The sequence below is a fragment of the Streptomyces sp. NPDC002088 genome (assembly GCF_040296605.1).
Lineage (GTDB): Bacteria > Actinomycetota > Actinomycetes > Streptomycetales > Streptomycetaceae > Streptomyces.
On record NZ_JBEOXO010000007.1, the window covers coordinates 395,874 to 436,649 of the forward strand.

42 protein-coding genes (1 of these 42 cut by a window edge) are annotated in these 40,776 nt (G+C 70.7%); 20 read left to right on the forward strand and 22 right to left on the reverse strand.

All coding sequences use genetic code 11. The annotated features are described in order from the left end of the window. The 4 genes from ABT114_RS18285 to ABT114_RS18300 form a co-directional block, all read right to left on the reverse strand. Nucleotides 1-85, reverse strand: the 5' portion of a protein-coding gene (locus tag ABT114_RS18285) for a hypothetical protein (protein WP_351143646.1). 557 nt of this gene lie to the left of the window's left edge; 85 of the gene's 642 nt are visible here — the first part of the coding sequence; it begins with the start codon at nt 83-85; the stop codon falls past the left edge of the window. Between the two features lie 119 nt (nt 86-204). Then, nucleotides 205-927, reverse strand: coding sequence for a hypothetical protein (locus ABT114_RS18290; protein ID WP_351143648.1), 723 nt, complete (start codon nt 925-927; stop codon nt 205-207). Between the two features lie 99 nt (nt 928-1,026). Next, nucleotides 1,027-1,935 (reverse strand): hypothetical protein, encoded by a 909-nt coding sequence (locus ABT114_RS18295; protein WP_351143650.1) that lies wholly within the window; start codon nt 1,933-1,935, stop codon nt 1,027-1,029. Beyond that, nucleotides 1,922-2,533 carry an RNA polymerase sigma factor gene (locus ABT114_RS18300; protein ID WP_351143653.1) on the reverse strand — a complete coding sequence of 204 codons (612 nt, stop codon included), beginning with the start codon at nt 2,531-2,533 and terminating at the stop codon, nt 1,922-1,924. Before ABT114_RS18300 ends, ABT114_RS18295 begins: the two co-directional genes overlap by 14 nt. A 146-nt stretch (nt 2,534-2,679) precedes the next feature. On the opposite strand from ABT114_RS18300, the gene trpS reads away from it, so the two are divergent. Further along, complete coding sequence (trpS, locus tag ABT114_RS18305) at nt 2,680-3,690, forward strand: tryptophan--tRNA ligase (RefSeq protein WP_351143655.1); 1,011 nt, start codon at nt 2,680-2,682, stop codon at nt 3,688-3,690. Nucleotides 3,691-3,850: 160 nt separating this feature from the next. Further along, on the forward strand, nt 3,851-4,429 hold the full coding sequence (locus ABT114_RS18310; RefSeq protein ID WP_351143657.1) for a 2'-5' RNA ligase family protein: 579 nt from the start codon (nt 3,851-3,853) through the stop codon (nt 4,427-4,429). Between the two features lie 66 nt (nt 4,430-4,495). Here ABT114_RS18310 and dprE2 read toward each other — a convergent pair whose 3' ends face one another. Then, a complete protein-coding gene (gene dprE2, locus ABT114_RS18315) occupies nt 4,496-5,251 on the reverse strand; it encodes a decaprenylphospho-beta-D-erythro-pentofuranosid-2-ulose 2-reductase (protein WP_351143659.1) in 756 nt (251 codons plus the stop codon). A 36-nt stretch (nt 5,252-5,287) separates the two neighbouring features. Beyond that, nucleotides 5,288-6,643: a decaprenylphosphoryl-beta-D-ribose oxidase gene (gene dprE1, locus ABT114_RS18320; RefSeq protein WP_351143661.1), complete on the reverse strand. Its 1,356-nt coding sequence runs from the start codon at nt 6,641-6,643 to the stop codon at nt 5,288-5,290. A gap of 142 nt (nt 6,644-6,785) precedes the next feature. Here dprE1 and ABT114_RS18325 point away from each other — a divergent pair, with 142 nt between their 5' ends. From ABT114_RS18325 to ABT114_RS18340, 4 genes are all read left to right on the forward strand, one after another. Further along, a complete protein-coding gene (locus ABT114_RS18325; RefSeq protein ID WP_351143753.1) occupies nt 6,786-7,295 on the forward strand; it encodes a phosphatase PAP2 family protein in 510 nt (169 codons plus the stop codon). Continuing rightward, complete coding sequence (locus tag ABT114_RS18330) at nt 7,288-8,271, forward strand: decaprenyl-phosphate phosphoribosyltransferase (protein ID WP_351143663.1); 984 nt, start codon at nt 7,288-7,290, stop codon at nt 8,269-8,271. Before ABT114_RS18325 ends, ABT114_RS18330 begins: the two co-directional genes overlap by 8 nt. A 125-nt stretch (nt 8,272-8,396) precedes the next feature. Continuing rightward, on the forward strand, nt 8,397-8,858 hold the full coding sequence (locus tag ABT114_RS18335; protein WP_351143665.1) for a GtrA family protein: 462 nt from the start codon (nt 8,397-8,399) through the stop codon (nt 8,856-8,858). Beyond that, entirely contained in the window at nt 8,846-9,748 is a 903-nt protein-coding gene (locus ABT114_RS18340; RefSeq protein WP_351143667.1) for a YihY/virulence factor BrkB family protein, read from the forward strand. Before ABT114_RS18335 ends, ABT114_RS18340 begins: the two co-directional genes overlap by 13 nt. Here ABT114_RS18340 and ABT114_RS18345 read toward each other — a convergent pair. Next, complete coding sequence (locus ABT114_RS18345; RefSeq protein WP_351143670.1) at nt 9,702-10,988, reverse strand: D-alanyl-D-alanine carboxypeptidase family protein; 1,287 nt, start codon at nt 10,986-10,988, stop codon at nt 9,702-9,704. The two genes, ABT114_RS18340 and ABT114_RS18345, sit on opposite strands and share 47 nt — an antisense overlap. A gap of 91 nt (nt 10,989-11,079) precedes the next feature. Here ABT114_RS18345 and ABT114_RS18350 point away from each other — a divergent pair, with 91 nt between their 5' ends. From ABT114_RS18350 to ABT114_RS18365, 4 genes are all read left to right on the forward strand, one after another. Beyond that, nucleotides 11,080-11,319: an SCO4848 family membrane protein gene (locus ABT114_RS18350; protein ID WP_351143671.1), complete on the forward strand. Its 240-nt coding sequence runs from the start codon at nt 11,080-11,082 to the stop codon at nt 11,317-11,319. A 67-nt stretch (nt 11,320-11,386) separates the two neighbouring features. Next, the gene (locus ABT114_RS18355; protein WP_351143673.1) at nt 11,387-12,685 is read left to right on the forward strand and encodes a metallophosphoesterase; all 1,299 of its coding nucleotides are present in this window, start codon (nt 11,387-11,389) and stop codon (nt 12,683-12,685) included. Between the two features lie 210 nt (nt 12,686-12,895). After that, nucleotides 12,896-14,437, forward strand: a complete 1,542-nt coding sequence (locus tag ABT114_RS18360; protein ID WP_351143675.1) for an ABC transporter substrate-binding protein — start codon at nt 12,896-12,898, stop codon at nt 14,435-14,437. 99 nt (nt 14,438-14,536) lie between these two features. Next, a complete protein-coding gene (locus tag ABT114_RS18365; protein WP_351143677.1) occupies nt 14,537-14,941 on the forward strand; it encodes an ATP-binding protein in 405 nt (134 codons plus the stop codon). 156 nt (nt 14,942-15,097) lie between these two features. Here ABT114_RS18365 and ABT114_RS18370 read toward each other — a convergent pair whose 3' ends face one another. Together ABT114_RS18370 and ABT114_RS18375 are read right to left on the reverse strand one after the other, a co-directional pair. Next, nucleotides 15,098-16,564: a sensor histidine kinase gene (locus ABT114_RS18370; RefSeq protein ID WP_351143679.1), complete on the reverse strand. Its 1,467-nt coding sequence runs from the start codon at nt 16,562-16,564 to the stop codon at nt 15,098-15,100. Beyond that, nucleotides 16,561-17,250 carry a response regulator transcription factor gene (locus ABT114_RS18375; RefSeq protein ID WP_351143681.1) on the reverse strand — a complete coding sequence of 230 codons (690 nt, stop codon included), beginning with the start codon at nt 17,248-17,250 and terminating at the stop codon, nt 16,561-16,563. Before ABT114_RS18375 ends, ABT114_RS18370 begins: the two co-directional genes overlap by 4 nt. Nucleotides 17,251-17,432: 182 nt before the next feature. On the opposite strand from ABT114_RS18375, the gene ABT114_RS18380 reads away from it, so the two are divergent. Next, nucleotides 17,433-19,835, forward strand: a complete 2,403-nt coding sequence (locus tag ABT114_RS18380; RefSeq protein ID WP_351143755.1) for an MMPL family transporter — start codon at nt 17,433-17,435, stop codon at nt 19,833-19,835. A 91-nt stretch (nt 19,836-19,926) separates the two neighbouring features. On the opposite strand, the gene ABT114_RS18385 is transcribed toward ABT114_RS18380, so the two are convergent. From ABT114_RS18385 to ABT114_RS18405, 5 genes are all read right to left on the reverse strand, one after another. After that, complete coding sequence (locus ABT114_RS18385; RefSeq protein ID WP_351143683.1) at nt 19,927-20,667, reverse strand: TetR/AcrR family transcriptional regulator; 741 nt, start codon at nt 20,665-20,667, stop codon at nt 19,927-19,929. Between the two features lie 11 nt (nt 20,668-20,678). After that, complete coding sequence (locus ABT114_RS18390) at nt 20,679-21,176, reverse strand: thiol-disulfide oxidoreductase DCC family protein (RefSeq protein ID WP_351143685.1); 498 nt, start codon at nt 21,174-21,176, stop codon at nt 20,679-20,681. Continuing rightward, nucleotides 21,173-21,580 (reverse strand): hypothetical protein, encoded by a 408-nt coding sequence (locus tag ABT114_RS18395; protein ID WP_351143687.1) that lies wholly within the window; start codon nt 21,578-21,580, stop codon nt 21,173-21,175. Before ABT114_RS18395 ends, ABT114_RS18390 begins: the two co-directional genes overlap by 4 nt. A 214-nt stretch (nt 21,581-21,794) precedes the next feature. Beyond that, on the reverse strand, nt 21,795-22,721 hold the full coding sequence (kdgD, locus tag ABT114_RS18400) for a 5-dehydro-4-deoxyglucarate dehydratase (RefSeq protein WP_351143688.1): 927 nt from the start codon (nt 22,719-22,721) through the stop codon (nt 21,795-21,797). Between the two features lie 384 nt (nt 22,722-23,105). After that, nucleotides 23,106-24,287, reverse strand: coding sequence for an L-talarate/galactarate dehydratase (locus ABT114_RS18405; RefSeq protein ID WP_351143690.1), 1,182 nt, complete (start codon nt 24,285-24,287; stop codon nt 23,106-23,108). Nucleotides 24,288-24,642: 355 nt separating this feature from the next. On the opposite strand from ABT114_RS18405, the gene ABT114_RS18410 reads away from it, so the two are divergent. Further along, a complete protein-coding gene (locus ABT114_RS18410; protein ID WP_351143692.1) occupies nt 24,643-25,521 on the forward strand; it encodes a LysR substrate-binding domain-containing protein in 879 nt (292 codons plus the stop codon). A 210-nt stretch (nt 25,522-25,731) separates the two neighbouring features. After that, nucleotides 25,732-27,126, forward strand: a complete 1,395-nt coding sequence (locus tag ABT114_RS18415) for an MFS transporter (protein WP_351143694.1) — start codon at nt 25,732-25,734, stop codon at nt 27,124-27,126. A 496-nt stretch (nt 27,127-27,622) separates the two neighbouring features. On the opposite strand, the gene ABT114_RS18420 is transcribed toward ABT114_RS18415, so the two are convergent. From ABT114_RS18420 to ABT114_RS18450, 7 genes are all read right to left on the reverse strand, one after another. Then, nucleotides 27,623-28,033, reverse strand: a complete 411-nt coding sequence (locus ABT114_RS18420; protein WP_351143696.1) for a VOC family protein — start codon at nt 28,031-28,033, stop codon at nt 27,623-27,625. Nucleotides 28,034-28,144: 111 nt separating this feature from the next. Continuing rightward, entirely contained in the window at nt 28,145-28,765 is a 621-nt protein-coding gene (locus ABT114_RS18425) for a Uma2 family endonuclease (protein ID WP_351143698.1), read from the reverse strand. Nucleotides 28,766-28,931: 166 nt separating this feature from the next. Then, the gene (locus ABT114_RS18430; RefSeq protein ID WP_351143700.1) at nt 28,932-29,705 is read right to left on the reverse strand and encodes a succinate dehydrogenase iron-sulfur subunit; all 774 of its coding nucleotides are present in this window, start codon (nt 29,703-29,705) and stop codon (nt 28,932-28,934) included. Beyond that, the gene (sdhA, locus tag ABT114_RS18435; RefSeq protein ID WP_351143702.1) at nt 29,705-31,459 is read right to left on the reverse strand and encodes a succinate dehydrogenase flavoprotein subunit; all 1,755 of its coding nucleotides are present in this window, start codon (nt 31,457-31,459) and stop codon (nt 29,705-29,707) included. The genes ABT114_RS18430 and sdhA overlap by 1 nt, the downstream gene beginning before the upstream one ends. A gap of 24 nt (nt 31,460-31,483) precedes the next feature. Further along, the gene (locus tag ABT114_RS18440; protein WP_351143704.1) at nt 31,484-31,966 is read right to left on the reverse strand and encodes a succinate dehydrogenase hydrophobic membrane anchor subunit; all 483 of its coding nucleotides are present in this window, start codon (nt 31,964-31,966) and stop codon (nt 31,484-31,486) included. Nucleotides 31,967-31,971: 5 nt separating this feature from the next. Beyond that, the gene (gene sdhC, locus ABT114_RS18445) at nt 31,972-32,352 is read right to left on the reverse strand and encodes a succinate dehydrogenase, cytochrome b556 subunit (protein WP_351143706.1); all 381 of its coding nucleotides are present in this window, start codon (nt 32,350-32,352) and stop codon (nt 31,972-31,974) included. Nucleotides 32,353-32,625: 273 nt separating this feature from the next. Further along, the gene (locus ABT114_RS18450) at nt 32,626-33,192 is read right to left on the reverse strand and encodes a 2-oxo-4-hydroxy-4-carboxy-5-ureidoimidazoline decarboxylase (RefSeq protein ID WP_351143708.1); all 567 of its coding nucleotides are present in this window, start codon (nt 33,190-33,192) and stop codon (nt 32,626-32,628) included. Between the two features lie 155 nt (nt 33,193-33,347). On the opposite strand from ABT114_RS18450, the gene ABT114_RS18455 reads away from it, so the two are divergent. From ABT114_RS18455 to ABT114_RS18480, 6 genes are all read left to right on the forward strand, one after another. After that, on the forward strand, nt 33,348-35,006 hold the full coding sequence (locus ABT114_RS18455) for a beta-N-acetylhexosaminidase (protein ID WP_351143710.1): 1,659 nt from the start codon (nt 33,348-33,350) through the stop codon (nt 35,004-35,006). Between the two features lie 164 nt (nt 35,007-35,170). Next, complete coding sequence (locus tag ABT114_RS18460; protein ID WP_351143712.1) at nt 35,171-35,773, forward strand: hypothetical protein; 603 nt, start codon at nt 35,171-35,173, stop codon at nt 35,771-35,773. Nucleotides 35,774-35,904: 131 nt separating this feature from the next. After that, nucleotides 35,905-36,312, forward strand: coding sequence for a hypothetical protein (locus tag ABT114_RS18465; RefSeq protein ID WP_351143713.1), 408 nt, complete (start codon nt 35,905-35,907; stop codon nt 36,310-36,312). A gap of 209 nt (nt 36,313-36,521) precedes the next feature. Further along, on the forward strand, nt 36,522-37,154 hold the full coding sequence (locus ABT114_RS18470; protein WP_351143715.1) for an RNA polymerase sigma factor: 633 nt from the start codon (nt 36,522-36,524) through the stop codon (nt 37,152-37,154). A 379-nt stretch (nt 37,155-37,533) separates the two neighbouring features. Further along, nucleotides 37,534-38,196: an RNA polymerase sigma factor gene (locus tag ABT114_RS18475; RefSeq protein ID WP_351143717.1), complete on the forward strand. Its 663-nt coding sequence runs from the start codon at nt 37,534-37,536 to the stop codon at nt 38,194-38,196. Continuing rightward, nucleotides 38,196-39,260: a hypothetical protein gene (locus tag ABT114_RS18480; protein ID WP_351143719.1), complete on the forward strand. Its 1,065-nt coding sequence runs from the start codon at nt 38,196-38,198 to the stop codon at nt 39,258-39,260. The genes ABT114_RS18475 and ABT114_RS18480 overlap by 1 nt, the downstream gene beginning before the upstream one ends. A 208-nt stretch (nt 39,261-39,468) precedes the next feature. Here ABT114_RS18480 and ABT114_RS18485 read toward each other — a convergent pair whose 3' ends face one another. Then, nucleotides 39,469-40,356, reverse strand: coding sequence for a L,D-transpeptidase family protein (locus ABT114_RS18485; RefSeq protein WP_502988340.1), 888 nt, complete (start codon nt 40,354-40,356; stop codon nt 39,469-39,471). 184 nt (nt 40,357-40,540) lie between these two features. On the opposite strand from ABT114_RS18485, the gene ABT114_RS18490 reads away from it, so the two are divergent. Further along, nucleotides 40,541-40,776: methylmalonyl-CoA mutase family protein (locus ABT114_RS18490; RefSeq protein WP_351143723.1), on the forward strand; the 236-nt coding region annotated here is incomplete at its 3' end.

Consider the following 40,776-nt stretch of genomic DNA (forward strand, 5'->3'; position numbering starts at 1 on the left):
CCGAGCCGCCCGCGACGATCATCGCCAGATCCGGGACGTCCCGGTCCTGCCTCCGCGCCTGCGCCGCCGCGTCGGCCGTTGGCATTCCGCACAAGACCACCGCCACTGTCACCGGTACGAGAGCGGCGAGCCGTACTCTCGTCCGTCTCCTTTGCCGTCTCCTTTGCCACGCCATCCGTCCCCCTCCCGGCCCCTTGCAGGGCGTCATACGTCCCGTAGCTCCTGCCGCGGACCCGGCTCCCGCCTCAGGCGGTCCAGCGGCAGTCGTGCGGCGAGCGGTCGCAGGAGCAGCGTCAGTACCGCTCCGGCCGCCGCGCCCGGCAGGGCCCACCACCAGTCGGTGCCGTTGTCGTCCGCCGCCGGTGTGCCGGTCCGCAACGTGGCCGTCTCCGTGTCGGGGGTGGCGGCGGCCGGCGGCTCCGACTGCCAGGGCGCCGGGAAGATCCCGGTGTAGCCCTCGCCCGTGGCCTTGCTCATCACGCCCAGCTTGGTGAGCAGGGTGCGCAGTTGGGCGGGATGGTCGGCGCGGTGCCAGTACCCGTTCGGCGACTCGGGCACATTGGCCGCCGTGTGGATCCAGACGGCCTGGGGCTTGGACTCGACGGGGAAGACCTGGTCCACCCGCCACGGCGCTATGTCGTGTGCCAGCCAGGTGACGTTGATCTGACGCGTGCGGGTCAGGTCGGCCTCGGGCGGCTTGTTACGGGTGCCGCTGTTCGTGGGGCCGAGCAGTTGTTGCAGCTCGTCGTACTCCTTGTCGGAGTAGTACAGCGCGGTGGCCTCCCCGCTCTCCGGCGAGGTCACCAGCACGCTCGTCGGCCCGCCGGCCGAGGCCGACGACGCGCCCCACACCATCAGAGCCAGCGCCACCGCCAACGCCCCCATCAACGCGGCCAGCTCACGAGTGCTGCCCCTCCATTTGCGCATCCCATCCCCCAACCGGTCCGGTACCGAGCGGCCCGCCCGCGAGCCGTGTGTCACTTCTGGTACACCGCCCGACCGGCCGGGGTTCCCACCCCGTGGGCACTAATTCGAGGACTTCTGCGCGGAGTTCTCCGGCCACTGCCCGACGGATTTCGCGATCTCCACCGCCCGCGCCTTCGACGCCACCCCCTCCAGCCGGATCGTCACCTCCCCGGCGTCGGTTCTGTGGGGCCACAGCAGCGTGGGCCCGGCCGTCCGCTTCGTGCGCGTGTAGTGGTCCCCGTCCGCGTCCACCAGCCAGAAGCTCAGCAGATGCGGCCGCGGGAACCACAGGGCGACGTCCACCACGCCGTCGGCAGAGGGCGTCCCGCCCATCGAGATCCACTCCGGCTGCTCGCGCACGCTCTTGGTGAAGCCGACGTCCAGGCCCGCCGGATACTCGTCCAGCCGAATCACGTGCCCGTGCTCGCGCCAGCACAGCGTCACCAGGGACCGGCCCTGAGGCTCACCGGTCACCGTCACCGCGTCCGGCACGCCGAGTGCCCCCGGCACCAGTGGCTCGAACCCGGCCCGGCGCTCGGCCTGCGCGAGTGACACCGAGCGTCCGCAGCCGGGGACCTCGGCGCCGGGCGAGGGCACCGCCGACGGGTCGTACCGCACCTCGACGCCGCCGAAGTCGAACCAGTCGATGACCGCGGCCCGCACCGGGGGCGTGAGCGCGAGGACCGTCAGCAGGCCGCACAGCGCCGCGGTCAGGGAGCGCCACCGCGCCCGTGTCCAGCGCCGGACCGCCCGCAGCCGCTCGCCGGCACCCGGCGGCTGGGCCACCGGGACCGGGACCGCCTCGGCGAGTATCTGCTCCAGCACCCGCTCGACCATCGACTCGGCCCCGGCCGCATCCGGCATGTCCAGCGACCGCCCCAGCGCCCGCAGCTCCTCCGGCAACCGGGAGGCACGCTCATGCGGCTCGCCGTCGGCGCTCACACCGTCGTACGACTCATTCACGCTCATCACCCCCTTCCCGCCCTTCCCGAGGCTGAAATTCCGGCAGCAACCGGCCCAGCTTGCGCAGCGCGCGGTTGAGCCGGGACTTCACCGTCCCCCGGGGCCAGCCCAGCGCCTGGGCGGTTTCGGGCTCGTCCATCTCCAGGAGATAGCGGTAGGTGACGACCAGGCGGTGTTCCTCGCTCAGCTTCTCCAGGGCGGCCAGCAGCGCCGAGCGGCGCTCCGTCTCCAGCGTCGCCACCGCCGGGTCCGCCGACTCCGGTATCAGCGGCTCCGCCTCCGCGAAGGCCGCCTCCCGGCCGGCGAGCGTGCGCTGCCGCGCCGCTGTCCGCACTGTGTTCCTCGTCTCATTGGCGACGATCGCGAGCAGCCACGGCTTGAACGCCGAGCCGTCCCTGAACCGCCCCAGCGAGCAGTAGGCCTTCACGAAGGCCTGCTGCACCACGTCCTCCGCGTCCGCGCCCGCCCCGAGCGCAGCGGCCGCCCGCAGAGCGATGCCCGTATGGGCCCGCACCAGCTCCGCGTACGCCTCCGGCTCTCCGGCGCGTACGCGTGCGATCACCGCGGCCTCATCGACGATGCGGCCCCCCTCCCGCGTCCTCACATTGTTGTTACACCGCGGGAGGCGGATCGGTTCCCATCTGTTTCGGACCAGTTCCGGATCGGCCCGACGGACCTGAGAGAATGGTGAACATGGCCTCTGATCGCCCGCCCGTCACCCACCACCACCCTCAGAGGAATGGCTTCGCCATGTCGAGTAGTTTGCGTGTGCTCTCCGGAATCCAGCCCACCGCAGGCTCGTTCCACCTCGGCAACTACCTCGGCGCCGTCCGTCAGTGGGTGGCCCTGCAGGAGTCCCACGACGCGTTCTACATGGTCGTCGACCTGCATGCGATCACCGTTCCGCAGGACCCGACGGAGCTGCGCGCCAACACCCGTTTGGCCGCCGCCCAGCTTCTCGCGGCCGGCCTCGACCCGGAGCGCTGCACGCTCTTCGTCCAGAGCCACGTTCCCGAGCACGCCCAGCTCGCCTGGGTCATGAACTGCCTCACCGGCTTCGGCGAGGCCTCCCGCATGACCCAGTTCAAGGACAAGTCCGCCAGGCAGGGCTCGGACCGGGCGTCCGTCGGCCTGTTCACGTACCCGGTCCTCCAGGTCGCCGACATCCTCCTCTACCAGGCGAACGAGGTCCCGGTCGGCGAGGACCAGCGCCAGCACGTCGAGCTCACCCGCGACCTCGCCGAGCGCTTCAACGGCCGTTTCGGCCCGACCTTCACCGTCCCGAAGCCGTACATCCTCAAGGAGACGGCGAAGATCTACGACCTCCAGGACCCGTCGATCAAGATGAGCAAGTCGGCGTCCACGCCGAAGGGCCTCATCAACCTCCTCGACGAGCCCAGGGTCACCGCCAAGAAGGTCAAGAGCGCGGTCACCGACACCGACACCGTCATCCGCTTCGACCCGGAGAACAAGCCGGGCGTGAGCAATCTGCTCTCCATCTATTCGAACCTCACCGGGGCGGGTATCACCGAACTGGAAGAGAAGTACGACGGCAAGGGCTACGGTGCGCTCAAGACGGACCTCGCCGAGGTCATGGTCGAGTTCGTGACGCCGTTCCGGGAGCGCACCCAGCAGTACCTGGACGACCCGGAGACGCTGGACTCGATCCTGGCCAAGGGTGCGGAGAAGGCACGCTCCGTCGCCGCGGAAACCCTCTCCCTGACGTACGACCGGGTCGGATTCCTGCCCGCCAAGCACTGAGGCGTACCACGGCACACACGCACCACTGGGCAGAGCGCTGCACATCACTATGGCTGCGCCTGCCCACGGCGCAGTCGTGGCCTTACAGTCGATAGCCGGACGGCTGAGAACAAACCCGGCACGTACCCGGCGCACATCCGAGACGACGACAGGAGATGACGTGGGGACCGTAACGATCGGCGTGTCGATCGCGGTCCCGGAGCCTCACGGCAGCCAGCTCCAGGAGCTGCGCGCGGGCTTCGGCGACGCCGCGGCTCACGGCATCCCCACGCACGTCACGCTGCTGCCCCCGACAGAGGTCGACGCCGGCCTGGTCCCCGCGGTCGAGGCGCACCTGATCGAGGTCGCGGGCACCGGCCGTCCCTTCCCGATGCGGCTGTCCGGCACCGGCACCTTCCGGCCCCTGTCGCCGGTGGTGTACGTGCGGATCGTCACGGGCGCCGAGGTCTGCGCCTGGCTGCAGAAGCAGGTCCGTGCGGCCTCCGGGCCGGTGGCGCGGGAACTGCAGTTCCCGTACCACCCGCACGTCACGGTGGCGCACGGCATCGACGACGCGGCGATGGACCGCGCCTTCGAGGAACTCGCCGACTACGAGGCCGAGTGGCCGTGCACCGGCTTCGCCCTGTACGAGCAGGGCGCCGACGGCGTGTGGCGCAAGCTGCGGGAGTTCCCCTTCGCGGGAACGGTGGTGCCGCCGCAGGGGAGCCACGTGGAGCGCGGCTCCATCCCCACGCGCTAGAGCCCTCGCCAGCACCTTCGCCAGGACCCGCGTCAGGACCCGCGCCAGGACCTGTCCGGTCGGCCGCTACACCGGCAGCCGCCGGAACACCGACCGTGGCAGGTGCCGCAGCGCCGACATCACCAGACGCAGCGCCCCCGGCACCCACACCGTCTCCGAGCGTCGGCGCAGTCCCAGCTCGATGGCCGTCGCGACCGCTTCCGGTGTCGTCGCGAGCGGTGCCTCCTCCAGCCCGGCGGTCATCTTCGACCGGACGAACCCGGGGCGTACGACCATGACGTGCACGCCGGTGCCGTGCAGCGCGTCGCCCAGGCCCTGGGCGAAGGTGTCCAGGCCGGCCTTGCTGGATCCGTAGATGAAGTTCGAGCGGCGGGCGCGCTCGCCGGCCACCGAGGAAAGCACCACGAGCGAGCCGTGGCCCTGGGTCTGCAGCGCCCGGGCGCTGACCAGTCCGGCGGACACCGCGCCCGTGTAGTTGGTCTGCGCGACACGCACCGCGTTCACCGGTTCACGCTCGTCGTGCGCCTGGTCACCGAGGACGCCGAAGGCGAGCAGGACCATGTCGATGTCGCCCTCCGCGAAGACCTTGCCGAGCACGGTCTCGTGGGAGTCGGGGTCGAGCGCGTCGAAGGCGACGGTGTGGACGTCGGCGCCCAGCGCGCGCAGGTGTGCCGCGGCCTGGTCGAGGGCGGGGGACGGGCGTCCGGCCAGCCACACCGTGCGGGTGCGGCGGGCGACGAGGCGGCGCGCGGTGGCCAGCGCGATCTCCGACGCACCGCCGAGGACGAGCAGGGACTGGGGGATTCCGAAGGCGTCCTTCATGACAGCTCCTAGCGATTCCGGGCGATGGGTCGGGTCTCAGAGGCCGAGGCGCCGGGACAGGTCGGACGTGAAGACTGCGCGCGGGTCGAGCTCGGCGCGCAGTTCGCGGAAGTCGGCGAGCCGCGGGTACATCGCGCCGAGCAGTTCGGGCCGCAGCCGGGAGTCCTTGGCGAGGTAGACGCGGCCGTCCGCGGCGGCGACCTGGGTGTCCAGTTCGTCGAGGAAGGCGCCGAGGCCGGGCAGCCCGGCCGGGATGTCCAGGGCGAGGGTCCAGCCGGGCACGGGGAAGGAGAGCCAGCCCGGGTCGGCGTCGCCGAAGCGCTTGAGGACGGCCAGGAAGGACGGGCAGCGGTGCCGTGCGATGCGGTGCACGATCCGGCGCAGGGCCTCCTCCTGGCCGTGTCCGACGACGAACTGGTACTGCACGAAGCCGCCGCGGCCGTAGATCCGGTTCCAGTGGGGGACCCCGTCCAGGGGGTGGAAGAAGGTGGAGATCTTCTGCAGTTCGCCGGTACGCGTGCGTGGCGCCTTCCGGTACCAGAGTTCGTTGAACAATCCCACGGTCCTCCGGCTGAGCAATCCTTCTGGCAGGAAGGCGGGCGCGGCCGGCAGCTGGAACGGCCGGAAGGAGAACGGGTCCCTACGCGCGCGTGCACCCTCGGGCAGCGCGTCCAGCGGTGCGTGGTCACCGCGCGTCAGCACCGCGCGGCCGGTCGCCGCACCGCGCGCCAGCAGGTCGATCCACGCGACCGAGTAGCGGTACAGGTGGTCGGTGGCCGTCAGGCGTGCCATCAGGTCGTCGAGGTCCGTGGCGCGCTCGGTGTCGACCGACATCAGCGAGGTCTCGACGGGCTGGAGTCGGAGGGTGGCGGTGAGGATCACTCCGGTCAGGCCCATGCCGCCCGCGGTCGCGTCGAACAGAGGGGTGCCGTGGCTCACGGTGCGGACCGAGCCGTCCGCGGTGAGCAGTTCCAGCGACAGCACATGGCGGGAGAAGGAGCCCGACACGTGGTGGTTCTTGCCGTGGATGTCCGCGCCGATGGCCCCGCCGACCGTCACGTGACGTGTACCGGGGGTCACCGGGACGAACCAGCCGAGCGGTAGCAGGATCTGCATCAGCCGGTGCAGGGAGACGCCCGCGTCGCACAGCACGGTCCCGCCGCCGGCGTCGATCGCGTGGACGCGGTCCAGGCCAGTCATGTCGAACACCGCGCCACCGGCGTTCTGCGCCGCGTCCCCGTACGCCCGTCCCAGGCCTCTGGGGATGCCACCGCGCGCCCCGCAGTCCCGGACGGCGGCCGCGGCCTCCTCGTACGTCCTGGGCCGGATCAGACGGGCTGCGGAGGGAGCGGTGCGGCCCCATCCCGTGACGGAAACGGTGTCGGCAGGCATGTCGGTGACCGTATCGCCCTTGTATAGGCGATTAGTTCTGAAACATAGTTACCCTCCCCGAAATGGGTGATTAATGGGATGTCGCTCAATATTGCCGGAGTTCCAGCGGTGTCGGCGTGAACAGTGAATCCACATGGACCACATGGACCACCGAGACGACCTCGACCACCGAATCCTTTCGGCACTCCGCGCCCTTGGCGCGGACCCGCGCGTCGGGGGTGCCGCTCGGGCCCTGTCCCGGGCGGGGGAGCACGGCGCGCTGTGGGTCGCGGCAGGCCTCGCGGGAGCCGCCGTGGACGGCGCGCGACGCGATGCCTGGTTGCGCGGAACGGCGCTCACCGTGGGCGCACACGTCGTCAGTATGGGTGTGAAGAGGGTCGTGCGCCGTCCGCGCCCCGCGCACGTCGAGCCCCTCGTGCGCGCTGTCGGACGGCACTCCTTCCCCAGCTCGCACGCGACCTCCGCCGCGGCCGCCGCCGTCGCCTACGGAACGCTGGGGGCGTACGCCGTCCCGCCGCTCGCCGCCGCGATGTGCCTCTCGCGCCTGGTCGTCGGCGTCCACTACCCCTCGGACGTGGCGGCGGGCGCCGCCCTGGGAGCGCTCACGGCGCGTCTGGGAGCGCGTTGGATGACCGGGGGTGCCCATGACTGAGACAGCGCCTCTTTCGGGCACCGCCCGCCCCACGGAAACGGCCCTCCTCGAGCAGCGCACCCGGCGCGGGCGGCCCACGCCGAGCCCACGCGAGCGCAGCCTGCTGCGCGGCCTCCTCAGGACGGCGCGCCCCCGGCAGTGGGTCAAGAACGCCCTGGTCGTCGCCGCCCCGGCCGCCGCCGGCCGGCTCGCCTCCGTCCACGCTCTCACCCAACTCGCCCTGGTCTTCGCGCTGTTCACCGCCTGCGCCGCCGGCGTCTACCTGGTCAACGACGCCCGCGACGCCGAGGCCGACCGCGCCCACCCCACCAAGCGCCACCGCCCGGTCGCCGCAGGGCAGGTCCCGGTGCCGGTCGCGTACGCCGCAGGAGCCGCCCTGGCCGTCCTGGCGCCGGCCGCCGCGGCCTGGCTGACCTCGCCCGCCGTCGCGGCGCTGCTGGCGGCGTACATCGGCATGCAACTGGCGTACTGCGTCAGCCTGAAGCACGTCCTCGTCGTGGACCTCGCCGTCGTCACGACCGGCTTCCTGATGCGGGCGATGGTCGGCGGGCTCGCGCTCGGCATCCCGCTGTCGCGCTGGTTCCTGATCACGACCGGCTTCGGCGCGCTGTTCATGGTGGCGGCCAAGCGCTACTCCGAAGCGGTCCAGATGGCCGGAAACGCGGGCGCCACGCGCGCGTTGCTCACCGAGTACACCACCGGCTACCTCCGCTTCGTCTGGCAGCTGGCCGCCGGAGTCGCCGTCCTCGGCTACTGCCTGTGGGCCCTGGAGGAGGGCGGGGTCCCGCACACCGGCCTGCTGCCCTGGCGCCAGCTGTCGATGGTCGCCTTCATCCTGGCCGTCCTGCGCTACGCCGTCTTCGCCGACCGCGGCACCGCGGGCGAACCCGAGGAGGTCGTCCTGCGCGACCGCGCGCTCGCCGTCATCGGCCTGGTCTGGCTCGCGATGTACGGGCTGGCGGTGGCCAATTGGTAGGACGGTCGGTGAGACGGCCGGCGAAACGACCGACGAGCCCCCCGCCGCGCCGCGAACCCCTGAGCTTCGCGACCGTCGGCCCAACGCCGCGCCGCAAACTTCTGAGCTCCGCCACCGTCGGCTCCGTGCCGCGCCGCAAACTCCTGAACTTCGCCACCGTCGGCTCCGTGCCGCGCCGCGAACTCCTCGGCTTCGCCACCGTCGGCCTCCTCGCCTACGCCGCCGACCTGGCCCTCTTCACGTACTTGCGCGGCCCCGCCGCCCTCGACCCGCTCACCGCCAAGGCGCTGTCCTTCGCCGCCGGCTGCTCGGTCGCCTACGCGGGCAACGCGCTCGGCACGTACCGGGGCCGCGGCGGCTCCCCCTGGCGCCAGTACGCCGTCTTCCTCGCGGTGAACGTCGCCGGCGCCCTGGTCCAGTTGCTGTGCCTGACCGTCAGCCACTACGGCCTCGGCCTCACCTCCCAGCGCGCGGACACCGTGTCCGGTGCGGGAATCGGCATGGCGCTGGCCACGCTCCTGCGGTTCTGGGGTACCAGGACACTGGTCTTCCGCAACGAGGGCAGGGTCGGATCATGGACTGGCTGAAGAAGCTCCCCGGGATCGGGCCGTTGGCCACGCGCCTGATGGCCACGCACGCGTGGCGCTCGTACGAGCGTCTGGACCGGGTGAAGTGGACGCGGCTCGCCGCCGCGATGACGTTCATCAGCTTTATCGCGCTCTTCCCACTGCTGACGGTGGCCGCCGCGATCGCCGCCGCCACGCTCAGCACCGAACAGCAGAAGACGTTGCAGGACAAGTTCGCCGAGCAGGTCCCCGGCATCTCCGACCAGCTCAACCTGAACGCCCTGATCCAGAACGCCGGCACCGTCGGTCTCATCGCCGGCGCCGTCCTGCTCCTCACCGGCATCGGCTGGGTCGGCCAGATGCGCGACTGCCTGCGCGCGGTGTGGGAGCTGCCCGACAACGAGGAGAACCCCCTCCTGCGCAAGGCCAAGGACGCCGGCGTCCTCGTCGGCCTCGGCGGCGCCGTACTGGTCACGCTCGGCGCCTCCACGGTCGCCTCCGCCGCCGTCGGCTGGACTTCCCGGCAGCTGGGGCTCGCCGAGCACGGCTGGGGCAGCGTCCTGCTGCGGATCGCCGCGTTCGCCGTCGCCGTACTCGCCGACTTCCTGCTGCTCCTGTATCTCCTCACCCTGCTGCCGGGCGTCGAACCGCCGCGCCGTCGCCTCGTCGTTGCCGCACTGCTCGGCGCGGTCGGCTTCGAACTGCTGAAGCTGCTGCTGAGCGGCTATATGCAGGGCGTGGCCACCAAGAGCATGTACGGGGCGTTCGGCGTCCCCGTCGCCCTGCTGCTGTGGATCAACTTCACCGCGAAGCTGCTGCTGTACTGCGCCTCCTGGACGGCGACGCAGAGCACGGACACCGAGGTCAGCGGCGGCGACGCACCAGATCGGGCAGCGGCCACCGGCGGTTGATCAGGAACGCGCCGGCCGCGAGCAGCACCAGCAGCCCGCCGGTGATGGCGAACGCGATCCCGACGCCGCTGGAGCCGTCCTCGGCCGAGGACGCGGCCACCGGCTTCGCGGACCCCGCGCCGCCGCTGCCGTCGGCCTCACCGGCCACGGCGGTGGCACTGGGCTGGGCGCTCGTCTGGGCGGCGCCCTTCGGGGCCACCAGCTCGCCCACCGGCTGCACCTTGCCGGCCGCCTTGAAGCCCCAGTCGAAGAGCTTCGCGGTCTCCTTGTAGACCTCGTTGTGCTCGTTCTTCGCCGGGTTCATGACCGTGACGAGCAGCACCCGGCCGTCGCGCTCGGCGACGCCGGTGAAGGTGGCGCCCGCGTTGGTGGTGTTGCCGTTCTTGACGCCCGCGATGCCCTGGTAGACCGAGATGTCGCTGTCGCCGCTGAGCAGCCGGTTGGTGTTCTGGATCTCGAAGGTCTCGCGAACCGTCTTGCCCTTGTCGTTCTTCGTCGTCCCGCCCGGGAACTCGGCCCGCACGGTCGAGCAGTACTCGCGGAAGTCCTTCTTCTGCAGCCCCGAGCGGGCGAACAGCGTCAGGTCGTACGCGGAGGAGACCTGCCCGCCGGCGTCGTAGCCGTCCGGGGTCACCACGTTCGTGTCGAGGGCCTGGAGCTCCTCGGCGTGCTCGTTCATCTCCTTGACGGTGTTGCCGACGCCCTGGTTCATCGCCGACAGCACATGCACGGCGTCGTTCCCGGAGCGCAGGAAGACGCCGAGCCACAGGTCGTGGACCGTGTAGGTCTCGTCCTCCTTTATTCCGACCATGCTGGAGCCGGACCCGATGCCCGCCAGGTCGGCGGAGGTGACCTTGTGCTTCTCGGTGCTCGGGAACTTCGGCAGCAGGGTGTCGGCGAACAGCATCTTCAGCGTGCTCGCCGGGGGCAGCCGCCAGTGGGCGTTGTTCGCGGCGAGCACCTCGCCGGACTCGGCGTCGGCGACGATCCAGGAGCGCGCGGTCAGGTCCTTCGGCAGGACGGGGGCGCCGCTGCCCAGGTTGACCTGCGTCCCCGCCCGGCCGAGCTGCGCACCGCCCACGCTCGACATGTTCGCCGGGGGAGTGGCCGAGGGAGTGGCCGACGGGCTCGTCGACGGGCTCGGGGCCGCGAAGGAGACGGGCGTGGTCAGCGCGAGGGACAACAAGGTCGCGGAGGTCACCAGCAGGGGTCGCCTGGCGGTCTTCTGGGGTGCGGGCACGACCGAGAAGGTACATGCCACACCCCGCGAAGTCCCAGCACCCACCCCACCCCGGTCACGGAACCGGACACCGGGCGACGATACTGAACGTATGAAGCTCAGCCGCCGGGTGTCCTGGTTCCTGCTCGCCTTCGGGGTGTGGAGCTGGATCATCTGGATCACTTTCGTCAAAAACCTGATCAAGGACAGCAGCGGGCTCGCGTTCGACGACGGGGATCCCACCGCGTACTTCTGGGTGCACCTGACGCTCGCCGTCGTCTCCTTCGTATTGGGGACGGTCGTCGGGGTCATCGGGTTGCGCGGCCTGCGCGCACTGCGCCGTACGTCATAGCGCGCCGCGCGACACGTCATAGGGCACTGCGCCGCACGTCATAGCCGACAACGGGGGGCACAGCACAGTGGTCATCGTCTTCGTACTGCTCGCGCTGCTCGCCCTGGGCGTCCTGGTGGCGGCCAACTGGTACCTGTGGCGCCGCCTGTTCCGCGACACGACCCGTGGCCCGGGACGGGCGCGCCGAGCGGGCGCCGTGCTGATCGCCGGCGGCTGGGCGCTGGCCGTCGGTGCCCTCGTCACCGAGCGCGCCGGCGCGCCCTTCTGGCTCCAGCGCGTGCTGGCCTGGCCGGGCTTCCTGTGGCTGGCCCTGTCGATCTACCTGCTGCTCGCCGTGCTGGCGGGTGAGGCCGTACGCCCCCTGCTGCGCCGCTTCCTCGAACGGCGGACGCCCGCCGCCGTGGCCGTACCGCAGCGCGAGACCGTACCGGCAGCCGCGTCCCACGACGACCCGCAGCCCCCAGAACCCCCGAAGTCCCAGAAGTCCCCGGGGTCCCCGGAGTCCCCGGAGTCCCCGGGATCACCGCAGCTCCTCGCCGCCCCCTCCCGGCGCCTCTTCGTCTCCCGCGTCGTCGCCGGAACCGCCGCCGCGGCCGCCGTCGGCACGGTCGGCTACGGCACGTACGGTGTCCTGCGCGGCCCGAGGGTGAAGCGGGTCACCGTTCCGCTGGCCAAGCTCCCGCGCGCCGCCCACGGCTACCGGATCGCGGTCGTCAGCGACATCCACCTCGGCCCGATCCTGGGCCGCGGCTTCGCCCAGAAGGTCGTCGACACGATCAACGCGACCCAGCCCGACCTGATCGCGGTCGTCGGTGACCTGGTCGACGGCAGCGTCAAGGACCTGGGCCCTGCCGCGGCGCCGCTGGCGCAGCTGACGGCGCGCCACGGATCCTTCTTCGTCACCGGCAACCACGAGTACTTCTCCGGTGCCGAGCAGTGGGTCGAGGAGGTCCGCCGACTGGGCCTGCACCCCCTGGAGAACGACCGCACCGAGCTGCCGTACTTCGACCTCGCCGGCGTCAACGACATCGCCGGCGAGAGCGAGGGCCAGGGCCCCGACTTCACCAAGGCTCTCGGCGACCGCGATACGGCACGCGCGTGTGTGCTCCTCGCCCACCAGCCGGTCCAGATCCACGAGGCCGTCGAGCATGCCGTCGACCTCCAGCTCTCCGGCCACACCCACGGCGGCCAGCTCTGGCCGGGCAACTTCGTCGCGGCGACGGCCAACCCGACGGTGGCGGGCCTGGAGCGCTACGGCGACACCCAGCTGTACGTCTCCCGGGGCGCGGGCGCGTGGGGCCCGCCCACGCGCGTGGGCGCACCGTCGGACATCACGGTGATCGAACTGGCGTCGGCACAGGCCTGATCCGAGAGGAGTGGGCCAGGGGCGTCGCCCCACCGGACCCTGTGGGGAACCTGTGAAACCCGCCCGAAACAGTCCCTCGGTAAGTTCTTTCCCATCCCAACAGATTCCTCTTCCCCCAGCTGAAACACCTGTGATTAGGTAACGGCGCTGCTTAGGGGAGTGGCATGTTGCGCTGGGGCGCCTGGGGAGGGCACCGTGCGATCCGTTCGCATGAGAATTCTGACGACTCTGGTCGTGTTGGCAGTCGTTGGAGTGGGCGGCTGGCAGTTGTTGCCGTCGCAGGACGACAGTGGCAAGACCATCAGGGTCGGCACGACGGACACCGTCACGTCGCTCGACCCGGCCGGCGCCTACGACGCCGGTTCCTGGGCCTTGTTCAGCAACGTCTTCCAGTCACTGCTCACCTTCGAGCCGGGCGGCACCGCGCCCGTGCCGGACGCGGCCGAAAGCTGTGACTTCGTGGGCGCCGATCTTCGTACGTACCGGTGTGAACTGCGCAAGGGCCTCGCTTTCTCCAGCGGCCGCGCGATGACCGCCGAGGACGTGAAGTTCTCCTTCGACCGGGTCAAGAAGATCAACGCCGACGTCGGCCCGTCGTCCCTGTTCTCCACCCTCGGCTCGGTGGACGCCGACGGCTCGATCGTCACCTTCCATCTGTCGTCGCCCGACGCCACGTTCCCGTTCAAGGTGGCCACCGGCGCCGGCGCGATCGTCGACAGCACGCGCTACCCGAAGGACGCCCTGCGCACCGGCACCGACGTCGACGGCAGCGGACCGTACGTCCTGTCGTCGTACACGAAGGGCAAGACCGCGGTCCTGTCGCCCAACGGGGAGTACGAGGGCGCCCTCAAGGACACCGGGCGGCCCATCGAGCTGCGCTACTACGAGGACGCCGACGCGCTCAACAGCGCCTGGAAGGCCAAGCAGCTCGAGGTGGCCACCCGGCAGCTGCCGCCCAAGACCCTCGCCGGTCTCTCGCCGAGCGACCCCGACCAGCGCGTCTCCGAGGCCGACAGCTCCGAGACCCGCAACCTGTACTTCAACACCCGCGCGGGCTCCCCGCTGCACGACAAACAGGTCCGGCGGGCCATGGCCTGGCTGATCAACCGCGAACAGCTGGCCGCGACCGTGTACAGCGGCACCGTCGAGCCGCTCTACTCGCTGATCCCGGCCGGCATCACCGGCCACACCACGTCGTTCTTCGACAACTACCCCAAGCAGAGCACCGCGAAGGCGAAGCAACTGCTCGCCGAGGCCGGCGTGAGCACCCCGGTCCACTTCACCTACGGCTACGGCCTCGGCAGCGGCGCCGCCGCCGAGGAGGCCCAGGAGCTCAAGCAGCAGCTGGAGGCCGGCGGCCTGTTCAAGGTGACGGTCAAGGGCTACGAGTGGACCGACTTCCAGAAGCAGTGGGCGAACGGGAAGCTCGACGCGTACGCGGTCGGCTGGGTCGCCGACTACCCCGACCCGGACACTTTCGCCGCCCCGCTCGTCGGCACCGACAGCACCATGAACACCGGCTACAGCAGCCCGGACGTCGACCGGCTGATCCAGTCCACCCAGCAGTACGCCGACCGCAGCCGCGTCGCCCAGGACTTCCGTGCGCTCCAGGAGGACGTCGCCCGTGACGTGCCGATCATTCCGCTGTGGCAGCGCAAGGAGTACGTCGTCAGCAGCGAGGACGTCGGTGGCGGCCAGTACCTGTCGGACGGCAACGGCGTGTTCCGGCTGTGGCGCCTGACCTGGATCTGACGACGAGATCCCGGTATCCCCGCTTGGACGGGGGTACCGGCGGGCAGTCACCCCAAGCGGCACCATGTGACGGAGGTGTGGGCGGGGTGAGGAGCAGACGTGTTGAGACGCAACTCCTTCCGGCTGCCCAGGCATCCGGCGTCCGTCGGGCTCGCCCGGCGCCGCGTGCGGGACCATCTGGCCGACTGGGGGCACACGCCCGGTGATCCGGCGCTGGACGATGCCGTGCTGCTCGTGTCCGAGCTCGCCACCAACGTCGTACGCCACGGGCCCCTGCGGGAGCGGGAGTTCGAGGTGGCGGTGACCGCCCTCGCCGACGGCTCCTGCCTCATAGAGGTGTCCGACGAGGGCCGCGTCGAACCGCGGCTGCGGGTGGTCGGGGAGTGGGAGGAGGCCGGCCGCGGCCTGCACCTCGTGGAACACGTCGCCGCGGCCTGGGGGGTGTGGAGCCGCGGCCGGCACGGGAAGACGGTGTGGGCGCTGGTCCTGGCCCCGGACGCCTAAGCGCTCCGCTGGAAGCGCGGTGACGAACCCGTGGGCCGGTGGGGGCTGGTCGCCCCCACGCGGCGGAGCCGCATATCGACACAGCCCCGCGCCCCTTACGGGGCGCGATACCGCACCGGACTTCGTCAAGGCTGCTTAGGACTTGGACTTCAGGCCCTACGGCCGTACCGGTGTCCGCGCGGGCAGGGTCACCGTCACCGCGAGTCCCTCGCCCGGCGCCGTGCGCACCGCCACGTCGCCGCCGTGCGCCCGCACCACCCCCTGCACGATCGCCATGCCGAGACCGCTGCCGGCGCCGCCCCCGGCCCGGAAGAAGCGGTCGAAGATGCGTGCCGCGTCCTCCGCCGTCAGCCCCGGACCCTCGTCCGCCACGCACAGCCGTACGACGCCGTCATCGCGCTCCACCCCGAGCCGCACCGGCACGTCGGCGGGCGTGTGGGTGCGGACGTTGGCCACCAGATTGCCGAGCACCTGGCGCAGCCCCGACTCGTCGGCGTGCACCAGCAGGGCACCGTCGGCGCCGACGGTGACGGGCCGGCCGGGCTGCTGCGCCCGCAGATCCTCGGCCGCGTCCCGCACCAGGCAGCTGACGTCGACGTTGCGCAGGCGCAGTTCGGGCTGCTGGTCGAGACGGGCGAGAGTGAGCAGCTCGTCCACCAGGTGCCCCATACGGTCGGCCTCCGCCATCATCCGGTCCCAGGCCCTCTTTCGCTCGGCCGGCTCGCGCAGCATCCCCTTGTCGTACAGCTGGAGGTAGCCGCGGATCGCGGACAGCGGGGTGCGCAGCTCGTGTGAGGCGTCGGCGACGAAGCGGCGCAGCTGGGCCGCGGTGCGCTCGCGCGTGCGGTACGCCGACTCCACCTGGTGGAGCATGGAGTTGAGGGCGAGCCGCAGCTGTTCGACCTCCTGCGTCGGATGCTGACTGGAGGGTATTCGCCGGGTCAGGTCCCCCTCGGCTATCGCGGACGAGGTCTCCACCATGTCCTCCAGCGGCAGCATCCGGCGCCGCACGCTGAACAGCGTCAGACAGGCCAGCAGCGCCAGCAGCAGCGTGCCGACGGCGAGGTCCAGCCTGAGGGCCTTGGCGACGCCTTTGTGCAGGGCGTCCGTCGACGTGGCCAGCAGGATGTACGTGCCGTCGGAGAGCCGCGTCGCGGTCACGCGGTACGGGGCTCCGTGCACCGTCACGTCGTGCGGCTCGGCGTCCCTGGTGAGCGTGCGCGGGTCGGCGACCGCGGCCGCCAGTCCGCGCTGCGCGGGGGTCGGCGCGATGCCGAGGACGGCGACGGCCTCGCCCGTGCCGCCGTCGACGGCGGCGAAGATGGTGTCCGGCGTCGGACGGTCTTCGGTCTCCCCGGGGGCGAGCCGGTCGCGGACGAAGCGCAGCACGGCGACCGAGTCGATCTGCCGCATGGTGAGGTGCGAACTGGCCAGCGAGTCCCGGGTCTTGGTCAGTTCGGTGTCGATCTGGTCGAGCAGGTAGTGCTGCATGCCCATGAGGCTGACGGCGGTGGCCGCGACGATGCCGAGGGCGAGCAGCGCCACGTTGGCCAGGGTCAGCTTGGCGCGCAGCGAGTGGATACCCCGGGAGCAGTGGAGCCGTGGGGGCCTGGGGAACCTCATGCCAGCCCGTATCCGACACCCCGCCGCGTGGTGATCACCGGCGCTCCCAGCGCGTCCAGCTTGCGGCGCAGATAGCTGATGTAGGTCTCGACAACGGTCGACTCCGGCGGGGTGTGCTCGTACTGCCAGACGTGACGCAGGAGTTGTTCCTTGGGGACGATCCGGCCGCCGTTGCGCACCAGGAAACGCAGCAGCGCGTACTCGGTGGGGGTGAGCTCGACCGTACGGCCCGCTCGGTGCACCGAGTACGTCGTCTCGTCCAGTTCCAGGTCGCCGTAGCGCAGGGGCGGCCGCTGCGGGAGGACGTCGGACGGGCGGGTGCGGCGCAGTACGGCGGTGATCCGGGCGACGACCTCGTCGATGTTGAACGGCTTGGTGATGTAGTCGTCGCCGAAGCCGAGGGCGCCGACGATCTCGGCGGGGGAGTCCCGCGCCGTCAGGAACACCAGCGCCAGCTCGGGCCGCGCGGCGCGCAGTTCACGGCCCAGGGCCCGCCCGTCGCCGTCCGGGAGCATGACGTCGAGCAGCGCGACGTCGGGCCGCGTGCGCTCGGCGAGGCTGAGCGCCTCGCGGACGGTGCCCGCGGTCATGACCTCGAAGCGGTGGTAGCGCAGCGCGATGGCGAGGACGTCCGCGATGCTCGGCTCGTCCTCCACGACCAGCACGGTGCCAGGAGCCGTCGACATGCCCCCAGTATCGGCGCGGCCACTGACAGCCGGGCCGGTTTCCCGCTTTGGAGTTCCTTGAGAGTCATGGGCGACCGTGTCCACGCACGCGTGCCGCCGCCGATCCTGTTGCCCAGGACCTGGGGGACCGACCGAGCGACCGGCAATCGAATATCGAATAAGGAGCGTTGAACGTGGCGGCATTGGCACGCTGGTGCTACCGGCACCGGCTGGTGGTCCTGTTGCTGTGGGTGGGGGCACTGTTCGGCCTGGGCTTCTCGGCCTCGACGGCGGGTACGGACTACGCGAACGTCTTCTCCCTCCCGGACACGGACTCCAAGAGCGCGTACGACCTGATGGAAAAGGCTTTCCCCGCGCGCGCGGGCGACACCGACACGGTGGTGTGGAAGGTCGACGACGGCACGGTCAGGGACCAGGACGTGCGGTCCCGGCTCCAGCCCGCGCTGGCGGAGATCGCGAAGATGAAGGGCGTCGGTGATGTCGCCGACCCCTATACGGACGGGGGCGCGACACAGATCAGCCGTGACGGGCGCATCGCGTACGCCCAGATCACGTTCACCGAGCAGGCCAACGCCGTTCCCAAGGAACTCGTCCAGGACGTCGTCGACACCGCGCAGGCCGCCGAACGCGACGGACTACAGGTCGAGTTGGGCGGCCAGGCCATCCTGCGCGTGCAGGAACCGCCCGCGGGCCTGGCCGAAATGGTCGGCCTCGCGGCGGCGGCGATCGTGCTGTTCCTCGCCTTCGGCTCGCTCTTCGCGATGCTGCTGCCGATCGGCGTGGCGATCTTCGGCGTCGGCACGGGCCTGTTCTCCACCCAGCTCCTCAGCCACGTCACCGACGTCCCCGATCTGGCCCCGCTGCTCTCCTCGCTGATCGGCCTCGGCGTCGGCATCGACTACGCCCTGTTCATCGTCACCCGGCACCGGCGCGGCATCCTGCGCGGCGCCGACCCGGAGGAGTCGGCGGTCACCGCCCTCAACACCTCAGGGCGGGCGGTGCTGTTCGCGGGTGGCACGGTGTGCATTGCCCTGGCCGGGATGCTGGTGACGAACCTGCGCTTCCTGGACGGCGTGGTCATCGGCACCTCGCTCACCGTCGTGCTGAGCGTGCTCGCCGCCACCACCCTGCTGCCGGCCCTGCTCGGCCTCCTCGGCCCGCGCGTCCTCAGCCGCAGGCAGCGGCGCCGGCTGGCCGCCGAGGGCCCCGAGCCGGAGCGGGCGAGCGGTCTCGCGGCCCGCTGGTCGGCCGGCGTGCAGCGACGCCCGCGCCGGATCGCCACACTCGCCGTCGTCGTCATGGCCGTACTCGCCCTGCCCGTGCTGTCGTTGCGCCTGGGCGCCACCGACCAGGGCAACAACGACGCCACGACGACCACCAGGAAGGCGTACGACCTGCTCGCCCAGGGCTTCGGGCCCGGCTTCAACGGCCCGCTCCAGGTGGTCGCGACCGGCGGCGACACGGCCACGCTGGTCAAGGACATCGAGGCGACCCCCGGGGTGGCGCAGGCCGCCTCGCTGCCGCCCGCCCGGGGCGTCACGGTCATCCAGGTCGTACCGACCACGTCACCGCAGTCCGAGCAGACCGACGACCTCATCGACACCCTCCGCGACGATGTGATCCCGCGCGCGGGTGCGACCGCGCACGTCGGCGGAGTCACCGCGGTCTCCAAGGACTTCGCGTCCGTCACCGGCGACCGCCTGCCGCTCTTCGTCGTGACCATCATCGGACTGGGCTTCCTGCTGCTCCTGGTCGCCTTCCGCTCCCTGGTGGTGCCGCTGACGGCCGCCGTGATGAACCTGATAGCCGCGGCGGCCTCGTTCGGAGTCCTGGTCGCGATCTTCCAGTGGGGCTGGGGCCTGGACCTGCTCGGCCTCGGCAAGGAGGGCCCGATCAACGCCTTCCTGCCGGTCATCATGCTGTCCCTGCTCTTCGGCCTCTCCATGGACTACCAGGTGTTCCTGGTCAGCCGGATGCACGAGGAGTGGGTGCACACGCGCGACAACGCCCGCGCGGTCCGGGTGGGCCTCGCGGAGACCAGCCGCGTCATCAACAGCGCGGCCCTGATCATGGTCTGCGTCTTCCTGGCGTTCGTGCTGAGCGGCGACTCGGGCGCGGCGATGGCGGGCGTGGGCCTGGCGGTGGCGGTGGCACTCGACGCGTTCATTCTGCGTACGGCGCTGGTGCCGGCCGCGATGCACCTGCTGGGCAACTCCAACTGGTGGTTGCCGGCCTGGCTGGACAAGCGGCTGCCGCATCTCGCGGTGGAGCCGCAGGAGGAGGCGGCGGAGGCCGTTGGGCAAGAGGGCCACGCCTCCGTCATCCACGGCTTCGTCCGCACCGTCGACGGCGACCCGCTCGAGGGCGCGGCGGTGACCCTGCTGTCCAGGGGCGGCCGTCAACTGGACCGCGTGACCTCGCTGGCCGACGGCTCGTACATCCTCGCCGTCCCGTCCCCGGGCACGTACCTGCTGGCGACGGCGGCCCCCTCGTACGGCTCCCGGGCCCGGCACGTGGTCGTGGCGGACGGGCCCCTGGTCCACGACGTGGAGCTCACCGAGGGCGAGATGGACACCGTGAACTGAGCTGTCGCACCGCGTTTCCGCGCCGGTCCGCCCGATCGGGTGACCGGCGCGGAAACGCGGCCACGGACGGGTCCTACGCTCGCCGGGCCTCTTACGAAGCCGACGTCCGTGAAGCCGGATCAGGCAGCACCTTGGTCATCCCCGGCAGGAAGTCCGTGAACAGCTCGTGCACCTCGAGCACCAGCGGCCGCAGCACCCGGAAGCGGGCCAGCGCGACGCCACGCGCGGTGAGGCGGGCGCCGCGCTCGGCGAGGCGGTAGCTGCGTTCCCGGCCGTCCGTACGGTCGAAGATCCAGTACAGGACGAGCCCCATCTGGGAGAGCCACATCAGTTCCGGAAGCACGTCCCGCAGTTCCGCGGGCACCTTGGTCTTCGCCCCCGCGAGCACCTCCCGGTGGACGCCGATGGCCTCCACGCGCGCGTGCTCCGACTCCGGGGAGAAGGGGCTGAGCGGGCTGTCGGGGTCGGCGGCGTTCTTGAAGAACTGCACCGCGAACTCGTGGTACGGCGTGGCGACGTCCAACCAGGTCCGCAGCACGCCCGCGAGCCGCGCCTCCAGGCTCGTCTCCCGGTCCAGGACTTCCCGGACCGCCGCCCGGTGCTCGGTGGCGAGCCGGTCGTAGAAGCCCTGGATCAGGTGTTCCTTGCCGGAGAAGTAGTAGTACGCGTTGCCGACCGAGACCCCGGCCTCCTGGGCGATGGCCCGCATGGTCGTCTTGTCGTAGCCCCGCTCCTGGAACAGCCGCATCGCCGTCTCCAGGATCAGGGCGCGGGTCTGCTCGGACTTGGTGGGCGCAGCGCCGTCGTCGGGGCTCTCGTTGTTCGCAGGCACGGGAAGAGAGCCTAACGAGTGGCGCAGGTGCCGTCGTCGCAGCCGGGGGCGGTGTATGTCCACCCGTGGGCGGGGTCGTACGTCCATCCGTCCGTGCGCGCGTACGCTCGCCCGCCCCACTGCGCCCCGCGCCACTTGGCGGCGGCGAGGACGGCGCCCTTGGCGAGCTTCGCTCCGGTGGGGGTGCTCAGGCGGTGGGCGAGCGGCCGGTGTTCGCGCAGCGCCCACAGGGTGACGATCCAGGCGGCGGTGCCCCGGTAGACCTGCCCGCCGTCGCCCACGACGGTGACGTCGTTCAGCGTGGCGCGGTGGTCGAGGCCGGGGAAGCGCCGCCGTGCCTCGTCCGAGGCGGCCGGCACGAGCTCCAGCGGCACCAACTGGGGCTGGCGTGCGAGCCAGTCGCGCACGAAGGTGCACACCGAGCAGTCGGCGTCGTACAGCACGGTGAGCCGGCGGACCGGGACGCGCGTGGCGTCCCGGTCCGCCCCGACGGCCGTCACGGTGCTCACGCCCCGGCCGCGGGGGCGACCCAGCCCTGCGGCGCGACCGGCGGCACCTGCTCCCGCTCCAGCACCCCGCGCCGCCGGATCCGGCTGAGCACGTACACGTTGCCCAGGTGCATCACGCCGAGCACCAGCAGCACCACGCCCAGCTTGGTCGACAGGGCCTCGAAGACCCCGCGGGTGTCGCCGATGGTGCCGTCGTCGCTCAGGTACAGCGCGACGAAGCCGAGGTTGACGAGGTAGAAGCCGACCACCAGGAGGTGGTTGACGGCGTCCGCGAGCTTCTCGTTCCCGTGCAGGACGTCTGCCAGGAAGATCCGTCCGTTGCGGCTGAGCGTGCGGGCCACCCAGATGGTCAGGCCGATGCTGACCAGAAGGTAGATGACGTACGCGACGACTGTGAGGTCCATGTCCCCACCCCTTCTTGAACGCGTTCAAAACGCTGTCGCGACTGACTGTAGACCTGTTTTTGAACGCGTTCAAGCGAACTTCGCGTCGTGAACCACGCGTCGTAGGGCGGATCCTGTGCGCGGGCGACGCACGACGCGAGGCCGGTGACGCTCACAAGCTGCGTCACCGGCCTCGCGCGGGGGCTGGTCGGTCTATCGGGTGAGGAGGCGCGGGTCAGGCGGTGGCGGCGGGCAGCCCGGCGATCAGCGCGGTGAGTTCCTCGAGCTCCGGCGCGGTCAGGTCGGTCAGCGGCGGGCGGACGGGTCCCGCGCTGTGCCCGGTGGCGGTCATGCCGGCCTTGACGATGCTGACCGCGTAGCCGGCCTGCCGGTTGCGGATCTCCGTGTAGGGCAGCACGAAGTCGGTCAGCATCCGGGTGACGGTGTCGTGGCGGCGCCCACGGACCGCGGCGTAGAAGTCGAGGGCGAACTCGGGCAGGAAGTTGAAGATCGCCGAGGAGTAGGTGGTGACGCCGAGCTCCAGGTACGGCAGGGCGAACGTCTCGGCGGTGGGCAGGCCACCGATGTAGGTCAGGCGCTCGCCCAGGCGGGTGTACACGCGGGTCATGGTGTCGATGTCCCCGACGCCGTCCTTGTAGCCGATCAGGTTCGGGCACGTCTCGGCCAGGCGGGCGACCGTGTCGGCGGAGTAGACGGCGTTGGCGCGGCTGTAGATGATCACGCCGAGGGACGTGGAGCGGCAGACCGCCTCGACGTGGCGGGCCAGGCCTTCCTGGCTCGCCTCGGTGAGGTAGGGCGGGAAGAGCAGGATGCCGTCGGCGCCGGCGCGTTCGGCGGCGGCGGCGAACTCGATCGCGGTGGCGGTGCCGTAGCCGACCGGGGCCAGGATCGGCGTGTCGTCGGGGGCGCTGTCCGCGGCGGCGGTGACGACGCGTTCGACCTCGGTGGCGGTGAGGGAGAAGAACTCGCCGGTACCGCCCGCCGCGAAGAGGCCGCCGACGTCGTACTTGGCCAGCCGGATGATGTTCTCGCGGTAGGCGTCCTCGTCGAAGGAGAGATCGTCCTTGAAGTGCGTCACGGGGAAGGACAGCAGTCCGGAGCCGAGGCGGCTGCGCAGCTCTGCCGGGGTGAAGGACGTCATGGGGTTACTGCTCCTGAAGGTGGCAGGGAACGTGATGGGTGGGGGTCGCGGCGATGCCGGCGGCAGGACAGGCGTGCCGGGAGTGTGCGGACGGGTGCGCCGGGAGGTGCGGACGGGTGGTGCCGGCGCGGGCAGCGCGGCTGTCCTTTACTGCGCTGCCCGCGCCAGGTCTCGGCGGTTGCCGCAGCCGGAACGCGCGGCTGTCTTTACTGCGCCGCCCGCGCTGGGGCTCGTACCACATCGCCCGCGCCGAGTCTCGGTGTCCGCCGCAGCCAGTACGCGCGGCTGTCTTTACTGCGCTGCCCGCGCTGGGGCTCGTACTGCGCCGCCCGTGCCGGGACTCGGCGCCCGCCGCGGCCGGAACTCTGCGGTCGGCGGCACAGGTCAGGGGCGGGAACCGACCTCGTGTTCGGCGACCGTCCAGGCGCGGGCCTGGTCGCTGAGGGTGAATCCGAGGCCGGGCCGCGAGGAGACGTACATGCGCCCGTCGCGGATCTCCAGGCGCTCGTTGAACAGCGGCTCCAGCCAGTCGAAGTGCTCGACCCACGGCTCGATCGGGTAGGCGGCGGCCAGGTGGAGATGGATCTCCATCGCGAAGTGCGGGGCGAGCTGCAGCTGGTTGTGCTCGGCGAGCGCGGCGAGCTTGAGGAACTGGGTGATGCCGCCGATGCGGGGAGCGTCGGGCTGGATGACGTCCGCGGCGTTGTGCCGGATCAGCTCGACGTGCTCCGCGACGCTGGCCAGCATCTCGCCGGTGGCGACGGGGGTGTCCAGGGAGGCGGCGAGCGCGGCGTGGCCCTGGGCGTCGTAGGCGTCGAGGGGCTCCTCGATCCAGACCAGGTTGAACTCCTCCAAGGCGCGGCCCATGCGCTGGGCGGTGGGCCGGTCCCACTGCTGGTTGGCGTCGACCATGAGCGGGACGTCGTCGCCGATGTGCTCGCGCACCGCCGTGAGGCGGGCGAGGTCGTACTTGCCGTCGGGGTGCCCGACCTTGATCTTGATGCCGCCGATGCCGCTGCTCAGGGAGGCGGTGGCGTTGTCCAGGACCTGCTCGGTCGGGGTGTGCAGGAATCCGCCGGAGGTGTTGTAACAGCGCACCGAGTCGCGGTGGGCGCCCAGCAGCTTGGCCAGCGGCAGACCGGCCCGCTTGGCCTTGAGGTCCCACAGCGCGACGTCGAAGGCGGCGATCGCCTGAGTGGCCAGGCCGCTGCGGCCCACGGAGGCGCCCGCCCAGACGAGCTTGGTCCAGATCTTGCCGATGTCGCTGGGGTCCTCACCAATCAGGTTGTCGGCGATCTCGCGGGCGTGGGCGAACTGGCCGGGACCGCCGGCGCGCTTGGAGTAGCTGAAGCCGACGCCCTCGTGCCCCTGCTCGGTGGCGATCTCCACGAAGAGGAAGGCCACCTCCGTCATCGGCTTCTGGCGGCCGGTGAGGACCTTCGCGTCGCTGATCGGCGTGGCCAGCGGGAGGGTCACGGAGGAGAGACGCAGCCAGGCGATGCGGTCGAGGGTGGCTTCGCCCGCGGTGTAGGGGGCGTGAGCTGTCGTGTTCTTCGTGGTCACCACTTCGTGTCCCTGGGTTGAGGCGGTTGGGATGGTGCGGGCCGTGCGGGGCGCGGCTGCCCGGCGGCCGGACATGCGGCAGCGAGGTGTCCGGGAGCGGAGGAGTCTCCACGTCTGCCCGTCACGACCGGGAGGCTCCAGGGCTGCTACGGGCGGCCTCTGAGGACGGTCTGCGAACGGCGATCCGACGATCGTGATCCGGGTCGAGCCATGGTGCGTACTCCCTTGGCTCTCCCCTGCCGCCGTGCGGGCGGTGTGCGACGCGGGGATCGCCGTGTCGAATACGTTCGACGCTACGGGCAGCGATTGATCCACGTCCAACATAAAATTTGGATGTACTCATACAAGGAGAGCATCATTGTTCACGTTGACCCAGCTGACGTGTTTTGTGGCGGTGGCGGAAGAACTGCACTTCACGCGGGCCGCCGAGCGCCTGCGCATGACCCAGCCGCCGCTGAGCCGGCAGATCCAGCTGCTCGAGAACGACCTGGGTGTGAAGCTGCTGGACCGCACCAACCGCACCGTGCGCCTGACGCCCGCGGGCTGGGCCTTCCTCGCGGAAGCGCGCCGTATCGTGCGCCAGGCCGAACACGCCACCCTCGCCGTGCGGCGCGTGTCCACCGGTGAGGCGGGCGCGATCGCCGTCGGCTTCACCGCCGCCAGCGCCTACTCCGCGCTCGGAGAGTTCCTCAAGACCGCCCGGAGCGCCCTGCCGGCGGTGGAGATACTGCTGCACGAGCTGGTCACCCGCGACCAGCTCGAAGCCCTCAGCGAGGGCTCTCTCGACCTCGGACTGATCCGCCCGTCCGCCGTCGGCGCCGATCTGACCGTACGCACCGCCGTCCGGGAGGGCCTGGTGGCCGCCCTGCCGGCGGATCACCCGCTGGCGGCCGCCGACGGGCCCGTCGAGCTGCCGGACTTCGACGGCCAGGACTTCCTGATGTACTCCCCCATCGAGGCCCGCTACTTCCACGAACTGCTGCTCAGCACCTTCCGCGCCGAGGGGGTGCGGCCGGTCTTCACCCAGTACCTCAGCCAGGTCCACAGCATCCTGGCGCTGGTCAACACCGGCTGGGGTATCGCCCTGATCCCCGAGGCCGCGGCCCAGATGCGGTACGCCGGTGTCGTCTACCGGCCGCTGCGGCTGCCCGGCGATCCCCGGCCCGTCGAGCTGGACTACGTATGGCGCAAAAACAACGACAATCCCGCTCTCGATGCCCTGCTTCAGCTCCTCTGACCCGGTCCCGGCGGCCGTTCGGGCATCTGCCCGATAAGTGCGCGCCAGGGACGTGCCATACGGCGAGTCATACAAGGAAGGTATTGCAAGCAACAAAATTCGACATGGACGTGAATCGAAACCGTCTCTACGGTCAACTCCAGCCACCGTTCTGTGGCTCGGACCACACGCGGCAGCGTTGCCGCATCACCTAGGTCTAGGAGATTGACCATGCCCGCTCTCGACCGGCAGGACGCGCCGGCGACCGCAGTCCCCATGGCCACCGCCAAAGCGGGCCGCATCAGGTACCTGATTCTGGCCATGCTCTTCGTGGTCACCACGATCAACTACGCCGACCGCTCCACGCTGTCCATCGCCGGCGACTCGATGCAGGAGGATCTGCACATCAGCTCGGGCGAGCTCGGCGTGCTCTTCTCCGCCTTCTCCTGGTCCTACCTCATCGCCCAGCTGCCTGGCGGCTGGCTGCTGGACCGCTTCGGTTCCAAGAAGGTCTACGGCACCGCGATCTTCCTGTGGTCGCTGTTCACGATGCTCCAAGGCGCCATCGGCTTCTTCGCCGGAGCCGCGATCGTGCTGCTGTTCATCCTCCGCTTCGCCGTCGGATTCGCTGAGGCCCCCTCCTTCCCCGGCAACGCGCGCATCGTCGCCGCATGGTTCCCCACCAAGGAGCGCGGCTTCGCCTCCGCCCTGTTCAACTCCGCCCAGTACTTCGCCACCGTCGCCTTCGCTCCCCTCATGGGCTGGCTGGTCACGTCGTTGGGCTGGGAGCACGTCTTCACCGTCATCGGCGGCGTCGGCGTCGTTCTCGCCATCGTGTGGACCAAGGTCATCTACGCGCCCCGCAGCCACCCGCGTATCCAGCGGGCCGAGCTCGACCACATCTCCTCCGGGGGCGCGCTGGTCGACATGGACGCGCCCACGGCCGAAGAGGACATGCGGGCCAGGGAAGCCGCCTCCGGCAAGCAGAACCTGCGTCACATCGGCACGCTGCTGAGGAACCGCACCACCCTCGGTGTCTTCGTCGGGCAGTACTTCATCAACACCATCACCTGGTTCTTCCTGACGTGGTTCCCGGTGTACCTGGTCCAGGAGCGCGGCATGAGCATCCTGGAAGCCGGTTTCGTCTCCTCCCTGCCGGCCCTGTGCGGCTTCGTCGGCGGCGTTCTCGGCGGCTGGCTCTCCGACCGCCTTGCCGGCCGCGGCACCGGCCTCACCGCCGCCCGCAAGATCCCCATCGTCACGGGGCTGCTGCTGTCCACCAGCATCATCATCTGTAACTACGTGACCGCCTCGTGGCTCGTCGTCCTGATCATGTCCCTCGCCTTCTTCGGTAAGGGCATGGGCGCGCTCGGCTGGGCCGTCATGTCGGACGTGTCTCCCAAGCGGATCGCCGGTCTGGCCGGCGGGGTCTTCAACGCCTTCGGTGCCGTCGCCGGCATCGTCACCCCGCTCCTCATCGGCTACATCCTCGACGCCACCGGCTCCTTCGACCTCGCGCTGGTCTTCGTCAGCGCCTGCGCCGCCATGGCCGTGTTCAGCTACCTCGTCATCGTCCGCGAGATCAAGCGCGTCGAACTCCCCGAGGAGGAGTCTGCCGCCGCGTAGCCGCACACCCCGTGCACGATCAGCAGGCCTCGTCCCGCACTCGTCCGCGCCTGCCCGAGGGCTTCCCGCGCTCCTCGGGACACCCCTCGGCGACGCACCGGCATCTCGGACGGCCGCACGCCGCGTGGCCCCAGCGCTTCCGGCCCACCGCTTCGGATCCCTGACAGTTCCCCGCCACAGCGGAACGCCGACCGTTGCCCGCTGCGGCGGAACACCGACCGCCCCGCCACCGCCCCGACCGGCACCCGCCGGCCGGGGCGGCGGCGCTCCGGCCCCTGCGGCTCACCAGCCGCTGCAGGCCGTCCGGGGTACGGAGACCCGCCCAGCGCCGACAAGACCCGCCTCGTACCAGGCGTACTGAGCAGCCTTGTCGAAGTCCGGTGCGGTATCGCGCCCCGCAAGGGACGTGGGGCTGTGTCGATATGCGGCTCCGCCGCGTGGGCGCGACCAGCCCCCACCGGCCCGCAGGATCGTCACCGCGCTTCCAGCGGAGCGCTCAGGGTCTCCGCCCGAGCTCGGGCCGCTTGGAGTAGTCCGTGAACCCGAGGACGTTCCCCCAGGGGTCGGCGATCTCGACCGTCCATCCGGTGGCCACGGGGGACGGCTCGTCAAGCACCGCGATCCCGGCCTCCGCCAACTCCCGCGCCGCTGCCCGGGCATCCGGCACCTCCACCCAGATCCGGGGCGAGGGCCAAGGAGGCGGCCGACGTCCCAGTCCCTCCTCCTGCCGCAGCAGAATCCCGGGCGTCTCACCCCCGACCTTCAACTGAGCGATCCCGGCCTCGTCGAACCGGAACCCCACGGCGAACCCGGCGCGCTCGTAGAACCCGACGGCCTCGCCGAGGTCACCGACGGGGAGCAGCACGTTGTCGAAGCCGAGCGGTTCGTAGCACTGGTCATCTGACATGCCATCAGATTAAGTGCGGGCCCGGCCGCCGGGGTGCCGCATTTCGGTAACCTTCCCCCGGATTGCGTAGGGGGAGCCCACGGGCCGGGTGCGCTCTCTGGCTTGACCGGCTCAGTCGCTGTTCTTCCGCTGTCCCGCCTTGAGGATCTCCGTCACGTCCAGGGTGACCTTGGCGCCGATGGAGTCGGGGAGGGCCACGATTTCGCCGGGGGCGTGGGGGCGGTGGTTCTCGTACGTGTCTCCGACGGGGTCCGTGAGGACGTGCAGGCGCTGGTGCTTGCGGTCGACGACGACGTAGACCGGGATCTTCGCCTCGGCGTAGGCGGCGACCTTGGTCTTCATGTCGTTCTTCCAGTTCTTGGAGGTGACCTCCAGGACGAGACGGAAGCAGACCGGGTCGTACGCGTTGTTCTCGATGAGGTGATCGTCGATGTCGGCGTCCACCACCGCGAGGTCGGGGATCGCGTAGTCCTCGGTGTCGATGGGCAGCCAGAGCCCGATGCCCTGAAGCACCTCGGTCTCACCGTCGTCCAGCCCTGCTGCGATGAACGGACGCATGAGTTTGGTCAGGGCACGAGCGTGGGGCACATCCGGGGACGGGGTCACGAGGAGATTTCCTCCGATGATCTCGACGCGGTAGCCCGGATGGCGTTCCATGATCTCGTCGGCGATTGCCGTGAGCGAGACCGGCTCGTCGTCGTCGAAGGGCTGCTCGACGGCTGCAGCGGACATCGCGTGCCTCCCGTGGGCTGGTGTCGAGGCCATCATCGTAGGCGGGGCGTCGTCCCCACGTCCTGCACAGCCACGGTCACCCGATCGTGTTCCGGCACGCCCGAGGGCCCCGTTTCTCGGCAAGCAACCGGGAAACGGGGCCCTCACGGACCTAGCGAAGACGAGGTCAGAAGCGGCGCGTGATCAGCGCCTTCTTCACCTCTGCGATCGCCTTCGTGACCTCGATACCGCGCGGGCAGGCGTCCGTGCAGTTGAAGGTCGTGCGGCAGCGCCACACGCCGTCGCGGTCGTTGAGGATCTCCAGCCGCTGCTCGCCGGCCTCGTCGCGCGAGTCGAAGATGAAGCGGTGGGCGTTGACGATGGCCGCCGGGCCGAAGTACTGGCCGTCGTTCCAGAAGACCGGGCACGAGGACGTGCAGGCCGCGCAGAGGATGCACTTCGTCGTGTCGTCGAAGCGCGCACGGTCCTCGGCCGACTGGAGGCGCTCACGCGTGGGCTCGTTCGTGTCCTTCGTGATGAGGAAGGGCATGACGTCGCGGTACGCCTGGAAGAACGGCTCCATGTCGACGACCAGGTCCTTGAGGACCGTCAGGCCCTTGATGGGCTCGACCGTGATCGGCTTCTCGGGGTTGATGTCCTTGATCAGCGTCTTGCAGGCAAGGCGGTTCTTGCCGTTGATCCGCATGGCGTCCGAGCCGCAGATGCCGTGCGCGCAGGAGCGGCGGAAGGTGAGGGTGCCGTCGATGTCCCACTTGATCTTGTGGAGGCCGTCGAGGACGCGCTCCTTCGGGTCGATCTCCAGCTGGAAGTCTTCCCAGGTCGCCTCGGCCGAGACCTCCGAGTTGAACCGGCGGATCCGGAAGGTGACCGTGATGTACGGGGAGTCGGCGAAGCCCGCCTCAGGCTTGGCGTCTTCCTTGTCGAGGGTCGGGGTTGCCATCAGTACTTACGCTCCATCGGCTGGTAGCGGGTCTGGACGACCGGCTTGTAGTCGAGACGGATGGACTCGGTGCCGTCGTCGCCGACCTCGCGGTACGCCATGGTGTGGCGCATGAAGTTGACGTCGTCGCGGTTCGGGTAGTCCTCGCGGAAGTGTCCGCCGCGGGACTCCTTGCGGGCGAGCGCGGAGACCGCCATGACCTCGGCCAGCTCCAGCAGGTTGCCCAGCTCGATCGCCTCCAGCAGGTCGGTGTTGAACCGCTTGCCCTTGTCCTGGATCGAGACGTTCCGGTAGCGCTCGCGCAGCTCGGCGATCTTCTCGACCGCGGTCTTGATCGTCTGCTCGGTGCGGAACACCATGACGTTCGCGTCCATGGTGTCCTGCAGCTCGCGGCGCAGGTTTGCCACCCGCTCCGAACCGGTGGAGTTGCGCAGCCGCTCGATCTGCTCGACCACGAGCGACTCCGGGTTCTCCGGCAGCGGCGCGTAGTCGTTGGCGTGCGCGTACTCGGCGGCCGCGATGCCCGACCGGCGGCCGAACACGTTGATGTCGAGCAGCGAGTTGGTGCCCAGACGGTTGGCGCCGTGCACCGACACACAGGCGACCTCGCCGGCCGCGTACAGGCCGGGGATGACCGTGGTGTTGTCCGCCAGGACCTCACCCTCGACGTTCGTCGGGATGCCGCCCATCGCGTAGTGCGCGGTGGGCTGGATCGGGATCGGGTCCGTGTACGGCTCGATGCCCAGGTAGGTGCGCGCGAACTCCGTGATGTCGGGCAGCTTGGCGTCCAGCTGCTCCGGCGGGAGGTGCGTGAGGTCCAGGTAGACGTGGTCGCCCTCGGGGCCACAGCCACGACCCTCGCGGATCTCCGTGTAGATGGAGCGCGAGACGACGTCACGGGACGCGAGGTCCTTCATGACCGGCGCGTACTTCTCCATGAAGCGCTCGCCGTCCTTGTTGCGGAGGATGCCGCCCTCACCACGGGCGCCCTCCGTCAGCAGGATGCCCATGCGCCAGATGCCGGTCGGGTGGAACTGGAAGAACTCCATGTCCTCCAGCGGGATGCCCCGGCGGTAGCAGGCGGCCTGGCCGTCACCGGTGAGGGTGTGCGCGTTCGAGGTCACCCGGAAGAACTTGCCGGTGCCGCCGGACGCGTAGATCACGGACTTCGCCTGGAAGACGTGGATCTCGCCGGTCGCCAGCTCGTACGCCACGACACCCGCCGACCGCTTGACGCCGTCGACCTCGGTCATCAGCTGGTCGAGGACGTAGAACTCGTTGAAGAACTCCACGCCCTCCTTCACGCAGTTCTGGTACAGCGTCTGGAGGATCATGTGGCCGGTGCGGTCGGCCGCGTAGCAGGACCGGCGGACCGGGGCCTCGCCGTGGTTGCGGCTGTGACCGCCGAAGCGGCGCTGGTCGATGGTGCCGTTCGGCGTGCGGTTGAACGGCAGGCCCATCTTCTCCAGGTCGAGGACGGAGTCGATGGCCTCCTTCGCCAGGATCTCGGCGGCGTCCTGGTCGACCAGGTAGTCACCGCCCTTGACCGTGTCGAAGGTGTGCCACTCCCAGTTGTCCTCCTCCACGTTGGCCAGCGCGGCGGCCATGCCGCCCTGCGCGGCGCCCGTGTGGGAGCGGGTGGGGTAGAGCTTGGTCAGCACGGCGGTGCGGCTGCGCTTCGTCGACTCGATGGCGGCGCGCATACCGGCGCCACCGGCGCCGACGATGACGGTGTCGTACTTGTGGATCTTCATGAGTGGATTACCTCAGCCCCGTGCCTAGCGGATGTTCGGGTCGAAGGTGAAGATCACCAGCGTGCCCAGCAGGATGGTGAACACCGTGGCGGTGTAGAGCAGGCCCTTGAGCCACAGCCGGGTGTTCGCGCGCTCCGCGTAGTCGTTGATGACCGTGCGCAGGCCGTTGGCTCCGTGCAGCATCGCGAGCCACAGCATCAGCAGGTCCCAGACCTGCCAGAACGGGGAGGCCCAGCGGCCGGCCACGAAGGCGAAGCCGATCTTGGAGACGCCGCCGTCGAGCACGAGCTGGATCAGCAGGTGGCCGAGGACCAGGACGACCAGCACGACGCCGGACAGGCGCATGAACAGCCACGCGGCCATCTCGAAGTTGCCCCGCGTGGACTTCGGGGACTTCTTGGTGCGTGCGCGCGGGGCCTCGATGAGAGGCGCCGGGTTGTCGACGTTGAAGACGGAACCGCCCTCGACGGGGCCGATCCCGGATGCGGTGGTTTCAGTGGTGGACATCGGCGTCAGCTCCCGAACAGTTCACGAGCGGCGTGGCCGAGGACGGGGTAGATCGCCCCGATCATCAGCACGACCCAGATGCCCACGACGGACCAGAGCAGCTGCTTCTGGTAGCGCGGTCCCTTCGACCAGAAGTCGACGGCGATGACGCGCAGGCCGTTGAGTGCATGGAAGAGGATGGCGGCGACGAGGCCGTACTCCAGCAGCCCGACGATCGGGGTCTTGTACGTGGCTACGACCTTGTCGTAGTCCTCGGGGGAGACACGCACGAGAGCGGTGTCAAGCACGTGAACGAACAGGAAGAAGAAGATGAGGACGCCGGTGACTCGATGAGCCACCCAGGACCACATTCCTTCCCGGCCGCGGTACAGCGTTCCAGCCGGCACGGAAGAACCCTCCGGGAGCGGGGATTGGGGCCTGCCGGCTTGGGTGTCGGACGGGCCCGGCCGGGTACGGTCCACCGGCCCCCAGCATCGTAGCGACGTGTACCCGCGGTGCTGACGCGGGGCCTGCCGGTGTGATCAAACTGGTAGCCCAAAGGGCACGGACGGGCTATTAACGGACGGTTATGGGGTGGGGTGGGCCGTGTTTCGCCTGGCGCGGCGCCCGGTGCGGCGCCTTTGTGGCTGGTCGCGGCCGCGCGGCGGAGCCGCGAATCGTTACAGCCCCGCGCCCCCGAGCAGCTCCACCAGACGCCCTCGTGCCAGGTTCCGGAGTTCCTCTGCCGCTACGACCCGTTCCTCCTCCGGATCGTTTGTCAATCGTGACCGGATGCCTTCGAGGATGCGGTCCAGGGTCTCCTCCCCGGCCACCCCGGCCAGGCAGATGACGAACACGTGCCCGAACCGCGCCTCGTATGCCGCGTGTGCCGCACTCAGCGCGGTATGGGCTGCCGAGTACGTTCCGTCCGGCAACGTCGGCAATGTCTCGTCCGCCAGTGCCTCCGCCAGGTCCCCCGGCGTCAGGTCGTACGCCGCTTCATCGGAGGCCGCCAGGAGGGAGTCCAGGTCGGGATAGGGGCGATGGTCGGCTACGCGCCTGGCCCAGCGGAGGCTGCGGAGGCAGTCCAGGAGCAGGTGGTGGGCGGCTGCGGCGGACGCGGTGTTGAACCCCTCCAGCGGATTCGGAGACGGTGGGGTGCGGGCCTGCTCCGGGAGGGCAGGTACGGCCACTCGGCCCGGGAGGTGGGGAAGACGGTGCGCAGACAGCGTGGGTCCTCGCGTCACGTGTGTGTCGGCAGGCGATGCCGTGAGAGGTGTGGCCACACCGTAGCGAGAGCGGTCATGTCGTGTCCGTCGGATGCCCGAATTTCACCCGCACGAGAGAGTTTCGGAACGCGTGGTGGACACCGTCGATGCATCAGGAGTCGTAGGTTGGCGCCGTGAGCGAGCACCGGCGCCGGGCGCCGCAGAAGAAGGTGAGGCAGCGGGCGCTGCTGATCGGGGCCGCGATCGCCGCGTTCGGTGCGGGCCTCGGGCTCTGGGCCTCCGACGACGGGAGCCCCGCGGGCTCGGCGGCAGGGCAGGCCTCCGGCAGCCCGTCCGTGGCCACCTCCTCGGGCGAGACCTCCGCCGGACGGGCGTCGAGCCCGAGTCCTTCCCCCACCCGCACCTACGCCCTCTCCCGGACCCCGCGCACCATCCCCGCCGTACGGGCCCACACCCCGGCGCGCGGTCCGGGCTGGCGGCCGGCGTCCGGATACCGGGTGGTCGTGAGCGACAGCGAGCTGGCCGACGAGGCTCGGCTGGTCGCCGGTGAGCTGGGGCTGACGTACGCGGGCGAGAAGAGCGACGTGCGCGCCGGGGACGTACGGCTGGCGCTGAACGACGACGAGGGCGCGGACCCGGAGTCGTACGCGATGACCGTGCGCGGCGGCCGGGTGACCATCAGCGGGCCCGCCGACGCGGGCGTCTTCTACGGCACCCGCACCCTCAAGCAGGAGGTGCACGGCGGCGCCGCGGCCCCGGAGGGCGTCGTGCGCGACGAGCCGGCCAAGCCGCGGCGCGGGTTCATGCTGGACATCGCGCGCAAGCACTTCACCGCCTCCTGGATCGAGGACCGGGTGCGCGAGCTGGGCGACCTGAAGTTCAACGAGCTCGGGCTGCACTTCTCGGACGACCAGGGCTTCCGGATCCAGTCCACGACCCATCCCGAGATCGTGTCCCAGCAGCATCTGACCAAGGCCGAGGTCACGAAGATCGTCCAGCTGGCCGAGAGCCGGCACATCACGATCGTGCCCGAGATCGACTCACCCGGTCACCTCGGCGCCGTCATCGCCGCCCACCCCGACCTCCAGCTGCGCAACGCGCAGGGGGTGGCCACGCGAGGGGCGATCGACATCTCCAAGGACGAGTCCGCCACGATCGTCGACGACCTGCTCGACGAGTACGCCGGCCTGTTCCCCGGCAGTCAGTGGCACCTCGGCGGCGACGAGTACCAGGCGCTGACGGTGGCGAACCCCGCGGCCTCCTACCCGCAGCTGGCCGCCGCGGCCATGGACGCGTACGGCCCCTCCGGAACCGTCGCCGACCTCACCACCGGCTGGCTCAACGGCCGCGCCGACACCGTCCGCGCCCACGACCGCACGATGCGGGTCTGGAACGACGGCTTCTTCCGCGGTACGTCCGTGCAGCCCGCCGAGGACCTTCAGGTCGCCTACTGGACCGGCAAGGAGATCGGGGCCCGGGAGCCGACGGAGTACCTGAGTGCGGGGCGCAAGGTGCTCAACTACAACGACGAGTTCCTCTACTACGTGCTCGGACAGCCGCAGACCTTCGTCTACCCGACGGGACAGCGGATCTACGAGCAGTGGAACCCGCGCGTCCTGCGCAAGACGGCGGAGGTGCCGGCGAGGTACGACGACCAGATCCTCGGCGGCTCCTTCGCGGTCTGGTGCGACCTCGCGAACTCCCAGACCCAGGAGCAGGTCGCGGCCGGGATCCGCATGCCGCTGCGGGCGACGGTCCAGAAGCTGTGGGACCCGGGCACACCCGCCCTCTCCTGGACGGAGTTCAAGGCGCTGGCGGCGCGGCTGGGGTGAAACCCGGGGCGTGTCCGCCGACGCGGACCCGTTGGCTGAAAACCTCTTCTTCCGTCTGCTTGACCGGCTCGGCGTGGTGCCCCTGTGACACTACGGAGCGGTCGCACGCAGTAAGGGGAAGTGCGGGCTCCGTAAGGGATGGCGCCCCGGCGAGGGAGGCGTGAATGAGCCTGGTGGACCTCATCGGTCAGGCCGACGAACGCGGACTGGCCGCGAGCGGACTGGCTTGTTTGGATCGGTGCGTGCCGCTGCTCGGCGGTGACGACGAGATCCTGCGGCCGCTGTGGGGGAGCCTCGCGGACGGCTCCGGCGCCGATGACTGGGGCGAGTCGCTGGAGCAGGCGCGCGAGAAGCTGGCCGAGCCGGCCCGGTCCGCCGAGAACGAAGCCGCCCTCCTCGCCCACCGGATGCTCGCCGCCGCCCCGGCCGTGCGAACCGCCGCCGAGGTGCGGCTGTGGGCCGACGCCTGCTCGGTCGCCTCGCTCCAGATCCACCGGCTCCTCGACCCGGCCGAGGACGCCTCCCCGGTCGACTCCCGCCGTGCGGGTCGTATGCAGGGCATGCCGCCGCTCGTCGCCGCCGAACTGCGCCGTCAGATCACCGTCCTGGAACTGCTCGCCGAGCACGGCGCGGGCGGCCTGCGTCGGGCGCTGGACGTGTCCACGGAGGGGCGGCGGGTGCTGCGCGCGGTGGTGTCGCGGCGGGCGCGGGGCGCACACGGGGTACAGGGCGCACAGGGCGCACAGGGGCGCAAACCCCGATCCTGAGCGAATCCTGTGCCCTTCGTGCGAGGGAGGTGGGGCGGTCCTGCACCGGTTGCGGGAACCCCTCGGATCCGGGTGACGAAAAGGCCGCTGACCTCGCTCTTCTCAATGTGACGACCTATGGGACGAGCTATGTGACGACTGGAACTGCACAGCAGGGGACCAGGCCCCACGCCGCGACCAGACCCGTGCGGTGGGCGGCGGACGTGGTGACCGCGATGCGCGAGGGCGCGCGGCTGCGGCTCGACTACTCGGCGCAGAGCCTGTGGCGGGTCGACCGGATGATCGAGGAGCTACGTCGGGAGGGCACTCCGAGCGCTGCCGCGGAGGGCGTGCTGCGCGGCTTCGGCGCGTACGCCGGTGAGGTGATCGCCCGTCAGACCGGCGCGGAGTGGTGGGCGACGGGCGGGGACCACTGGATCCGCACCCCGGACGGACGGCTGTGGGACCCGATCGACGAGGCCCGCCGGTGTTTCGCGGGCCACGGGTCGCTGCGGCTGCTGTGCCGGGACGCGACGGCGCCGAAGAGCGCGGGTGGCTGAGCAGCAGGGGCCGGGGTTCGCCGGCTGGGCCGCGCACCGGGCGGCCGGGAGGGACTGGTTCGACGGGGCGGACCCCGCCTGACGAGCTGTGACACTTCTTCCAGGACTGTGACACTTCTTCCAGGACAGACGCAGATGACCGTGGAGACGCGCCACGCAGTGGCTCCGCACGCGAGGCGGCTACGAACTCGGCATGAACGAGGACTGTCTTGGGCCAGGGAGGGGAACCCCGGCGCGCGCAGGCGTACGACGGGGAGCTGGGCGCGGCGGTCACGCTGGCCCAGCAGGGGGACGAGACCGCGTTCGCGGTGGCGTACCGGATCGTGCAGCCGGGACTGCTCGGTTATCTGCGCGGGCTGGTCGGCGACGACGCCGAGGACGTGGCGGCCGACGCATGGCTGGAGATCGCCCGCGACCTCGGGCGGTTCAAGGGGGACGGGGCGGGCTTCCGCGGCTGGACCGCGACCATCGCCCGGCACCGCGCGCTCGACCATCTGCGCCGCCGCCGGGTACGGCCCCAGGCGGCGCCGCTCGAACCGGACGTACTGGACCTGCCCGGCCCGCACAGCACCCACGATCAGGCGCTGGAGTCCCTCTCCACGGAGCGCGCCCTCGACCTGATCCGCGCCCTGCCGCCCGACCAGGCCGAGGCCGTACTGCGCCGGGTCGTCGTCGGCCTGGACGGGCCGGCCGCCGCCCGCGTCCTCGGCAAACGCCCCGGCGCGGTCCGCACCGCCGCCCACCGGGGCCTGCGCCGCATCGCCCGCCAACTGGGCGTGGACGGCCCGGCGGCCGGAGGTGTGACGGATGACGGCCCCCGGAAACCGGGGGAGTCGACATGAAGGCCTTCGGGGCCGTACGCGACCTGGGAGCGCCCGCGGGCCCCGAGAACTCGTAGCCAAAGCAACGGCCGGGGCCGCCACCCCCCACAGGAGAGGCCCCGGCCGTCGCGCGGCACGGGCCGCGCGGCGGCCCGTATTTCCTACAGCGCCATGAGTGCGTTTTCTGTCACACCTGCTGAGTCACGAGTTAGTTGCATGTTCTACCGACATGGACGAGCAGCGGTTTCACGCCGTAACGTGCCTTTCGCGCCGTACCGCGGACAGCGGCGGACTGCCGTGACCACCACGGAGCCTGTGACCGCAACCATCGATTGAGCAACCACGACGGCGAGGACCCGGTCCGCGAGAGCGGCGCCGGCTTAGGCGCAAAAGGGGCGCGGTGCTGGGGGACGACGCGGAGCTGACGGCCGCGGTGCTTGCGGCACAGGACGGGGACGAGACCGCGTTCCGGACTGTGTACCGCACGGTGCACCCCAGGCTGCTCGGATACGTACGGACGCTGGTCGGCGACCTCGACGCCGAGGACGTCGCCTCCGAAGCATGGCTGCAGATCGCCCGTGACCTGGAGCGGTTCACCGGGGACGCGGACCGCTTCCGCGGCTGGGCCGCCCGTATAGCGCGCAACCGCGCCCTGGACCACATACGGATGCGTGGGCGCCGACCCGCGATAGGCGGTGACGAGACCGAGCTGACCGCCAAGGCCGCCGAGTCCGACACCGCGGGCGAGGCCATGGAGGCCCTGGCCACCGACCGGACCCTCTCCCTCATCGCCCGGCTGCCGCAGGACCAGGCCGAGGCGGTGGTGCTGCGTGTCGTCGTGGGCCTCGACGCCAAGACCGCCGCCGAGACGCTCGGCAAGCGGCCGGGTGCCGTCCGCACGGCCGCGCACCGCGGTCTGAAGCGGCTCGCCGAACTCCTCGGCGCCGATCCGGAATCGGCCGGCGGCCTCGACGCCCTGCCGACACAGCGAGAACCGCGCGGCCGCGCGGTGACGTCCGCCGGTGTGACGCATCCACGCGCGCGGACGCAGAAGGACATGTGATGGCCGACGAGCAGTACAGGTGGCTGGACCGCGAAACGGCGGAGCGCTTGCTGCGCGGGGAGCCGCTCGACAACGCTGTCGACGCCACAGCCCGCGACCGGGCCGAACGCCTCGCCGGGACTCTTGGCGCGCTGTCCGCGGCGACACCCCCGCTGAGCAGCGCCGAACTCCCCGGCGAGGCCGCCGCGCTGGCCGCGTTCCGCGCGGCGCGCACCGCCCGCGGCGCCGAGCGGTCGGCCGCTGGTCACCGCGCGCACGCCCGCACCTCCTACTCCGTGGATGCCGGGCTTGTCCGACTCGGCCGCCCCGCCCCGGTCGCCGACCGCCCCCGCTGGGGTCGCCCGGTGCGCCTGGGACTGTCCGCCGCGCTGGCCGTCGGCATGGTCGGCGGGGTCGCGGTGGCGGCCGGAACCGGAGTCCTGCCCACGCCGTTCGGCGGCGTCGAACCGGGCCCCGCCGCCTCCGTCTCGGCCGCCGCGAGCCCCGACCGCCCGCTCGTCTCGCCCGCGCCGTACGGCACCGCGGGCGGCGCCACCGGCCCGGCGACGCCCGACAGCACCGGCTCCGCCGGCCGGGACACGGCACGGGGTACGAACGGCGGAGCCGGTGCCGAGGGCAGCGACTCCGGCGACCGAGCCGGTACCGGCACCGGCTCGTCGTGGAGCGGTGCCACCGCGGCCTGCCAGGACGTGCGCGCCGGGCGGGACCTGGGCGCCGAACGCCGACGCGCCCTGGAGGGCGTCGCGGGCGGCTCCACGCGCGTGTGGAAGTACTGCAAGGGCATCCTCGACAGCGCCGCCGCCGACCAGGACACCAAGGCCAAGGAGGAGTCCAGGGAGGAGTCCAGGGAGGAGTCCAAAGGTGACTCCAAGGACGACTCCAACGGGGAGAGCCTCGACGGCAGCGGTGACCAAGGAGACCAGAGCGGCAAAGGCGATAAAAGCGATAAAGACGGCGAAGGCGAGAACGGCGACGGCCAGGGCATAGCCCCCGGCAGCGGCAGCGGCAGCGGCCGCGACGACCACCGGAATGGTGTGAACGCACGCACCGGCGCACGCCTCTGACCTGCGGTTTCGTAGCGCGTTGAACTTTTTTCGCAACAGGTGTGACGTTTTCTGCGGCCACGACGCAGTGATAAGTGAGCCGACTGGTCATCGGCCGTCGCACGGAGCCGGGGTTCCCCCCGTACCTACGGCACGTGCACCCGGCGCGGGCGGGACACGTTCCCCCGGTCCCGCCCGCGCCCCGAATCCTCTTCCGCGCTCTGCGGCGTCACCAGTACACGACGACCTTGTCGCCGCTCCTCACCTGCGCGAACAGCTCCGCGATCGCCGCCTCGTCCCGTACGTTGACGCAGCCGTGCGAGGCGCCGGCGTACCCGCGGGCCGCGAAGTCGTACGAGTAGTGCACGGCCTGACCGCCGCTGAAGAACATGGCGTACGGCATCGGGGAGTCGTAGAGCGTCGACACATGGTGGCGGGACTTCCAGTAGACGTGGAACACGCCTTCCCGGGTGGGGGTGTACTGCGAGCCGAACCGGACCGACATGGTCGACACGGTCCGCCCGTCGATCATCCAGCGCAGGGTGCGGCTCGACTTGCTGATGCACAGCACCCGGCCCGTCAGACAGCGCGGGTCCGGCGCGGCGGCCGGCTGCCCGCCCATCAGGTACAACTCCCACGGGCCGGGTTCGTGCGTCATCCCCAGCAGCCGCTGCCAGGTGACGGAGTCCACCTCACCCGTCCTCGGCAGCCCGCGCTTGCCCTGAAAGCCCTTGACCGCCTCCTCGGTGAGATCGTCGTACGTCCCCGTCGGCCCGTCGAAGAGCCAGGCGACCTGACGCAGCCGGGCCTGGAGTTCGCGTACGTCCCGCCCGGTGTCCCCGGCCGACCACAGCACCGCCGGGGCGGCGGACGTGGTCGGGGCGGCGCTCGGCTTGTCGTCGGAGCGGGCGGGTGTACGGGACGCGCCGGGCGTGCTCGGCGCCGTACTGGTGATGTCGATGTGCACCGGCGAACGGTTCTTGCCGTCCCCGTCCGGGGTTTGCACGGTGCAGCCGCACACCGTCGCCAGCGCGGTCAGGGCCGCCACGGCGGCCAGGGTGGCGATCGGTCTCCCGCTGTCCGTACGAGTCGGTCTCCCCATGCCCGTACTACGCATCACGGACCCCCCTCGTCTCACTGTCGCCCCGCCGTTCGGCTCACCGGAGTGCGCTGATCGTGCACGATGTCATCTGAGATGTTCCCCGCGGATGACGGCACACGAACGGCGCGGCATTGTGGTTTCCAGGACCCTCCGTCGCACGGTCGGTTTGTACTGGCAAGTAACCAGGAGGCGACACACCATGGCGCGTGAGTCGGAGTCCGGACTGCCCATCGAGCCGGTCTACGGGCCGGAGGTGCTGGAGGGCTGGGATCCGGCGGAGAGTCTGGGTGAGCCGGGGGCGTATCCGTTCACGCGTGGTGTGTACCGGTCGATGTACACAGGCCGTCCGTGGACGATGCGTCAGTACGCGGGCTTCGGTACGGCGACGGAGTCCAACGCCCGCTATCAGCAGCTGATCGCGAACGGCACGATGGG

What these genes read in the sequence shown, in the direction of transcription:
- ABT114_RS18425 (WP_351143698.1), bottom strand. Translation starts at nt 28,765, where the DNA reads ATGTCCGCTGCAGCCGTCGAGCAGCCCTTCGACGACGACGAGCCGGTC.
- ABT114_RS18480 (WP_351143719.1), top strand. Translation starts at nt 38,196, where the DNA reads ATGGCCGACGAGCAGTACAGGTGGCTGGACCGCGAAACGGCGGAGCGC.
- trpS (WP_351143655.1), top strand. Translation starts at nt 2,680, where the DNA reads ATGTCGAGTAGTTTGCGTGTGCTCTCCGGAATCCAGCCCACCGCAGGC.
- ABT114_RS18395 (WP_351143687.1), bottom strand. Translation starts at nt 21,580, where the DNA reads ATGGACCTCACAGTCGTCGCGTACGTCATCTACCTTCTGGTCAGCATC.
- dprE1 (WP_351143661.1), bottom strand. Translation starts at nt 6,643, where the DNA reads ATGCCTGCCGACACCGTTTCCGTCACGGGATGGGGCCGCACCGCTCCC.
- dprE2 (WP_351143659.1), bottom strand. Translation starts at nt 5,251, where the DNA reads ATGAAGGACGCCTTCGGAATCCCCCAGTCCCTGCTCGTCCTCGGCGGT.
- ABT114_RS18430 (WP_351143700.1), bottom strand. Translation starts at nt 29,705, where the DNA reads ATGGCAACCCCGACCCTCGACAAGGAAGACGCCAAGCCTGAGGCGGGC.
- ABT114_RS18370 (WP_351143679.1), bottom strand. Translation starts at nt 16,564, where the DNA reads ATGAGGTTCCCCAGGCCCCCACGGCTCCACTGCTCCCGGGGTATCCAC.
- ABT114_RS18290 (WP_351143648.1), bottom strand. Translation starts at nt 927, where the DNA reads ATGCGCAAATGGAGGGGCAGCACTCGTGAGCTGGCCGCGTTGATGGGG.
- ABT114_RS18340 (WP_351143667.1), top strand. Translation starts at nt 8,846, where the DNA reads ATGGACTGGCTGAAGAAGCTCCCCGGGATCGGGCCGTTGGCCACGCGC.
- kdgD (WP_351143688.1), bottom strand. Translation starts at nt 22,721, where the DNA reads ATGACGTCCTTCACCCCGGCAGAGCTGCGCAGCCGCCTCGGCTCCGGA.
- ABT114_RS18420 (WP_351143696.1), bottom strand. Translation starts at nt 28,033, where the DNA reads ATGTCAGATGACCAGTGCTACGAACCGCTCGGCTTCGACAACGTGCTG.
- ABT114_RS18460 (WP_351143712.1), top strand. Translation starts at nt 35,171, where the DNA reads ATGAGCCTGGTGGACCTCATCGGTCAGGCCGACGAACGCGGACTGGCC.
- sdhA (WP_351143702.1), bottom strand. Translation starts at nt 31,459, where the DNA reads ATGAAGATCCACAAGTACGACACCGTCATCGTCGGCGCCGGTGGCGCC.
- ABT114_RS18415 (WP_351143694.1), top strand. Translation starts at nt 25,732, where the DNA reads ATGCCCGCTCTCGACCGGCAGGACGCGCCGGCGACCGCAGTCCCCATG.
- ABT114_RS18325 (WP_351143753.1), top strand. Translation starts at nt 6,786, where the DNA reads ATGGACCACCGAGACGACCTCGACCACCGAATCCTTTCGGCACTCCGC.
- ABT114_RS18440 (WP_351143704.1), bottom strand. Translation starts at nt 31,966, where the DNA reads ATGTCCACCACTGAAACCACCGCATCCGGGATCGGCCCCGTCGAGGGC.
- ABT114_RS18485 (WP_502988340.1), bottom strand. Translation starts at nt 40,356, where the DNA reads ATGCGTAGTACGGGCATGGGGAGACCGACTCGTACGGACAGCGGGAGA.
- ABT114_RS18350 (WP_351143671.1), top strand. Translation starts at nt 11,080, where the DNA reads ATGAAGCTCAGCCGCCGGGTGTCCTGGTTCCTGCTCGCCTTCGGGGTG.
- ABT114_RS18295 (WP_351143650.1), bottom strand. Translation starts at nt 1,935, where the DNA reads ATGAGCGTGAATGAGTCGTACGACGGTGTGAGCGCCGACGGCGAGCCG.
- ABT114_RS18375 (WP_351143681.1), bottom strand. Translation starts at nt 17,250, where the DNA reads ATGTCGACGGCTCCTGGCACCGTGCTGGTCGTGGAGGACGAGCCGAGC.
- ABT114_RS18330 (WP_351143663.1), top strand. Translation starts at nt 7,288, where the DNA reads ATGACTGAGACAGCGCCTCTTTCGGGCACCGCCCGCCCCACGGAAACG.
- ABT114_RS18360 (WP_351143675.1), top strand. Translation starts at nt 12,896, where the DNA reads ATGAGAATTCTGACGACTCTGGTCGTGTTGGCAGTCGTTGGAGTGGGC.